The sequence below is a fragment of the Streptomyces sp. NPDC090798 genome, assembly GCF_044768965.1.
Taxonomy (GTDB): Bacteria; Actinomycetota; Actinomycetes; order Streptomycetales; family Streptomycetaceae; genus Streptomyces.
In genome coordinates, this window is the sequence record NZ_JBIVXA010000001.1 from 390,452 (window position 1) to 446,337 (window position 55,886).

General features: G+C 71.1%; 50 protein-coding genes, 1 tRNA gene and 4 pseudogenes (1 of these 55 cut by a window edge). 22 read left to right on the forward strand and 33 right to left on the reverse strand.

Annotated elements, in window-relative coordinates:
• Window positions 1-136: 136 nt before the first annotated feature.
• The 9 genes and pseudogenes from ACIQTP_RS01630 to ACIQTP_RS01670 all read right to left on the reverse strand — a co-directional run.
• Window positions 137-1,279, reverse strand: a pseudogene (locus ACIQTP_RS01630) (GNAT family N-acetyltransferase); the annotation flags it as partial.
• 8 nt (window positions 1,280-1,287) lie between these two features.
• Window positions 1,288-1,980: a lipopolysaccharide biosynthesis protein gene (locus ACIQTP_RS01635; RefSeq protein WP_402041567.1), complete on the reverse strand. Its 693-nt coding sequence runs from the start codon at window positions 1,978-1,980 to the stop codon at window positions 1,288-1,290.
• Complete coding sequence (locus ACIQTP_RS01640) at window positions 1,977-3,110, reverse strand: glycosyltransferase (RefSeq protein ID WP_403395226.1); 1,134 nt, start codon at window positions 3,108-3,110, stop codon at window positions 1,977-1,979. The genes ACIQTP_RS01635 and ACIQTP_RS01640 overlap by 4 nt, the downstream gene beginning before the upstream one ends.
• Entirely contained in the window at window positions 3,110-3,802 is a 693-nt protein-coding gene (locus tag ACIQTP_RS01645) for a polysaccharide deacetylase family protein (protein WP_403396065.1), read from the reverse strand. Before ACIQTP_RS01645 ends, ACIQTP_RS01640 begins: the two co-directional genes overlap by 1 nt.
• Before the next feature lie 94 nt (window positions 3,803-3,896).
• A complete protein-coding gene (gene murJ, locus ACIQTP_RS01650; RefSeq protein ID WP_403395228.1) occupies window positions 3,897-5,780 on the reverse strand; it encodes a murein biosynthesis integral membrane protein MurJ in 1,884 nt (627 codons plus the stop codon).
• Window positions 5,777-7,183, reverse strand: coding sequence for an O-antigen ligase family protein (locus tag ACIQTP_RS01655; protein WP_403395229.1), 1,407 nt, complete (start codon window positions 7,181-7,183; stop codon window positions 5,777-5,779). The genes murJ and ACIQTP_RS01655 overlap by 4 nt, the downstream gene beginning before the upstream one ends.
• Before the next feature lie 4 nt (window positions 7,184-7,187).
• Complete coding sequence (locus tag ACIQTP_RS01660; protein ID WP_403395231.1) at window positions 7,188-8,681, reverse strand: exopolysaccharide biosynthesis polyprenyl glycosylphosphotransferase; 1,494 nt, start codon at window positions 8,679-8,681, stop codon at window positions 7,188-7,190.
• A complete protein-coding gene (locus tag ACIQTP_RS01665; protein ID WP_403395233.1) occupies window positions 8,678-9,874 on the reverse strand; it encodes a glycosyltransferase family 4 protein in 1,197 nt (398 codons plus the stop codon). The genes ACIQTP_RS01660 and ACIQTP_RS01665 overlap by 4 nt, the downstream gene beginning before the upstream one ends.
• A gap of 41 nt (window positions 9,875-9,915) precedes the next feature.
• Window positions 9,916-10,167, reverse strand: a complete 252-nt coding sequence (locus ACIQTP_RS01670; RefSeq protein ID WP_403395235.1) for a hypothetical protein — start codon at window positions 10,165-10,167, stop codon at window positions 9,916-9,918.
• A gap of 280 nt (window positions 10,168-10,447) precedes the next feature.
• Here ACIQTP_RS01670 and ACIQTP_RS01675 point away from each other — a divergent pair, with 280 nt between their 5' ends.
• From ACIQTP_RS01675 to ACIQTP_RS01715, 9 genes are all read left to right on the forward strand, one after another.
• Window positions 10,448-10,687 carry a chaplin gene (locus ACIQTP_RS01675; RefSeq protein WP_402041588.1) on the forward strand — a complete coding sequence of 80 codons (240 nt, stop codon included), beginning with the start codon at window positions 10,448-10,450 and terminating at the stop codon, window positions 10,685-10,687.
• 250 nt (window positions 10,688-10,937) lie between these two features.
• On the forward strand, window positions 10,938-11,705 hold the full coding sequence (locus ACIQTP_RS01680; protein ID WP_403395236.1) for a hypothetical protein: 768 nt from the start codon (window positions 10,938-10,940) through the stop codon (window positions 11,703-11,705).
• Window positions 11,706-11,908: 203 nt separating this feature from the next.
• The gene (locus ACIQTP_RS01685; protein ID WP_402041594.1) at window positions 11,909-12,211 is read left to right on the forward strand and encodes a hypothetical protein; all 303 of its coding nucleotides are present in this window, start codon (window positions 11,909-11,911) and stop codon (window positions 12,209-12,211) included.
• Between the two features lie 108 nt (window positions 12,212-12,319).
• Window positions 12,320-12,559, forward strand: a complete 240-nt coding sequence (locus ACIQTP_RS01690; RefSeq protein ID WP_403395238.1) for a chaplin — start codon at window positions 12,320-12,322, stop codon at window positions 12,557-12,559.
• 186 nt (window positions 12,560-12,745) lie between these two features.
• The gene (locus ACIQTP_RS01695; protein ID WP_403395240.1) at window positions 12,746-13,243 is read left to right on the forward strand and encodes a DUF5949 family protein; all 498 of its coding nucleotides are present in this window, start codon (window positions 12,746-12,748) and stop codon (window positions 13,241-13,243) included.
• Window positions 13,243-13,827: a vitamin K epoxide reductase family protein gene (locus ACIQTP_RS01700; RefSeq protein ID WP_403395242.1), complete on the forward strand. Its 585-nt coding sequence runs from the start codon at window positions 13,243-13,245 to the stop codon at window positions 13,825-13,827. The genes ACIQTP_RS01695 and ACIQTP_RS01700 overlap by 1 nt, the downstream gene beginning before the upstream one ends.
• Before the next feature lie 133 nt (window positions 13,828-13,960).
• On the forward strand, window positions 13,961-14,479 hold the full coding sequence (locus ACIQTP_RS01705; protein ID WP_403395243.1) for a hypothetical protein: 519 nt from the start codon (window positions 13,961-13,963) through the stop codon (window positions 14,477-14,479).
• A 98-nt stretch (window positions 14,480-14,577) separates the two neighbouring features.
• On the forward strand, window positions 14,578-15,003 hold the full coding sequence (locus ACIQTP_RS01710; RefSeq protein ID WP_403395245.1) for a tyrosinase family oxidase copper chaperone: 426 nt from the start codon (window positions 14,578-14,580) through the stop codon (window positions 15,001-15,003).
• The gene (locus ACIQTP_RS01715) at window positions 14,987-15,853 is read left to right on the forward strand and encodes a tyrosinase family protein (RefSeq protein WP_403395247.1); all 867 of its coding nucleotides are present in this window, start codon (window positions 14,987-14,989) and stop codon (window positions 15,851-15,853) included. The genes ACIQTP_RS01710 and ACIQTP_RS01715 overlap by 17 nt, the downstream gene beginning before the upstream one ends.
• Window positions 15,854-15,942: 89 nt before the next feature.
• Here the strand turns inward: ACIQTP_RS01715 and ACIQTP_RS01720 are convergent, their stop codons facing one another.
• Both ACIQTP_RS01720 and ACIQTP_RS01725 read right to left on the reverse strand, forming a co-directional pair.
• Window positions 15,943-16,233 (reverse strand): chaplin, encoded by a 291-nt coding sequence (locus tag ACIQTP_RS01720; protein WP_403395249.1) that lies wholly within the window; start codon window positions 16,231-16,233, stop codon window positions 15,943-15,945.
• Window positions 16,234-16,407: 174 nt separating this feature from the next.
• Window positions 16,408-17,367, reverse strand: coding sequence for a D-2-hydroxyacid dehydrogenase family protein (locus ACIQTP_RS01725; protein WP_403395251.1), 960 nt, complete (start codon window positions 17,365-17,367; stop codon window positions 16,408-16,410).
• A 139-nt stretch (window positions 17,368-17,506) separates the two neighbouring features.
• On the opposite strand from ACIQTP_RS01725, the gene ACIQTP_RS01730 reads away from it, so the two are divergent.
• The 4 genes from ACIQTP_RS01730 (at window position 17,507) to ACIQTP_RS01745 (ending at window position 20,593) form a co-directional block, all read left to right on the forward strand.
• Window positions 17,507-18,094 carry a hypothetical protein gene (locus tag ACIQTP_RS01730; RefSeq protein WP_403395253.1) on the forward strand — a complete coding sequence of 196 codons (588 nt, stop codon included), beginning with the start codon at window positions 17,507-17,509 and terminating at the stop codon, window positions 18,092-18,094.
• A 30-nt stretch (window positions 18,095-18,124) separates the two neighbouring features.
• Window positions 18,125-18,877 carry a YcnI family protein gene (locus ACIQTP_RS01735; protein ID WP_403395255.1) on the forward strand — a complete coding sequence of 251 codons (753 nt, stop codon included), beginning with the start codon at window positions 18,125-18,127 and terminating at the stop codon, window positions 18,875-18,877.
• 257 nt (window positions 18,878-19,134) lie between these two features.
• Window positions 19,135-19,845, forward strand: coding sequence for a hypothetical protein (locus ACIQTP_RS01740; RefSeq protein ID WP_403395257.1), 711 nt, complete (start codon window positions 19,135-19,137; stop codon window positions 19,843-19,845).
• 115 nt (window positions 19,846-19,960) lie between these two features.
• The gene (locus ACIQTP_RS01745) at window positions 19,961-20,593 is read left to right on the forward strand and encodes a sigma-70 family RNA polymerase sigma factor (protein ID WP_403395259.1); all 633 of its coding nucleotides are present in this window, start codon (window positions 19,961-19,963) and stop codon (window positions 20,591-20,593) included.
• A gap of 121 nt (window positions 20,594-20,714) precedes the next feature.
• On the opposite strand, the gene ACIQTP_RS01750 is transcribed toward ACIQTP_RS01745, so the two are convergent.
• The 4 genes from ACIQTP_RS01750 to ACIQTP_RS01765 all read right to left on the reverse strand — a co-directional run bounded on the left by ACIQTP_RS01750 (window position 20,715) and on the right by ACIQTP_RS01765 (window position 26,882).
• Window positions 20,715-22,124 carry a Cys-Gln thioester bond-forming surface protein gene (locus tag ACIQTP_RS01750; RefSeq protein ID WP_403395260.1) on the reverse strand — a complete coding sequence of 470 codons (1,410 nt, stop codon included), beginning with the start codon at window positions 22,122-22,124 and terminating at the stop codon, window positions 20,715-20,717.
• A 274-nt stretch (window positions 22,125-22,398) separates the two neighbouring features.
• Window positions 22,399-22,866, reverse strand: coding sequence for a single-stranded DNA-binding protein (locus ACIQTP_RS01755; protein WP_403395262.1), 468 nt, complete (start codon window positions 22,864-22,866; stop codon window positions 22,399-22,401).
• A 255-nt stretch (window positions 22,867-23,121) separates the two neighbouring features.
• Window positions 23,122-25,269: a GTPase gene (locus tag ACIQTP_RS01760; RefSeq protein ID WP_403395264.1), complete on the reverse strand. Its 2,148-nt coding sequence runs from the start codon at window positions 25,267-25,269 to the stop codon at window positions 23,122-23,124.
• A gap of 5 nt (window positions 25,270-25,274) precedes the next feature.
• Entirely contained in the window at window positions 25,275-26,882 is a 1,608-nt protein-coding gene (locus tag ACIQTP_RS01765) for a dynamin family protein (RefSeq protein ID WP_403395266.1), read from the reverse strand.
• Between the two features lie 310 nt (window positions 26,883-27,192).
• Here ACIQTP_RS01765 and ACIQTP_RS01770 point away from each other — a divergent pair.
• Together ACIQTP_RS01770 and ACIQTP_RS01775 are read left to right on the forward strand one after the other, a co-directional pair.
• Window positions 27,193-27,268, forward strand: a tRNA-Arg gene (locus ACIQTP_RS01770).
• A gap of 186 nt (window positions 27,269-27,454) precedes the next feature.
• Window positions 27,455-27,538: pseudogene (locus ACIQTP_RS01775) on the forward strand (NUDIX hydrolase); the annotation flags it as partial.
• Window positions 27,539-27,681: 143 nt separating this feature from the next.
• On the opposite strand, the gene ACIQTP_RS01780 reads toward ACIQTP_RS01775, so the two are convergent.
• The gene (locus tag ACIQTP_RS01780; protein ID WP_403395267.1) at window positions 27,682-28,470 is read right to left on the reverse strand and encodes a hypothetical protein; all 789 of its coding nucleotides are present in this window, start codon (window positions 28,468-28,470) and stop codon (window positions 27,682-27,684) included.
• A 916-nt stretch (window positions 28,471-29,386) separates the two neighbouring features.
• On the opposite strand from ACIQTP_RS01780, the gene ACIQTP_RS01785 reads away from it, so the two are divergent.
• A complete protein-coding gene (locus ACIQTP_RS01785; protein ID WP_403395269.1) occupies window positions 29,387-30,598 on the forward strand; it encodes an acyltransferase family protein in 1,212 nt (403 codons plus the stop codon).
• A 171-nt stretch (window positions 30,599-30,769) separates the two neighbouring features.
• On the opposite strand, the gene ACIQTP_RS01790 is transcribed toward ACIQTP_RS01785, so the two are convergent.
• The gene (locus ACIQTP_RS01790; RefSeq protein WP_010988952.1) at window positions 30,770-31,015 is read right to left on the reverse strand and encodes a DUF2283 domain-containing protein; all 246 of its coding nucleotides are present in this window, start codon (window positions 31,013-31,015) and stop codon (window positions 30,770-30,772) included.
• 69 nt (window positions 31,016-31,084) lie between these two features.
• A pseudogene (locus tag ACIQTP_RS01795) lies at window positions 31,085-31,659 on the reverse strand (transposase family protein).
• A gap of 355 nt (window positions 31,660-32,014) precedes the next feature.
• Between ACIQTP_RS01795 and ACIQTP_RS01800 the strand changes: the two are divergent.
• The gene (locus ACIQTP_RS01800; protein WP_403395271.1) at window positions 32,015-32,491 is read left to right on the forward strand and encodes a hypothetical protein; all 477 of its coding nucleotides are present in this window, start codon (window positions 32,015-32,017) and stop codon (window positions 32,489-32,491) included.
• A 4-nt stretch (window positions 32,492-32,495) separates the two neighbouring features.
• On the opposite strand, the gene ACIQTP_RS01805 is transcribed toward ACIQTP_RS01800, so the two are convergent.
• Window positions 32,496-34,175, reverse strand: a complete 1,680-nt coding sequence (locus ACIQTP_RS01805) for an amidohydrolase (RefSeq protein ID WP_403395273.1) — start codon at window positions 34,173-34,175, stop codon at window positions 32,496-32,498.
• A gap of 281 nt (window positions 34,176-34,456) precedes the next feature.
• Window positions 34,457-35,046: pseudogene (locus ACIQTP_RS01810) on the reverse strand (LuxR C-terminal-related transcriptional regulator).
• A gap of 53 nt (window positions 35,047-35,099) precedes the next feature.
• On the opposite strand from ACIQTP_RS01810, the gene ACIQTP_RS01815 reads away from it, so the two are divergent.
• Window positions 35,100-35,777: an FtsX-like permease family protein gene (locus tag ACIQTP_RS01815; RefSeq protein ID WP_403395274.1), complete on the forward strand. Its 678-nt coding sequence runs from the start codon at window positions 35,100-35,102 to the stop codon at window positions 35,775-35,777.
• A 21-nt stretch (window positions 35,778-35,798) separates the two neighbouring features.
• On the opposite strand, the gene ACIQTP_RS01820 is transcribed toward ACIQTP_RS01815, so the two are convergent.
• Window positions 35,799-36,749, reverse strand: coding sequence for a nucleoside hydrolase (locus tag ACIQTP_RS01820; protein WP_403395276.1), 951 nt, complete (start codon window positions 36,747-36,749; stop codon window positions 35,799-35,801).
• Between the two features lie 142 nt (window positions 36,750-36,891).
• Window positions 36,892-37,200 (reverse strand): DUF1876 domain-containing protein, encoded by a 309-nt coding sequence (locus tag ACIQTP_RS01825; protein ID WP_402041657.1) that lies wholly within the window; start codon window positions 37,198-37,200, stop codon window positions 36,892-36,894.
• Between the two features lie 299 nt (window positions 37,201-37,499).
• Between ACIQTP_RS01825 and ettA the strand changes: the two genes are divergently transcribed.
• The 3 genes from ettA to ACIQTP_RS01840 are packed head-to-tail and all read left to right on the forward strand — an operon-like array spanning window position 37,500 to window position 40,273.
• Complete coding sequence (gene ettA, locus ACIQTP_RS01830; protein ID WP_075031883.1) at window positions 37,500-39,164, forward strand: energy-dependent translational throttle protein EttA; 1,665 nt, start codon at window positions 37,500-37,502, stop codon at window positions 39,162-39,164.
• 6 nt (window positions 39,165-39,170) lie between these two features.
• The gene (locus ACIQTP_RS01835) at window positions 39,171-39,581 is read left to right on the forward strand and encodes a thioesterase family protein (protein WP_329534131.1); all 411 of its coding nucleotides are present in this window, start codon (window positions 39,171-39,173) and stop codon (window positions 39,579-39,581) included.
• A gap of 2 nt (window positions 39,582-39,583) precedes the next feature.
• On the forward strand, window positions 39,584-40,273 hold the full coding sequence (locus tag ACIQTP_RS01840; protein WP_403396067.1) for a hypothetical protein: 690 nt from the start codon (window positions 39,584-39,586) through the stop codon (window positions 40,271-40,273).
• 16 nt (window positions 40,274-40,289) lie between these two features.
• Here ACIQTP_RS01840 and ACIQTP_RS01845 read toward each other — a convergent pair whose 3' ends face one another.
• Entirely contained in the window at window positions 40,290-40,694 is a 405-nt protein-coding gene (locus ACIQTP_RS01845) for a globin (RefSeq protein ID WP_054231791.1), read from the reverse strand.
• A 130-nt stretch (window positions 40,695-40,824) separates the two neighbouring features.
• Here ACIQTP_RS01845 and ACIQTP_RS01850 point away from each other — a divergent pair, with 130 nt between their 5' ends.
• Window positions 40,825-41,826 (forward strand): methyltransferase domain-containing protein, encoded by a 1,002-nt coding sequence (locus ACIQTP_RS01850; protein ID WP_403395279.1) that lies wholly within the window; start codon window positions 40,825-40,827, stop codon window positions 41,824-41,826.
• A gap of 33 nt (window positions 41,827-41,859) precedes the next feature.
• On the opposite strand, the gene ACIQTP_RS01855 is transcribed toward ACIQTP_RS01850, so the two are convergent.
• The 10 genes from ACIQTP_RS01855 to ACIQTP_RS01900 all read right to left on the reverse strand — a co-directional run.
• A complete protein-coding gene (locus tag ACIQTP_RS01855; RefSeq protein ID WP_403395280.1) occupies window positions 41,860-43,272 on the reverse strand; it encodes an FHA domain-containing protein in 1,413 nt (470 codons plus the stop codon).
• Window positions 43,273-43,345: 73 nt separating this feature from the next.
• Entirely contained in the window at window positions 43,346-44,692 is a 1,347-nt protein-coding gene (locus tag ACIQTP_RS01860; protein ID WP_403395282.1) for a VWA domain-containing protein, read from the reverse strand.
• Between the two features lie 117 nt (window positions 44,693-44,809).
• Window positions 44,810-46,228, reverse strand: a complete 1,419-nt coding sequence (locus ACIQTP_RS01865; protein ID WP_403395284.1) for a protein phosphatase 2C domain-containing protein — start codon at window positions 46,226-46,228, stop codon at window positions 44,810-44,812.
• A complete protein-coding gene (locus ACIQTP_RS01870; protein WP_403395286.1) occupies window positions 46,229-48,787 on the reverse strand; it encodes a tetratricopeptide repeat protein in 2,559 nt (852 codons plus the stop codon). It abuts the gene before it with no gap.
• A 19-nt stretch (window positions 48,788-48,806) separates the two neighbouring features.
• A complete protein-coding gene (locus ACIQTP_RS01875; RefSeq protein ID WP_403395288.1) occupies window positions 48,807-50,132 on the reverse strand; it encodes a hypothetical protein in 1,326 nt (441 codons plus the stop codon).
• Between the two features lie 82 nt (window positions 50,133-50,214).
• Window positions 50,215-51,234 (reverse strand): glutamate ABC transporter substrate-binding protein, encoded by a 1,020-nt coding sequence (locus ACIQTP_RS01880; protein WP_403395289.1) that lies wholly within the window; start codon window positions 51,232-51,234, stop codon window positions 50,215-50,217.
• A 29-nt stretch (window positions 51,235-51,263) separates the two neighbouring features.
• Window positions 51,264-52,715: a hypothetical protein gene (locus ACIQTP_RS01885; RefSeq protein WP_403396069.1), complete on the reverse strand. Its 1,452-nt coding sequence runs from the start codon at window positions 52,713-52,715 to the stop codon at window positions 51,264-51,266.
• A 424-nt stretch (window positions 52,716-53,139) separates the two neighbouring features.
• The gene (locus ACIQTP_RS01890) at window positions 53,140-54,153 is read right to left on the reverse strand and encodes an N-acetylglucosamine kinase (protein ID WP_403395291.1); all 1,014 of its coding nucleotides are present in this window, start codon (window positions 54,151-54,153) and stop codon (window positions 53,140-53,142) included.
• Window positions 54,150-55,415, reverse strand: coding sequence for a 6-phospho-beta-glucosidase (locus tag ACIQTP_RS01895; RefSeq protein ID WP_403395293.1), 1,266 nt, complete (start codon window positions 55,413-55,415; stop codon window positions 54,150-54,152). Before ACIQTP_RS01895 ends, ACIQTP_RS01890 begins: the two co-directional genes overlap by 4 nt.
• Before the next feature lie 5 nt (window positions 55,416-55,420).
• Window positions 55,421-55,886, reverse strand: the 3' portion of a protein-coding gene (locus tag ACIQTP_RS01900) for a carbohydrate ABC transporter permease (protein WP_403395294.1). It continues 428 nt past the right edge of the window; 466 of the gene's 894 nt are visible here — the last part of the coding sequence; the start codon falls outside the window, past its right edge; its stop codon occupies window positions 55,421-55,423.

The window sequence follows — 55,886 nt, forward strand, 5'->3', positions numbered from 1 at the left end:
CGGTGCCCGGGGGGCGTGGGGTGGTTTTGGGGGCGGGGGGGGCCCCCGGGCCCCCGCGGGGGGGGGGGGCCCCCCCGCGGGGCCCCGGGGCGGGGGGCCCCCCCCCCCCCCCCCCCCCCCCACCGCCACCGTCCGTCCCACCTCCACCCCGCTCCTTCCACCGAGCCACCAGCTCCTTGCCCCGGCCGCGCGCGGCGACGTCGCAGACGACCGCCGACATCAGCGGCGCCGTGCGCCGCCGGGCGAGCAGCAGCCGATGGTTGACCACGGGTTCCGGGCGCCAGTGGTGCTTGTATGGCTCGTCGCCGCGCAGCAGGCTCAGCGTTCCGCGTCCGCCGCCCTCGGTATGCCGGGCGCAGGCGTTGAGCAGCATCACCGCCACGTCCGCCTTGCGCTCCCGCAGCCCCGGGTGGGCCCCGTACAGATAGCCGCCCGCCAGGCGCCGTGACAGCAGCGTGAGGTCCACGGCCATCACGGTGTCGTCGAGCCTGAACTCGGTGACCACGGCGTCACCGGAGCGCACCATCGGGCCCACCGACCGGACCAGATGTTCCGAGAACCGCTTCTGGAGGTGTTCGGTCGTCACCTTCCGGCCCTGCCACTGGAGTCGGTGCAGTTCCAGCAGCCGGCGCAGTGCCGCGTCCACCTCGCCGTGCGGGACGTCGCGCTGCTCGATGCCGAGCGAGGCGAGCTTGCGCAGCTTGGCCCGGACGCGCTGGGCCTTGGACGAGGGCAGCCGCCCGACGAGGTCGTCCATGGAGGCGGCGGGCAGTTCCAGGCAGAGCGAGTCCGGTACCCGGCGGCGTGGTCCGCGCCAGCGCTCGTAGACCCGTTCCACCGCGCTGCCGGGCGATACCTCACGGAAGTCGATCAGCGCGGTGCGGGCGACCGCGGACAGGCCCTCGGTGAGTGCCGCGGCGGCGCGGTCGGTGTGCTCGTTGTCGGTCCCGTCGTCGGTTCCGTCGTCGATGAGGACGTCGGCGTAGTCGGAGATCGCCCCGCCGAGCGGGACGAGCACGGGCAGCGGACGGTGTGCGCGCATCAGGGGCGCGACCGCGCGGAGCTCGCCGTCCTCGCGGACCAGGACCAGCCGCAGGCCGCCTGGGGAGCCGTACGACAGCCACCACGAGTGCAGCCAGGCGTGGCTCTGGAAAGGGGTGGCGGCGGCGCACCGGTCGTACAGACGTCCCCAGGCCGGGGCGAGTGCGGCGAACTCCCTTTCGTCAGTGATGACTTCGGCTCGTAATGATCCCCGGGTCGGGCGTACCCCGGTCCGCAGCGCCCCGCTCACCGTTGGCCGTGTACGTCGGCGGCGGTGGCCGGGCTCGGCACGGAGGCCTGGAGTGCGGGGTCCGCGGTGCGCCGGGGACGGACCAGCAGGACCAGGGCGCCCAGCAGCCCGCCGGCGCTCGCGCCGACCAGACCGGTCACCTTCGGGGAGGCCGAGGAGGCGGTGGTCGGCTTCGGCGCGCGGGAGAACTGCTGGAGTTCCACGTGGGTGCTGCTCTTGGTGTCGTTGGCGTGCCGGGTCAGAGCGCGCGTGACGGCGTTGGCCATGTCGGCCGCGAGGTCCGGGCGGGAGGAGGTGGCGGAGACGGCGACCATCGGCGCGTCGGGCGAGGTCGCCGTCTGCACGCTCTGCTCCAGCGTCTTCACCGGCACTCCGGCCCACACCTGCGCGTCCCCGAGCACCGCGAGCTGCGTGGCGACGCGGCCGTACGCCTGTGCGAAGCCGAGCGCCGACGCCGGGTCCGACTGGTCGGTCGGGACGGCGATGACGTAACTCGTCGCCGTGTACGTCGGGGGCTTGAGGACGCCGTACGCGCCCCCGAGCGCGCCCCCGAGAAGGACACCGGCGGCGAGCAGTGACCACGGTGGCACGATCCGCCCGCGGGCGAAGGCCGCGCGCGTCGGACCGGAGGGCAGGGACGGGCCGGAGGGTCCGGACGGGCGGTGCTGCCGGGTGGGGTTTTCGGTCATGAGGAACTCACTCCCAGAGAGGTGCAGGAGACGGCGGCCGCGTACACGTCCATGAGCTGCGCGGCGCTGCGGGTGATGCTGTAGTGGTGGGCGGCGGCCGGTACCGAACGCGGCCCGGGGCCCTCCGCACGGACCCGCGGGAGGGCGCGTACGAAGGAGTCGGCGCCACCCTGGACCCGGCGGGGCCCCCGGGCGACGCTCGGCGGCAGGTCCTCGACGGCCGGGCAGGAGACGTAGAGCACGGGCAGCCCGGCCGCCATCGCCTCCACCACCGCGAGTCCGAACGCCTCCTCGGCGCAGGGCGAGCAGAGGACGTCCATGGCCGCTGTCAGCGAGGGCAGATCGGCGCCCGGGAGGCCGCCGTCGGGGCGCTCGCCGGTGAACAGCACCCGGTCCATGACCCCGGCGTCGTGCGCCGCCCGCCGCAGCACGCTCTCCTCGGCGCCGCCGCCGACCAGCAGCAGCCAGTAGTCGCGGGGCAGTTCGGCCAGCGCGCGGATGAGGACGTCGAACCGCTTGCCCGCGGTGAGTCTTCCGACGCCGCCGACGACGTACGCGCCCTCCGGCAGTCCGAGGCGGCGGCGGGTGCGTTCGCGCAGCACCGGGTCGAAGCGGAAGCGGGTCACGTCGATGCCGTTCGGCACGATCTCGATGCGGGGTCCGGGCACGCCCCAGCGCCGGAGCCGGTCGGCGACGGTCGGGGAGACGGCGACGGTGGCGCGGCCGAGGCGCTCGCTGGCCAGGTACAGGGCGCGGACGCCCGCGCTCAGCCTGCGGCCCTCCATCTGCGAGTCGCCGAGGGAGTGTTCGGTGGCCACGACGGCCTTCACCCCGGCCAGGCGCGCGGCGATCCGGCCGTAGACGCAGGCCCGGTAGAGGTGGGTGTGGACGAGGTCGTAGCCGCCCGCGCGGATCAGCTTCACCAGCCGGGGCAGGGCGGCCAGGTCGCGGTTGCCGGTCATGCCGAGGTGGACGACACGGACGCCGTCGTCGATGAGGCCGTCGGCGACCGCGCCCGGGTTGGTGAGGGTGACGACGTCGCAGTCGACGGGCAGATGGCGCAGGAGCAGGCGCAGTTGCTGCTCGGCGCCGCCGATGCCCAGACCGGTGATGATGTGCAGGGCCTTCATCAGGCCCCCTCGACCGGTCGGCGCCGCAGCCGGTGCAGCTTGAGCTTCAGCAGCAGGCGTACGGAGCTGTCGTTCTCGCCGATGTGGACGCGGGGGAGGGCGTACGGGCCGGTCAGCGGGCCGGGGTCGATCGCGCAGGCGTAGGTGTAGCCGGCGGCGCGTACGGCGTCGACGACCCGCTGGTCGACCGTCCCGTACGGGTAGCAGAAGCCCTGGATGGGAGCACCGATCAACTCCGAGAGCAGTGCTCTGCTTTCGGAGACCTCGGCGTGCAGCAGTGCGTCGTCCGCCCGCGTCAGATCGACGTGGGTGAGCCCGTGCGAGCCGATCTCGATGCCCTCGGAGGCAGCGGCCAGCCGGATGCCCCGCTTGTCGAGCAGGCGCTTGCGGGGGCCGAGCGGGTCCCAGGCGTTCTCACCGGCCAGCCGGCCGGGCAGGACGAAGAGGGTCGCGCCGCAGTCGTGCCGGCGCAGGGCGGGCAGGGCGGCCTCGACGAAGTCGGCGTACCCGTCGTCGAAGGTGAGACCGACCAGGTCCCGGCCCGCACCGCGCGCGCGGGCGGCGAGCAGCTCGGACACGCCCACCCCGCGCAGGCCGCGGCGCCGCAGCCAGCCGAGCTGGTGGTCGAGGCGGTCCGGGGAGACCGTCACGCGGTACGGGTCGTCGAAGCAGTCGCCCACGGAGTGGTACATCGCCACCCAGGGGGCCACGTCGACGGAGCCCGAACCGATACGTCTGACGCCGGCGGTACGTCTGGTGCCGGTACGTCTGATGCCGTGGGTGCTGTCAGCGGAAACGGACATGCGGGAGCCTTCGTGTGACGGAACGGAGGGCGGGTGCGAGGGCCTGGACCCGCAGGGCCCAGGCCAGCAGGGCGAACACGACGGTCACGACCGTGCCGCCGGTGAGGAGACCGAGCAGGGGGGAGCGCACATGGCTCGCGCAGAACGTCCCCACGGCGGCGGCGACGAGTGCCGCGCGCACCGGTTTGCCGAGTTCGGCGACCACGATCCGGGTCCGGATCGGCACACTGCGCGGGCCCATGCCGTACAGCAGGAGCAGGGCGCTGAGGGTGACGCCGCCCGCGTTGGCCGCCGCGATCCCGCACACGCCCCAGGAACCGACGGTCAGCGCGCCGATCCAGGAGGTCGCGATGATCCCCGCGGTCATCGCGAACAGCGGGTACCAGGTGGGCCGCCCCGAGGAGAAGTACGAGCGGACCAGAGCGCCCACCAGGGTGTGGCCGAGCAGCCCGAGGGCGTACACGCGCATGACGGCGGCGGTGGCCGCGGTGTCCTGGGCGGTGAACGCGCCCCGCTGGAACAGCAGCTGGATGATCTGCGGCGCACACGCGACGACCGCCGCCGTGCCGAGCAGCACCGTGCAGGAGACGACGGCCAGATCGTGCTCCACCCGGCTGCGGGCGCGCTCGGTGTCGCCCTCGGCCATCGCCTGCGCCACCACCGGGAAGGTGACGGTGCACAGCATCAGCGAGAGCACCATCGGCATCTGCGCGACCTTCTGCGCGTAGTTCAGGTGCGAGATGGCGCCTGCGGGCAGCGAGGAGGCCAGGAAGCGTTCGATCAGGACCTGCGACTGACGGACCAGGGCGAAGAGCAGGACGGTGGTGACGAGGGTGAGGTCCATCGGGCGGGCGGCCTCGATCCTCTCGAGGGCCGCCTCCTTCCCGGCCGCGCTCCGCCGGCCGAGCTGCCGCCACAGGGACGGAGCCTGCGCGACCACCATCAGCGCGCCGCCCACCGCGACCCCGAGGGCCGCCGAGCGCACCCCCCAGTGCCCGCCGAGTACGAGCATCGCCGTGATGATGCCGGTGTTGTACGCGACGTAGATCGCCGCGGGCGCGACGAACCTGCGGTGTGCCCGCAGCGCGGCGCTGCAGTAGCCGGCCAGCCCGAAGCTCAGGACGCAGGTGGCCGTCAACCGGGTGCAGTCGACGGCGAGTTCGGGGTGGGGCAGGCCGGGCGCGAGGGCTTCGACCAGGTAGGGGGCTCCGGCGATGAGGAGGGCGGCGGTGGCCATGAAGGCGAGCGTCAGACGGGGCAGGGTGGCGGCGACCAGGGCACGGACCGGGTCGCCGACGGATCCCCGGGCGCGCCGGGCCACCGCCATGCTGAACGCCGGTACGAGCACGAAGGCGAGGCCGTCCTCGATCAGCAGCGTCGCCGCGAACTCCGGCACGGTCCAGGCGACCAGGAAGGCGTCCGTGTCGGAGTCCGCCCCGAACAGGTGCGCGAGGGCCTGGTCGCGGCCCAGGCCCAGCAGGGCCCCGGCGATGGACAGGGCGATCGTGACGAGGGCGGCCTTGGCGAGGAAGCGGTTGGAGGAGGGTTCTGGTGAGTTCGGTGAGTTCGGTGAGTTCGGTGAGTTCGGTGAGTCCGAGGCGTCTGGGGCGTCCGGGGCGTCCGGGGAGCCTGGCTGGCTGGGGGAGGCCGGGGGGTCTGGGGGTGGGGTGGGTGCGGCGGGCGGGTCGGGCGTGGCGCGCGGGTCGGAAGTGAGGTGTGTGTCGGATGCGGGGGGAGCGCTGCGGGCGGAGGGCAGCATGAGTGCGCCGCCGGGCTCGAAGCCGGGCTCGAAACCGCCCTCGGCCCTGGTGTCGACCCGGGGATCGGCGTCGCGGCCGGCCGTCGTCCGGGGAGGCTTCACCGTCATCGCGCCGCGGCCTCCTCCGGCGAGCCGGAGACCGACGAGCCGGAGACCGACGAGCCGGAGACCGACGAGCCGGACACCGACGAGGAGGACACCGGTGAGGCCGGATCCATCAGCGCCCACCACGCCACCAGCCCGAAGACCACGGCCGTCAGCACGGTGGAAGGCCCGCCGATGTCCGCGTACACGAAGTCGAACAGCTGCCAGACGAGCAGCCCGCACCCGACGAGCGCGCAGTCGAGACCCGACGGGGTCCGCCGTACCCTGGCCAGTCCGCTCAGCGCGCACACCAGGAGGGCCCCCCAGCCGCCCACGAGGGCGAGCAGCCCGATCAGGCCCTGTTCACTGAGGACCAGCAGGTACATGTTGTGCGGCGAGAGCAGCGGCTGTTTGCGGTAGGCGGAGCCCGCGCCCCCGATGTCGCTGCCCGAGGAGAGCGCGAGCGAGGCGTGCCCGTCGCGCTGGTCGGGGAAGGCCTTCAGCCCGACGCCGGTCAGCGGGTGGTCGCGCCACATGTCGACGGCCGCCGCCCACATCGTGTACCGGTCGACGACGGACTGGTCCGGGGCGTCGGTGACCTGCGTGATGCTGTCGATGCGCTCCTGGAGCATCACCGTGCCGATACCGAACCCGCCCACCAGGATGACGCCCGCGGCGGCCACCGCGGCGCCCACCTTGACCGCGCGCCGCAGTCCCGCCAGCACCAACTGGGCGCCGCACGCCACCACCGTGGCGATCCACGCGCCTCGGCTGAACGACAGCGCGAGCGGCAGCAGCAGCGCCGGCACGCACACCAGGGCGGCCGTCCGCTGCCGCGGGGTGAGCGACCCGAGCGCCAGCGCCACCGCGCACACCAGCCCGAACGCGACCACGGTCGCCATGCCCATCACGTCCGTCGGCCCGAAGGTGCCCACGGCCCGGATGTCCTCGCCCATGTAGGTGGCGCCGGTCCCGGTGACGTACTGGCGCACTCCGACGGCGCCCTGCCACAGCGCGAGCCCGACGAACGACCAGGCGAGCAGCCGGAAGTCGTGGCGGTCGCGCACCGACAGCAGGACGGCCGCCGGGACCAGCACGAAGATCTGCAGATAGCGGGCGAGCCCGGTGATCCCGGCCCCGGGGCTCGCCGCCCCGGCCGCCGCGATCGCGATGCCGACCACGGGGAGTCCGAGGACCACCGCGGCGGTACGGGACAGGGGGCGCCGACGGGCTCGTACGAGACGCACCGCGCAGCACACCACGGCCAGGCCGGACATGGCGTCCGCGAGGTTAGCGCCGCCCTCGGTGTCCGGCGCGACCGGCAGTCCGAGCAGGGCGATCACCGCGACGACGGGCAGGACGGGCAGTGCGCGCCGGAGCGCGGCGGTCAGCGGGGCGAGCGGCGAAACCGGCAGTGCCTGGCTCATCGGCTCAGCTCCCCGTCGGACGGACGAGCGCGGCGGCCGTGCGCAGCAGGATGCAGATGTCCTGCCACAGCGACCAGTTGTCGATGTACGCGTTGTCGAACCGGCAGCGGTCCTCGATGGAGGTGTCGCCGCGCAGCCCGTGGATCTGGGCGAGGCCCGTGATGCCGGTCCGCATCCGGTGGCGGGCCGCGTAGCCGGGGTAGGTCTGGCTGAACTTGCCGACGAAGTAGGGACGTTCGGGGCGGGGGCCGACCAGGCTCATGTCGCCCCTCAGGACGTTCCAGAGCTGGAGCAGTTCGTCGAGCGAGAAGCGGCGCAGGAAGTGGCAGAAGCGGCCCATCTCCCGTTCGTCCGCGACGCTCCAGCGGGTCGCGGCCTCGTGTGCGTCGACCGGGCGGTGGGTGCGGAACTTCAGCAGGGTGAAGGGCCGCCCGTCCTTGCCGATGCGCTCCTGCCGGAAGACCACACCGGGCCCGTCGCTCAGCCGCAGCACCGCCGCGCACATCAGCAGCAGCGGGCTGACCAGCAGGAGCAGCGTCCCGGAGACGGCGATGTCGAGGAGCCGTTTGGCGAGGTTCCCGTGGCGCCGGGAGACGTCGATCCGTTCGCAGGAGAACCCGGCGAGCCGGCTGCTCCCGGTCTTGTGCGTGGGGGAGTCGGCCGTGTGCGACGGGGAGTCCGCGTCGAGCTGCCACAGCGTGCAGCCCGCCTCGGCCAACGCCCGCAGCAGGGGACCGTGTTCGCGGCGGGGTTCCACGACGAGCACGGCGCGCACGCTGTTCTGGATGAGGGCCCGCTGCACTTCCTCGCCGGTGGTCAGGACCGGCAGGCCGTCGGTCCCGGCCGCCTGGTCGGCGACGACGCCCACCGGCCGCAGTCCGTAGCGAGGATGGCGCAGTAACGCCGCGGCCACCCGTCGGCCGGTCGCCGCGGGGCCGATCACCAGCGCGGCGCTCGGGCGCAGGAGCAGAGCCCTGCGCAGCCGCCAGTACACGGCGGCGCGGCCCGCGCAGCTCACCGCCGACTGGAGCACACAGCCCGCCGCCAGCGTGCGCGCGGACAGCGCGGTGGCCGGGACGAGCGCCGCCACCAGGGCCGCGATCGCGCACCATGTCACCGCGATCCGCGCGCAGACGACCGGCAGTTCGTCCAGTACCGCGGGTACCGGCGCGGGGCGGTACAGCCTCGCGTGCGCGCTCAGCGCGAGGACGCCGAGCACCAGTGCGGCGACCAGCGGCGTGTGCGGCCGGACCTCGGCGAGCACCAGACCGGCGAGCAGCGCGGCGCCGCCGTCCGCGACGAGTAACGGCAGCGGTGCGCCGCGCGAGACGGAGCGTCGCGCGAGGTGCCGTACGAAGTGGCGCGCGGAGGGCGGCCGTTGTCCGGCCGGGAATCTGAAGCCCTCGTCGGCCCCGCGCGGAGGAATGACCGAGACGGGCGAGAATCCGTACTCCCGGGGCTGTCCGCCGGGGGAGGGGACGGTGCTTTCCGCAGTCACGTGTGGCTGGACTCCCTGTACTCGGTGTGTTCCCCGCACGCGGCGCGCGCGCCGGACTCCGGGGCGAGCAGCTCGCGGTACACGTCCGCGACCGCGGCGGTGGCGCGCCGTACGTCGTGCGCGGCCAGTACGTGGCGGCGCCCCTGGTGCCCGAGCGACGCGCGCAGTGGCGGATCGGCGAGCAGGGCGCAGATCGCCCGGGCCAGCGGGCCCGGTGCCCGCGCGGGGACCAGACAGCGGGTGCCGAGGCCCGGCGGCAGACTTTCCCGGGCGCCGTCCACGTCCGTCAGCACGACCGGACGCCCGCAGGCCATGGCCTCCAGCGGGGCCAGCGCCATGCCCTCCCAGCGGGACGGCAGCACCACGAGATCAGCGGCCTGGTACCAGGACAGGGCGTCGGGGGACGCCCCGGCGAACAGGACTCCCGCGGGCGCCGCGGCCCGTAGGCGCCCGGCGTCCGGCCCGTCGCCGACCAGCACGAGCCGGGCCCCCGGCACCTGCCGGACCACCGCCCGCCAGGCCTCCAGCAGGACGTCCTGGCCCTTCTGCGGGCACAGCCGCCCGACGCAGACGACCAGCGGAGCCGCCGGATCGCCCCCGGCTTGGCTGAGCAGGGGGATTCCGGCCCGTACGGTCCCCTCGGCCGCCGGGTGGAAGTGCTCCGTGTCGATGCCGTTGGGGATCACGGTCCAGTGGGCCCTGATACCGGCGCGCACGCCGGTCGTGCGCTCCGCTTCACTCACACACACCACCCGGGACGCCCAACGCGCCCCCCAGCGCTCCCACTTCAGCGCGAGGGCCGCCGTGACCCCGTCGACCGCCTCGAAGGACCAGGCGTGCGGCTGGAACACGGTCGGCACCCGGCCGCGCACGGCGAGCCGCCCGGCGAGCCCCGCCTTGGCGCTGTGCGCGTGCACCACATCGGGCCGTGCCTGCGCGACGACCAGGGCGAACCGCCGCACCTCCTGTGCCAGTCGCGGACCCGGCGCACGCGTCGCCGGCCAGTGCCGTACGTCGCTGCCGAGGGCCCGCAGCGTGTGCGCGAGGTCGCTGTCCCGCGGGCAGGCCACCGTGACGTGTGCTCCATCGGTGAGCTGCGTCTTCACCAGGTCGGTGAGCACGCGGGCGACTCCGCCGTCGACCGGCTGGGTGAGGTGCAGGACCCGTGGGGGGTCGGTCGATGGCAGGTGCATGCGCGGGTTCCTCGCTAACGGGCTGCGCTCACGGGCGCGCGTCACTGCTGCGCGTCGACGGCGGCGAGCAGCGCTCTGACCCAGGCCGCGTCCCGCTGCGAAACGAGCCGGACGCCCAACTGGTCACCCCTGCGCCGGATTTCGCTGCCGAGGTCGAGGACGCCGGCGTCGCGGCCGGGAGTGTTCGAGTAGGCGGGCGCGTGTTCGATCAACAGGGTCAGGTGCCGCGGCGGCTCCGTCCGCTTCTCGTACGCCCTCGCACGGCGCGGCAGCGGGCCCGGGGAATGACGCATGACCGGCGTTGCCCTTTCGGGAGAAAAGGTTCGGGACCAGCGGACGGACGGAAATCTGCGGATCTGTTTCCGGCGTCTGATGCCAAGCAGCCTCAGGAGGTGGCCGACTCTAGTCGCTATCCGTATTAATTCGGAGAAACCTCACAAGTGTGTCGGAATAGTGAAGTGTGGCGGTCGCGGGATCACTCCTTTGGAGGCACAACCCGCGCGTGTGCCGCGCGTTGATTCCAGCGCCGGGCATCCCGCCCGGATGTTGGACAACTCCAAGGAGCACTTCTCCATGTCGCGTATCGCGAAGGGCCTGGCCCTGACCTCCGTTGCCGCCGCCGCCATGGCGGGCACCGCCGGCATCGCCGCCGCCGACAGCGACGCACACGGCGCGGCCGCCCACTCCCCGGGCGTCCTGTCGGGCAACGTCGTGCAGGCTCCGATCCACATCCCCGTCAACGCCTGCGGGCTCACCGTCGACGTGGTCGGCCTGCTGAACCCCGGGTTCGGCAACCAGTGCGCCACCGACTGACGTCAGACCGGACCCTTCCGCCGGCCGTCCTCCCCAGCGGGAGGGCGGCCGGTCCGCGTCGGCCCGAACGGAGGGCGGGCGCCCCGAATGGAGGGAAGGGGCGCCAAGGGCTCGGCATGGCTTCTCACCAGCGAAGACGGCGGCGGCAGGGGGCTCAGGTCGCTCCATGGAGTGTTCGATCGGTTGCAGGTGGCGACTGGTACTTCCACGGTGGGCATCGAGATCCGACGCACCATCGAAGGGAACATCCATGCGTGCTCTGCCCGCGCGGCGCCTCGCGTCCTCCGTACTCTGTGCCTCGCTCCTGCTCGGGATATCCGGGCCGGTCGCGCTGGCGGCCGACAGCGACTCGGCGCGTGGTCACACCCATGCGGCGGCACCCGTCCCCGGCGCGGACGCGTTGCTGGCGCAGGTGAAGTCGCTGGCCGACATCGCCGGCGTCCTCGCCCCCGTCACCGATCTGCTCGACGCCGCGCTCAAGGCGGACAACGGCCAGCTCTCCGCCGACCAGGCGGCGAAGCTCGCCCAGGCCGTGAAGGACGCGATCGCCAAGGCCGGCGCGGCCCTTCCGGTCACCCCGCCGGCCACGACGACGCCCTCCCTGCCCACCCTGCCCGCCGTACCCACGCTGCCCTCGGTGAAGAAGACCGCCGAGCCGCAGGGCGACAGCGCGGGCGCCGAGGAGCGGGACAACAAGGCGCCGCGCGACAAGGGTTCGCGCGCCCCGGCCGCGCGGGACCTCGCGGGCGACGCGCTCACCGCCCTCCAGAAGGCGGTCGACGCGCTCGTCGCGGCGGTCACCTCGGGCGACGCCACCAAGGTGGTGCCCGCGGCCACGGCCGTGGTGACGGGCCTCGTCAACTTCGTCGTCTCCGTGGTCCTCGGCGGCGCCCTGCCCGCGGCGAACCTGCCCGGTCTGCCACCGCTTCCCGCCCTGCCGACGCCCGCGCTGCCGACACCTGCCTTGCCGACGCCCGCGCTGCCGACCCCCGCCCTGCCGAGCCTGCCCGCGGTCTGACCCCGAGTCACCACACCGCCGTCGTGCCGACCCCATCGGTCGGTACGGCGGCTGTTCTGTACGTGTGCACGACGGCTGTTTTGTATGTGTGTATGTGCGCAGGAAATTTCTGCACACAGGGTTTCCGCCGCGTCCGGAGCTCGTTAGCCAGGACAAAGCGAAATTTCTCTCTGGTGACATGAGTTGCCGAAGAAAGGAACACGATGAAGTCCCTGAAGGCTGCCGCTGTCGTTGCGGGGTCCATGGTCATCGCCGGTGCCGCCGCGCCCGCCTTCGCCGCCCAGGCCTCCGACCTCACGCCCACCAGCCTCAACGGCGCCCTGGAGACCCTCACCAGCCAGCGCTCGCTCAGCCTGGAGGACGTGCAGCCCCTGCGGCACCAGTCGGACGCGCTCGACACCGAGAACAAGAACTCGGTACTCAACACCGTGAATGGCGCGACGAAGGCGCTCAACTCGGCCGGTGGCCCCGCAAAGCTTCTCGGCGGACTTCCCCTTCAGAACTGAACGGTTCGCTGCGGAGCCCCGTTCCCGTTCCCTTTCATCGCGTGTCTTTCCGGAAGACGGTCGGACGCATCCCTAGGCTGAAGCGCACCGCCAAGGAAAGGACGGACGATGAACACTGCCAAGAAGGTCGCACTGCTTTTCGCCACCGCCGGAATGGCCGCGGGTGCCGCGGCGGGCAGCGCCGTCGCCGACGCCGGTGCCCAGGGCGGAGCGGCCAACTCCCCGGGTGTCGCCTCCGGCAACGTCATTCAGGTACCCGTGGACGTTCCGGTGAACGCCTGCGGCCTCAGCGTCAACGTCATCGGCGCGCTGAACCCGGCGCTCGGGAGCAAGTGCGCCAACCAGTGACGCCGTACGCGGGCTGAGCTGAAAGTGATGCCGTACGCCGGCTGAAAGGGCCGATTCCGCGCCGCGCGGAGTCGGCCCTTCGCATTGTTCGAGAGCGTCCCTCGTTCGTGTGGTCGCCCGCCTGGTTGTCGCCCGTCCGGGTGATAAAGGAGCCGGGCCTTTCGAGTGCGTCGATAGGGTTCCGCGGTGACCTCAACCTCAAGCCAAATGCGCCCTTTCCGGGCCGCCGATCTCGGCACGCTCGCCGTCATGGCGTTCAGCGGTGAAGCCCCCGACGGAGACATGCCCTACCTCCTCGCCTACTCCCTGGGTGACGGCGAAGGCGGCCCGGAGGGCTCCAAGGTCGCTATCGAGCAACTGCTGCGCGACAACGGTCTGCCCGTCGGTGACACGCTCCTCGACGGGGCCAGGCAGCCCAGCCTGCCGCTCACCCTCCTCGTCGAGGCGGGCCAGGCCGTCGTCACCATGCCGTACCTCAACGCCCAGTGCCTCGTGCCGCCCGAATGGCTCGTGGCGGTCGGCGAACGCGGCTACGCCTACTTCCTGTTCGCCACCCGCGCCTGGCCCGACGCCGTGCCCGGCAAGCCCGTCGCGCCGGAGAACCTGGCTGCCTTCGCGGGCGACGAGGGGACCCTGCTCAGCGCGGCGCACGTGCTCCTGCCCGCGCGCAGTCTGCGCGGCTGATGACACGGACCGCGGGTGGCAGCCGTGCGCTCGCCGTGCTGCTGGTGATCACCGGTGCGGCCGGTCTGCTCGCCGCGTGGGTCATCACGATCGACAAGTTCAAACTGCTGGAGAACCCGAACTTCGTGCCGGGATGCAGCCTGAACCCGGTCGTCTCCTGCGGCAACATCATGAAGAGCGACCAGGCCTCGGCCTTCGGGTTCCCCAACCCGATGCTCGGTCTCGTCGCGTACGGCATCGTGATCTGCGTCGGCATGAGCCTGCTGGCGGGCGCCGGATTTCCGGGCTGGTACTGGCTGACCCTCAACGCCGGCACTCTCTTCGGCGTCGGATTCTGTACGTGGCTCCAGTTCCAGTCGCTGTACCGGATCAACTCGCTGTGCCTGTGGTGCTGCCTTGCCTGGGTCGCCACGATCATCATGTTCTGGTATGTGACGTCATTCAACGTACGAAATGAATTCCTGCCCGCGCCCGGCTGGCTGAAGAGATTCCTCGGCGAATTCACCTGGGTTCTGCCGCTCCTGCACATCGGAATCATCGGGATGCTGATCCTGACACGCTGGTGGGATTTCTGGACGAGCTGACTAATTGTATGAACTTAATATCCTGACGAGCTGACTATTGGGCCCGTCGGGGGAATCTTGAACTGAAGGCGTTCTCAGGATCGTTACCCGGTACGGACGCAGACCCCGAATCCTGAAAGGGACCGTACCTGAGATGAAGCCGACCACTCGAGGAACTCTTGCCGCCGTCGTCACGGGCGTCGCGGCAGTGATGGGTGCCGCCGCCGCGACCCCGGCCGTCGCGGCCGCAACGGTCCCCGTCCCCGTACCTCTGGACGGTGTGGAGCGTGCCCTCAACCTGCAGACGCCCAAGATCGCCGGGGAGCTGCCCGTGCCCATGCCGGGCGGACCCGACGGTCCCCGGTACGTCCAGGGACGGATGCTTCCGGAGCGGGCCGTACCGCAGCTGCCGGTCGGCGCCGGACTGCCCGGGGCGGACGTCCGGGCGCCCCTTCCGCACCTCCTCGGGCACGGCTTCGACCACCTCGGGGTCGACGCGCCCGCGGCCGCTGTGTCCACGCTGACGCCCGGGCTGTCCCTGGACGCCCCGCTCACCGCGCCGAACCCCGACCACGCCGGGCTGCCGGGCCTGAAGCTCCCTCAGGCCGCCGTCCTCGGACCGCTCCTGAAGACGGTGCCGGGGGCGAACGTGGGCATGGGGGCGGGGGCGTGACCCACGGCGGGGGCGCCACCGCCGCTGTCGTCCCCGCCACCGCCGTCGTCTCCGCCCCCGCGCCAGTCACTGTCACCGCATCCGTTTGAGGAGAGAGCATGTTCGTCAGCAGAGTGTCGAGCGGAGTTCCGGTGACCCGGCGGGGCGTGCTGCACGGCCTGCTGGTGTCGGCCGCCGCCGTGGCGCTGGCCCCGGTCGTCGCGGCCTCGCTGCCCGCGCGGCCACCCCGCCCCGAGGACCCCACGTTCGACGAGATGTACCACGGCCGCCACCTTCTCGGCGCGCGGACCGGCGTCGGCGGCCGGGTCGGAGTCGTCGGCAGTCAGTGGCAGGTCACCGTGGACGGCCGGCCGCTGCACCTGATGCGCCGCGCGGACGGCTCCTACCTGAGCATGATGGACCACTACCAGTCGTACCCGACCGCGCTCGACGCCGCGCGCGCGGCCGTCGACGAACTGGGCCCCTCGGAGCAGCTGCGCGACACGGAAGCGGAGGGGAGCCCCCACCATGGCGTACACGCGTAAGGACGTCAGCACACTGACGGCCGCCGAGCGGCGCCGCTTCGTCGCCGCGATGCTGGAGGTCAAACGCCGGGGCGAGTACGACGAATTCGTGCGGATGCACATCCAGTACTACGTCGCGGACGGCGACAGCGGACTGCGCGCGGCCCACATGGCGCCCTCCTTCCTGCCCTGGCACCGGCAGTTCCTGCTCGAACTGGAACGGGCGCTGCGCCGCGTGGACTCCGGGGTGAGCGTGCCGTACTGGGACTGGACGCGGGACCGGACGCCGACCTCCGCGCCCTGGACCGAGGACCTGCTGGGGGGCAACGGGCGGCGCTCCGACCGACAGGTCACGACCGGGCCGTTCGCCTACGCGCACGGGAAGTGGACCATCACGGAGGGGGTGACCAATGGTGACTACCTCACCCGCGACTTCGGCCGCCCCGGCAACCCGATCGAACTGCCCACCCGCCGCGAGCTGGACTCGGCGCTCGCGGAACCCGAGTACGACACGGCCCCCTGGAACTCCACCTCCTCCAAGGGATTCCGCAACAGGCTCGAAGGCTGGGGGAGCGGTTCCGGTGTCGCGTCCTGGCACAACCACAACCGCGTGCACCGCTGGGTGGGCGGGGCCATGCTCGGCGGTGCCTCCGTCAACGACCCCGTGTTCTGGCTGCACCACGCCTTCGTGGACCTCCAGTGGTCCCGCTGGCAGCAGCGGCATCGCGGCGCCCGCTATCTGCCCGCCCGGCCACCGGGTCCCGGTGACTCGCAGCGCGGACGGATCGTCGCGCGGCACGAGAAGATGCCGCCGTGGGGCGTGACACCGGACAAGCTGGAGGACCACAGCGGGATCTACCGGTACGCGTAGAGGTGGTGGCGAGGCCCCCGGCAGTGACCACTGCCGGGGGCCTTTCGCCTGCCTGTGCCCGCTGTCGGCCTACGACCGCTGAGGGCGTGTCACTGGCCGTAACCGGAGCCGTAGCCGCCGGGGTTGCCGCTGTCGTGGTTGCTGACGTTGGCGCAGGGGTTGCCGAAGGCCGGGTTCAGCAGTCCGACGACGTCGACGGTGTTCCCGCACACGTTGACCGGCACGTTGACCGGGACCTGGACGAGGTTGCCCGACAGGACTCCGGGCGAGCCGGCGGTGGCGCCCTGAGCGCCGGCGTCCGCCATGGCCAGACCGGCCCCGCTGAACACCACGGCCCCCGTGCCGAGAGCGACACCGGCTGCCTTCGCGATGCGCGACATCACGTTCTCCTTTGACTCGGTGAGTGCGGCTGCTCGGACGCGACCGCACTCCCCTTCAACGCGCCCACCCACGGCTGGTCACGGCGTTCATCCGGGGATCACCCATGGCGAACAGGGCTTTCGCCACGGCCCGCGGTGCGCCCTCGCCCGGCCTCGCTCCGCCCGGCAGGAGGCTCAGCCGAGGCGGCGTACGGGGGCGCCCGCGAGGAAGGCCTGGATGTCCTCGACCGCCCCGCCGTAGTACGCCTCGTAGTTGGCCCGCGACACATAGCCGAGGTGCGGGGTGGCGAGGAGACGCGGGGCCGAGCGCATCGGATGGTCGGCCGGGAGCGGCTCGATGTCGAACACGTCCACGCCCGCTCCGGCGATCCGGCCCTCGTGCAGCGCGGCGAGCAGCGCGTCCTGGTCGACGATCGCCGCGCGGGAGGTGTTGACGAGGTAGGCGGTCGGCTTGAGCAGGGCCAGCTCGGCGGCGCCGATCACTCCACGGGTGCGCTCGCCCAGCGCGAGGTGCACGGAGACGAAGTCGCTGCCCGCGAGCAACTCCTCCTTGGAGGCGGCCAGTTCCACCCCGACCTCTTCGGCGCGCTCCTTGGTGAGGTGCCGGCTCCACGCGCCGACCCGCATCCCGAACGCGAGACCCACCCGCGCCACCCGGCCGCCGATCTTCCCCAGCCCCAGCAGGCCGAGCCGGCGACCGTGCAGATCGGCGCCCACCGTGCTCTGCCAGGGGCCGCCCGTCCGCAACGCGTCGTTCTCCGCGACGAGCCCCCGCGCAAGCCCCAGCAGCAGCGCCCACGTCAGCTCCACCGGCGGCGTCGAGGAACTCGGGGTGCCGCACACGGTCACGCCCCGCGCCTCGGCGGCCGCGTAGTCGATCACCGTGTTGCGCATTCCGGAGGCGATCAGCAGCCTCAGCCGGGGCAACCGGGCCAGCAGCGACGCGGGGAAGGGCACCCGCTCCCGCAGCGTGACGACGATGTCGAAGTCCGCGAGTACGGCGGCCAGCGCGTCCTCGTCGCCGAAGTGCTCCCGGAAACCGACGACCTCCACGTCGTCCGCCACGCGCGACCAGTCGGCGACTTCGGTCGCCACGCCCTGATAGTCGTCGAGCACGGCACAGCGAAGCGGCATGTCAGGTTCCTCCCGTCCCTCCCCGGTTCGACCGGACCCTACCCGAGCGGCGTTTCGAGGCCCCCGGGCGGCCTCGGAGGAAGCAGCTGCTCCGGAAGTCGCGACGGTCGCTCGGCCGCCATGGCAGTATCTGGGCTCCATGAGTGCGTCCCCAGAGGTACGGAGCCTGCGCGCGGCGGTGTTCGCCGTGCTGTGCGTGCTGCTGGCCGCCGGGGGGCACGGGCTCGCCACCGGTCAGGCGCCGCCGCTGTGGGCGGACGGCGCGGGGCTCCTCGCCGTCTTCTCGGCCGGCTGGCTGCTGGGCGGACGCGAACGCTCACTCGTCGGGATCGGCGGCGGGATGCTGGCCGCCCAGGCCGGACTGCACCTCGGCTTCGAGGCGGCCGGCCCGCGGATGGCGATGGACATGCACGGCGTGCACATGGCGAACCCGCCCGGGCACGCCCTGACACCGCACGCCACCGCCGCCCACGTGGTGGCCGCCCTCCTCGCGACCTGGTGGCTGCGGCGCGGTGAAGCCGCGTTCTGGTCCCTGCTGCGGCGCGCCGCGGCGCTCGTACCAGGGCTCGCCGCCTGGTGGCGGGTGCGCGCGGGGTGGTCCGCCGTACCGACCAGGCCGGCCGTCGTACGCCGGACCGCGCGGGAACCCCGGCCGCTTCGGCAACTGCTGCTGCGCCACGCGGTCTCCCGTCGGGGACCGCCGGCAGGGCTTGCGTACACGCCCTGACCGCATCCCCACCAGTACGGAGTTCCCCTGATGTCCCCGATTCGCACCACCCTGCGCCGCGCCGGCCTTGTCGCCGCCCTCACCACGGCCGGTGTCCTGACCGCCGCGGGCGCCGCCTTCGCGCATGTGACGGTCCACCCCGAGACCTACGCCAAGGGAGCCACGGACGGTGTCCTCACCTTCCGCGTCCCCAACGAGGAGGACACCGCAAGCACCACGAAGGTGCAGGTCTTCCTCCCGACGGACCACCCGGTCCTCGGTGTGCTCGTCACCCCTCAGGAGGGCTGGACGGCGCAGGTGACGACCACGAAGCTCAAGACCCCCGTCAAGACCGACGACGGCACCATCACCGAGGCCGTCTCGGAGATCACCTGGACCGGCGGCCGGATCCGGCACGGCCAGTACCAGGACTTCAACGTCGCCTTCGGCCAGCTGCCCGACGACACCGACCAGTTGAGCTTCAAGACCCTGCAGACCTACTCGGACGGCAATGTCGCCCGCTGGATCGAGGAGGCGCAGAAGGGTGCGGAGGAGCCGGAGAACCCGGCGCCGGTGCTCACCCTGACCGCCAAGGACGCGAAGACGGGTACCGACGGGACCTCGGCGTCGGGCTCCGCCTCGTCCTCGTCGTCGAGCTCGGCGCCGGCCGTCGCGGCCGACTCGACTTCGAGCAGTGACTCCACGGCCCGTGGCCTGGGCATCGCCGGACTGGTCGTGGGCGTCCTCGGCCTGGCCGCGGCCGGCTACGCCCTCGCGCGCGGCCGGAGCGCCCGCTCCGAGTAGGCGAGCAGCCTCTCACCGGTTCTCACCTGCTCTCACCGGCTCTCACCGGATTCCATCGGCTCTCACCGGCCGATGACCGTCCGCTGAGCGGTTGCCGTCCCGCCGACCTCGTCCTCCGTCGGCGGGACGGACCGCCCACCAGCTCGATCGTGAACATCGCGCGTCCGAAGCGAGTTGAGCCCGCGCATGAGTGGGGCGTGAGAAATTTCCGTACCCTCCCATGACGCCTGTTGCCCGGATGCGAGGATGAGCCCGCCATGACTGCTGGGTGGTGTTCTCGCACGGTACGGGCCGCGGTGTTCGCGGTCGTCTGTGTGCTGCTCGCCGCCCTGGGGCACGTGATGATGTCCGGCGGCACCGTGCCCTGGTGGGCTTTGGGCGTCTCGGGCGCGGCGATCGGCGGCGCGGGCTGGTGTCTGGCCGGCCGGGAACGCGGACTGCCCCTGATCGTGTCCGCCGTCGTCGGGGCGCAGGCGGTACTCCACTCGGTGTTCTCGCTCGCGCAGTCGTCGGGATCCCTGGGAGTGTGGGGCGCGGCGGCCTCGGTCTTCACCGGCCACGACATGAACTCCATGCCCACGGGCCCCATGTCCATGAGCTCCGTGCCCCCGAACTCCGTGTCCATGGACTCGACACGCATGGACGCCATGGACATGGGCGCCATGGATCACATGGGGCACGCGGCGGACGGCACGTCGTCCTCGCTCGGCATGCTCGCCGCCCACCTGCTGGCCGCCCTGCTCTGCGGCCTCTGGCTCGCACACGGAGAACGCGCCGTCTTCCGTGTCCTGCGGGCCCTCGCCGGCCTGCTGGCAGCCCCGCTGCGGCTGCCGCTCGCGCTGCCCGCGCCGGTGAGCCGCCCACGTCCGCGCGTCCGCCGCGACCGCTCCGCCCGCGCGCCGCGCAGGCTCCTTCTCGTCCACGCGATCACTTCTCGGGGTCCGCCCGCCGGGACCGCTGTCGTCTGAAAGACAGCCGGTTCCCCGAGGCCGCCCCTGTGCGCCCCGGGCCTCGGCCGTACGTCCTCGTGCGGTCGGTTTCGCTCACCGGACCCTCGGGCCGCCCTCGCGCGCCGGGTCCCGGATGACCCGAGAAGGACACCAGGTGACCACTCCTGCCCTGCCCACCTCACGTGACGCGTCGCTGACCGCCTGGGCGCTGGCCGCCCGCGCCGGTGACCCCGACGCCGTCGACCAGTTCGTCCGCGCCCTGCACCGTGACGTACGCCGTTACGTCACCTATCTCGGCGCGGACCCGCAGAGCGCCGACGACCTGGCCCAGGACACCTTCCTGCGCGCCCTCGGCAGCCTGCACCGCTTCGAGGGCCGCTCCTCGGCCCGTACCTGGCTGCTGGCCATCGCGCGCCGGGCCGTGATCGACAGTTTCCGCACCGCGGCGGCCCGGCCCCGGCTGGCCGACTCCGACGACTGGCAGCTCGCCGCCGAACGCGCCCAGCCACGCGGCCTGCCCGGCTTCGACGACGGGATCGCGCTCGACGAACTGCTGTCCGAACTGCCCGAGGAGCGTCGCGAGGCCTTCGTGCTGACCCAGCTCCTCGGACTGCCGTACGCGGAGGCGGCCCTGGTGAGCGACTGCCCCGTAGGTACGGTCCGCTCACGCGTGGCCCGTGCCCGCAGCGCCCTGATCGCCTCGCTGTCCGACGCCGAACGCTGTGGACTGGCCGAGCGGCGCGAGCTGGTCGGCGCGATGGCCTGACGGGCGCGGCCGGAAAGGGGCGCGGCCCCGGTCGCCTGGAGGCGGGCCGGGGCCGCGGTTCACGGAGTCGCCGTGCTGCGGTCACTCACTGTTGAGTTGCCAAGGTGCGGTGCCACTGTGCTCAGTTCTGCGCCGGTGCCTTCTTCTTACGGAGGAGGACCATCGCCGCTCCGCCGATCACGACCAGGGCGACGGCGATACCCGCCATGATCGGGGTCGCGCCGGAGCCACCGGTCTCGGCGAGGTTGGTGTCCCCGGTGGAGGCGGCGCTCGCCAGGGCCGGGCTGGGCTCACCGACCGTCTGGGTCGTGATGTCGCTCGCGCTGCCCTGTGTCTTGCAGTCGAGCATGCCGGTGAAGTGCTTCTCGAAACCGTTCGGACCCGTCAGCGTGAAGTCGTACGCCTGGTCCTCCTGCAGCGGGACCGTCACCGTCAGGGACTTGCCCGCCGCGACGGTGTGCTCGGCGCCCATCAGCTCGAAGGTGAACGGCGCGTCGACCGCGACGGTCGCCGTGACGTCCACGCCGCCCTTGGCGCAGTTCGTCGTGGCGGACAGCGCCGGTATCGCGCCCGCCTTGTCCCAGTTCGCTGTCGCCGTCGCCGAGACCGTGGACTCGCTGGAGCCCGCGAGGATCTGCGTCTGGCTGCGGGTCCCCGAGGCGAAGGCCCGGCCGACCGGCACGGTCGTCGACGCCTGCACGGTCAGCGCCGCCGAACCGTCCGTGGCGTCCTTCGGCACGTCGAAGTAGAGCCGGCTGCCGTTCGTCGCCGAGGTGATCGCCTTGCCGTCCTTGCCGACGACCTTCACCCCGCTGGCGGCGGCGTCCGCGGGCGGCGTCACCGTCACGCTGTCCGCGTCGCTGTGCACCGTGATCGGACCGAGTCTCTCGCCGGCGTGACCGGAGACCGCGGGCGGGTCGAGGGTCAGCGAGGCCTGGGGCTCCGCCACGTTCCGCGCGTTCTTCTGCAGGTAGTCGGCGAGCTTCTCCGCCTGCGGGTTCACCGCGTCCACGTCGGCGCCGTCCGAGTACCGCCAGATGGCCACCTGGGTGCCGGCCGCCGCGTCCTGCTCGGTGAGGCCCTGCGCACCGGCCATGTCGGCCAGCGCCGCGAGGTCGTTCACCTGCGGGTAGGAGTGCTGCAGGATCCAGCGGATCTTGCCGGCGTCCTTGTTGCCGTTCAGCGAGGTGCCGCTCCAGGAGGTCTCCTGGTACTGGGCGTCCCGCTGGGTCGGGTTGTGGAGGTCGATGCAGTACGTCTGCAGCATGCCGCCGCCGTCGACGGACATCTCGAACAGACCGGCGGACACCTGCTGGTCCACGCCGTTGTCATGGACCACCGCGGCCCCGTACGTCTTCAGACCGCCGATGGTCGCGGTCGCGCCGGCCTGACTCTGCGGGGCATCGTCGGCGACGGCCGCACCGGCGGTGGCCAGCGCCCCCGCGGCGACGAGCCCCGACACCAACGTCGCGGCGGCGAGGCGAGCGGCCCCTCGCCTGCGCGCGGACCACGCAGAGAACGAAGAAAACACAGAATTCCCCTTCGAGCAGGACCCGTTGACATGGGGGGACGGTCCCGCCAGCAGAATCAGAAGCCCCGTGAGCTATGCCCGGCATCCTAAGGACGTGGGCGCACCGCGTTTCCCGGTCCTGCCGTCGGATAGCCGATCCGAATCGGAATCGTTATCGGTCGGCGAGCCTGTGAGCTGCGCTTATCGACAAATCAATGGGTACTGTCCGGAACGCATTTGTCGATAAGCCGCAGTTCGGTCAGGTCGCCCGGTCAGGGCGGTTCCGCACCTGACGTCAGGTCACTCCGGCGGGTTCCGGCCGCTGTTGGGAGGCGTCCAGGGACCGACTCTCCGGTTCCGTCTCCCAGTTGGGCTCGGGCCGGTGGGACACGGTCGTGTCCCCTTCCTTGTTCGGGCGCCGGAAGGCCGAGGTGCCGCGCGAGAGGTCGTGGCCGATGGCCACCGCGTCGATGTCCGCCGACGTCCAGCTCTGTCCTTCGCGTACCTCGGTACGCACCTTCAACCTGCCCTGCACGATGACGGGATCGCCCACCGACAGCGATGCCCCCACGTTGGTGGCGAGCGCGCGGTTCGCCCACACGGTGAAGAAATTGGTGTGCCCGTCCGTCCAGGTGCTCTTCTCGCGGTCCCAGTACCGCGCCGTCACCGCCAGGCGGAACCTCGCCGACGCGCCGTTCGCCAACTCTCGGTACACCGGCTGCGTCGCCACGTTCCCCACCGCGCACACCATCGTCTCGTTCATGTCCGACCCCTCTCCCGTACGAATGCGTCTGTCGCGGCGAGCGCATGCGCTGTGTTCGCATGTGCTGTGTTCGCGTGCTCTGCGTTCACACGCTCTGCGTTCACACGCTCTGCGTTCGCATGCGCTGCGATCGCCGCGAGTTCAGACTGCCTTCGTCGGGCCGGGCTCGCTGAGCCCTGTGTGCTACCGGCCGGTTGTGGACAACCGCGTCACCCGATGGGGTGGAGGCGCTTGTGCCCGTGGAGTGTTTCCTCGTCATCCGACCGGCGCCGACGCCCCCGTGACCCGCCCGTACTGCTCCCGTACCTCCCGATACCGCAGCAGCTCCGCCGCCACCGGATCGAGTACCCGCGCCCTCCCGCACCCGGCGGCGGCCTCGCGCAGCCGCCGTTCCGCTTCGAGCCCGTACCGCCTGGCCGGTCCGCGCGCCGCCATCCTGCTGCCCCACTCGACGGCGGGGCCGCCGATGATGCCCGCCAGCATCAGCAGCACCGGCACCCCGAGGTTCGGCGCCATGAACCCGATGATCTGCCCCAGCAGCCACAGCCCGCCGATGATCTGAAGAATCGTCATCGAGGCCTGCGCGAGCACGGCGGCAGGCCACCAGCCGGGCCGCGGCGGCCGCCCCACCGGAGTCGTGGCGCGCGTCGCCATCTCGTCCAGTGCCTCCGGCAGCCCCTGCGCACCGCGCACGGCCGCCTCGCGCACCGCCTGGGCCCAGGGCGCGGGCAGCCCACGGGCCGCCCGGTCCGACACCGTACGCACCGCCTGTTCGACGCGCTGCCGGGCCGTGGCCTCCTCGTCCGCGGGTGCCCGTACCGACAGTCGGCCCGTCATCGGGTCCCCCCGGTCCTGGACCCAGCGCCACAGCCGCAGCCAGGGGGTGCCGCACGCGCGGTTGGCGTTGCGGCGCCACGCGCGCTCGGCCGCCTGGCCGGCCGCCGTGGCGCCCACGGCGTCCGCGAGCCGGTCCGCGAACTCGTCGCGCGCCTCCTCGCTGAGCCCGGTGCGCCGCCCGGTCGAGTAGACGGGACGCAGTCGCGTGGCGGCCGCGTCGAGATCGGCCGAAATTCGACGGGCGGCGGCGCCCCGCTCGGCCAGGAACTGGCCGAGCGACTCGCGCAGTTCGCCGATGCCGTCCCCGGTGAGCGCGGACAGCGCCATCACGGTCGCGCCCGGTTCGCCGTACTCGCCCAGTGCGATCCCGTCCTCGTCGAGCAGCCGTCGCAGATCGTCAAGGACCTGGTCGGCGGCCTCGCCGGGCAGCCGGTCCACCTGGTTGAGGACCACGAAGGTGACCTCCGCGTGGCCCGCCATGGGCCGCAGATACCGCTCGTGGAGCATGGCGTCCGCGTACTTCTCGGGGTCGACGACCCAGATGACCGCGTCGACCAGCGCCAGGATGCGGTCCACCTGTTCGCGGTGCTGGACGGCCGCGGAGTCGTGGTCGGGCAGGTCCACCAGGACGAGGCCGCGCAGTTGCGCCTCCGCCTCCGGGCTCTGCAGCGGACGTCTGCGCAGTCGTCCAGGGATGCCGAGCCGGTCGATGAGGGTCGCCGCGCCGTCGCTCCAGCTGCACGCGATGGGCGCCGCGGTGGTGGGCCTGCGCACGCCCGTCTCCGAAATGGCCACCCCGGCGAGCGCGTTGAAGAGCTGCGACTTGCCGCTGCCGGTGGCTCCGGCGATGGCGACGACGGTGTGCTCACCGGACAGCTTGCGGCGTGCCGCCGCCTCGTCGAGGACCCGGCTCGCCTCGGCGAGCGTCCCGCTGTCCAGCCGGGTGCGCGACAGCCCCACCAGCTCGCGGAGCGCGTCCAGCCGCGACCTCAGGGGTCCGTCGTACGCGAGCGGGGGCGGCGGGGCCTGTACGGCGGTCTTGGTCTCCAGGACCAGGGACGGGGCCGGTGCCTCCTGGCCGGTGGTCGTCTCGGACACGCGGCGGGCGATCAGCCCGTCGTCCCAGGCGGTCTCCGACTCGGCACGGGCGCAGGCGTCGTCGGTCTTCACACGTGTGTGCCCGGCGTCGTCCTTCACGCGTGTGTGCGCGCCGCCACGCGGGGCATCGGAGGTGACCTCCTGAGCCCTCTCGGCATCCTCCGTCTCCGCCTCCGCCCCCGCTTTTGCCTCGGCTTCTGTCTCCGCGTCCGCCTCGGCTTCGACCTCCGGCTTCGCCTTCGTCACGGACTCCATGACGGACTCCATGGAGGCTTCCCCGGCGGCCGGCTCGCCGTCCGCGGGCTCGCCGTCCGCGGCCTCCGTGGCGAAGGCCTCCGGGGAGTCGGCCTCGGAACGCGAGCCTTCAGGGCGGCCGTTTTCGGAACTTCCCTGGTCGGACGTGCCGTCTTCGGGGCAATCGTCTCCGGTGTGGTCGGCGTGATCCGTGTGGTCTGTGACGGCAGTCACCGCGGTCACCTCTCCTTCTGCAGTACGGACAGCGCGGCGATGAGTTCGGCCTGGGGCTCTGGATGTACGTCGAGGGCGTCGAGCGGGGCGAGACGGCGCTCGCGCTCGGTGTGCAGGGCCCTGTCGAGGTACTCGGCAAGGAGGCGCCCGCCTTTCTCTCGCAGCCGCAGGGCGCCGTGCGCGCCGAGCCGCTCGGCGAGCCCCTCGCCCGCGTTCCGTGCCCTGTGGCCGCCCAGGAGCGCGGTGGCCACCAGCGCGGCGACGACTTCGGCGTCCGGTGCCACGCTCTTGTCGAGGCGGCCGACCTCGTCCTCGGCGTACTCCTCCAGGACCCGCCGCCAACGCCGTACGGTCATCCCGATCCGGTGCTCGGCGCTCTCCAGCGTCGGATCACGGTCCGTCAGCCCCGGGGCACCCGAGGCTGGTTCGCGCCGCCAGGCGTCGTCCACGCGCTCGTCGGCGGCCGTGACAGCGCACAGCAGGAGTGCGGCCAGGCTCTCGACGAGCGAGTCGAGCAGTTCACCCGCGGTGCAGTCGAGTGGGTAGGCGCGCCATCGCTTGAGCGCGTCCCCGGAGAGCACGGCACCGGTTTGCAGACGCCCCTTCACGCGCGCGTGCTCGCTGTCGTACGCCCCGTCGACGGCGGCGGTGAGCCGCAGTGCCGCCGCGTACTGCGCGGCGGCCGCACTGGCGAGCTCGGGCATTCGGGCCTTGAGCGAGTCGAGGACTCCTTGGGCCGTACGGGCCATCGCCGCGTGCCGGGCTCCGGGGTCCTGGGTCTGGTGGACGAGCCATGTGCGCAGCGGCGCGACGGCCGTGGCCGGCAGCAGGCCGCCGCCCCACGCGGACTCGGGCAGTTCCGGCACGGTGAAGCGGGGCACCTCGCCGAGCCCCGCCTTGGTGAGCAGGGCGCCGTACTGCCGCGAGACCTCGGACACCACCTGGTGGGGCACCCGGTCGAGAACGGTGACCAGGGTCGCCCTGTGCTCCTTGGCGGTACGCAGCAGGTGCCACGGCACGGCGTCGGCGTACCGCGCGGCCGTGGTCACCATGACCCAGATGTCGGCGGCGCAGATCAGTTCGGCGGCGAGTACGCGGTTGTCGGCCACCAGGGAGTCGATGTCGGGCGCGTCGAGGAGGGCGAGGCCCCGGGGGAGGGTGTCGGCGGTTTCGATGCGCAGTACCCGTTCCCCGCGCTCCATGAGGGACTGGAGGTCGTCGCCGGGTTCCTGGTGGGGCACCCATGCGCGCGTGAGGTCGGGCAACACCCGCATTCCACTGAACCAGTGATGGTCCTCCGGGTGGCACACCAGTACCGGCGTCCGGGTCGTCGGCCGCAGTACGCCGGCCTCGCTGACCCGGCGTCCGACGAGGGAGTTGACGAGAGTGGACTTCCCCGCCCCCGTCGACCCGCCGATCACGGCGAGGAGTGGTGCTTCGGTTTCCCTCAACCGGGGCACCAAGTAGTCGTCTAGTTGTGCGAGCAGTTCGTCGCGATTGGCACGCGCGCGTGGAGCCCCCGCCAGGGGCAGCGGGAAGCGTGCGGCGGCGACACGGTCGCGCAGGGCGGAGAGTGCGTCGAGCAGCTGAGGCCGTACGTCCAAGGTCACCACATGTGAAGAATGCCCAATTTTGGAGGCTTTCTGAAGCATATGACTATGTCTGCGCGCCGACAGGACACAGGGGGCGGAAGGGACGACTGGGGCGCAGGCATAACGAGTGCACAACACCCGATGCGCGAGACGCCAAAAGCGGTGCACGATTCGTACCTGCCTGCGATTATCAGGACCGCTTCACTGAACCTCCACATTGAGCCACGGAGGCGAAGCACCAGGGACAAGGACCCGGGAGCCCTATCCTTGTCCCCGGCAAGGTCACGGATCAGCCCACACCCGGGCACCACGAAACCGGCCACCACACCTGGCCCCCGTAGCTCAGTGGATAGAGCAGGCGCCTTCTAAGCGCTTGGCCGCAGGTTCGAGTCCTGCCGGGGGCGCCACTGAGAGCCCTCCCATCGGGAGGGCTTTTTTGCCGGTCAGGGCGGGTGCCGCTCGACACGGCGAAGCCCCGGACACTCCCCCCGACGATCAAGATGAGGTTCCGGGGCTGTCCGGCTTTCACCGGGTTTTCGCGCGTGGCCGTGTCGAATACGTGTCGAAGTTCTCGGCGAGAAGCCTCAGTGTGCGAACGTACCTCCAGCGAGTCCACGGCGGTCTCGTGGCTCACACCCGACGAGGTCAGTGAGTGCATGTCCGAGGCTTGCGCCATCAGCGCCCCCCGGGCCGTTCTGGGTCCGTGAGAGGGCGCTCAATGGCGACCACCGTCGACAGCAGGGCGGGGCGTTGACCGACTGGGCGGCCGCAGGACACGGCCGCCGGTGATCAGTTGTCGGCTACTGGTCGCGCCCGCCGCCTACGGCCCGCCGTCGAAGAAGCCGGACTTCAGGTCCGCGACGACGGCGTCGAGTGGATGCCCACTGACGATGAACGGTCCGCTCCAGGGCGCGCTGAGTGCGAAGAGCAACGCCAGGCTCAGCCCGACCACACTCGCAACACCTACGATCAGCAGCGATGTTCGCAGGCTGCTGCGGAAGACCAGTGCGCCGGAGTTCACGATCAAGGCCAGTCCGCTGACCACAAGCGTGACGACGTAGAGCGCGGGAACGTCGCGCGAGGCGGCCGCAACGCGGGCGCGACGACTACTGGTGACACCGTCCATGGAAACCACCAACTCCGTGCCTGTCGGGGTTCCCACCTCGGGCCGGGCCGCCTCGGCGCGCACACTCCGCTCCAGCCGTGCGATCGCGTGAGCGGTGGCGGGGTCGTCACCGGACGCCGCTGCTGTGGCCTCCCACTCCCTGGCACGCGTGGTCTGCAAGTAGTCCAGCAGTGCCGCATGGATCGGCTCCGACTGGACTCGCGGACTTGTCGCCGCCCATGCCAGGCGGGAGGCCGCTGCCGCCTCGTCGCTCACCAACCCCTCGGCTGCGCGCAGGTAGCCGGCCTCGCTGGCCAGTGTGAGTGCCGCAAAGATCGCGAAGGCGGCGCCGAGTGTCGGCATCAGGGGCGTGGCGATCTGCGGCACCCGATCCCGTTCCTCGACCGGTACGAGCGCCCGGACTCCGATCCGCGCCACGGCCGCGACCAGCAAGGCCAGTAAGAGCCCGCCCACAACCAGCACCACCGCCGGCAGCGAGGTCAACCAGTTCACCACATCACCTACAGCGTGTTACCGCGAGCGCCCCGCGACGGCGGCACATCGGCCCCCGCGACCTGGAGTTCCCCGTCGATCACTTTTAATGAACGCTCCATGATCACAGGTCGAAGATCTTTGACGCTCGCGACGCCCGGCACGGCATCTCTTTTCGTTGGCCTAACAGCCGAATACGCCAAGTACGAGGCTGTACTGACAACGACCGCCGCGCCCGTCTAGCTTTCTGCCCCGGCACCCGCCTTACCAGGAGGTGATCGCGGCTGGTGGCTACGCGGAGCACGTCTCGCGGGGCTCCGGTCAGGTCCTTCGTCAGAAGCCGCATGTCCTCCGGGCACGCGTGCTCGTCACCGAGGGTTTCCGTGGCCTGCGTCAGCAGTTCGGCCGCTGTCCAGAGTCGCCCGATTCGCTAGTTCGGCCGCCGTCCCGAGTTGCACCGATTCGATGTTGTCGGCCAGGCGGGACATGTAGCCGCTCAACCACCGGCCCGGAAACGGCCATCAGGGCTGATCCGCCTCATTGTGTTAGGCGCCATAACCGCGTGACCACGTCGACGCACAGCGGCGGACGAGCGTGGACGACTGCGGACCATCGCAGCAGGGGAGACGAACATCGGCCGGAGGTCGGGCGCCCGCCCAAGCTGCTTCGGGACGAAGAGGTCGTGGGTTCGAATCCCGCCGTCCTGACTCGGAAAGCGGCAGGTCAGGGCCGGTTTCTCGCCAAGGGAGACCGGCCCTGACCGCGTTCCTGGGGTGCTCGGGGGTGTCAGCTGGGCTCCACCCGGTCAGGGAAAGGCACGACACCCCCATCGCTGTCTGCCGAAGCCTGTTCCTTACTTTGTCTTACGTCAGTAGTCATATAATGCGCCGGTTACTGGCGGACCCCCGAAGGGCTACGGCGAAACCCCATGTCTTTGCCAGGCATACGGGCGGTGGTGACACCCCTCCCCAAACGCCTCGACTCCCTCACGAGCCTGCGCTTCTTCGCGGCCTTCGCGGTCTTCACCACCCACTTCACCGGGAGCGGCGGCAAGACCGGACTGGGACGGGCGCCGTTGATCTTCCCCTACGCGCAGTTCGGCGGAAACGGCGTCACCCTCTTCTTCGTTCTGTCCGGTTTCCTGATGATCTGGGTCTTCAAGCCGAACGAGCACCCAGGCGCCTTCTACTGGCGCCGCGTGGGCCGGATATGGCCCGCCCACCTGGTCGCCCTGCTGCTGGGCACCTACGCCTACTACACGGCGGCGCACCTCGCGATCAGCTGGCCCAGCCTGATCTCCTCCGCCTTCCTGGTGCAGACCTGGTCCCCGAACGTCACCCCGGCCCTCCCCGGGAACGAGGTCACCTGGACGCTCAGCGTCGAACTGCTCTTCTACGCCCTCTTCCCGCTGCTGGGCCGGATCGCGGTCAGGCTGCGTACCCGCTGGCTCGGGTTGGTCACGGCAGGCGGACTGGTGGGAATGTGGGCCGTGGACTGGTACGCCACCACCCACTACTCGCCCGCCCACGCGGCCTGGGTGATGCGCCACCCCGTGGTCTACCTGCCGGAGTTCCTGCTCGGCATGACGCTCGCGCTCGCGGTCAAACGCGGCTGGCGGCTGCCGCTGCACCCCTCGCTGCCGGTGGTGCTGCTGGCGGCCTACGTCTACTGCTACTACCTGGGCCAGGCCCGGTTGCCGGCGGGGGCCGCCGCGCAGCTCGACTATCTGGTGCGGCCGGTGGTCGCGGTCCTGGCCGCACTGATCATCCTCGCCTTCGTCCAGCGCGAGGTCCGCGGACTGCGCGGCGTACTCAACGCCAAGCTGATGGTCCAGCTCGGCCTGTGGTCGTACTGCTTCTACCTCCTGCACCACTCGATCAGCCGGCTGGCCATCTACCAGTGGGGCCGCATGCCCGACAACAACGGCACGCTGTTCGCGCTGGTCGGTATGTGCATGGTCGTCATCGTGCTGGCCTGGGCGTTGTACTCCGTGGTGGAGGAGCCCGCGGAGAAGTGGTGGCGGCGGCACACTCCGCAGCGGTGGCTGCGGCAGGGCCCGCCCGACGGGCGAACAGTGGCGGTTTCGCCGTCTCGTCGGCCAGAGACCGAACCGCGCGAGCCGGTCGCCAACACGTCGTGAAGCCCCCTCATGATCGACCTTTGGCTCTTGACGTGTCAGTGTCGTGAGCTGCGCGGCGGATGATGCCGAAGGCCGACGCGGCGGTGGGCACGTGCCATAGCCGTGCCGCATCGTGCGGTCAATCACGGAGCCTTTTCCCACCTGTTCGCCGCGAGCGTGGTGCTCGGCTGGTCATGCACCTTCGGTGTCAAGTCGCTCCGCGGACTGGAGCAGGTACTCGGGCAGTTTTGAACTGGCCGCCAACACCTCGATGCCGATGAGGCGGCCCTGCTCGTCGAAGTCGAGGTTGATCATGCCGTCGACGTCCACCGGATCGCAGGGATACATGCGCGCGGACTTCACGCGGGCCTGCGGTTCGGTGAGGTATACGTACGCTGCGTTGACGGTCTTGTCGTAGGTGACTCTGACGTCTGTCACGGTGAGCGGTCTCCCTTGCTGTCATGGACGGTGGCGCTGTCCTTGTCCATGCCTCCGGCCGCAGCGATCTCAGGCTGCCGTGGCGAGGTGCAAGGCCAGGACGGCCTTGACGATGTCGGTGATGCGGGTGGTGCTGCAACGGAGTTTGCGCAGGAGCCGCCAACTCTTCAGGGTGGCGTGCTCCAGCGGCCCCGGTAAGGCACCCGGATCGTCTCCTGAGCTCCCTGATATCCCTTGTCGGCCCACGTCGGGATGCCGGCTTGGGTGAGAGCTTCGATGATGCCGTGGGTGCGTGCGGCCTTGATGTCGTGGACGGCACCTGGCAGGGCAGGTGAGGCCCAGAGCAGGCGCCCCAACGCGTCGGCGATGACCTGGACGTTCATGCCGTGGCGCTTGTGCCTTCCAGAGTAGTAGGGGCGGTCGGCGGCAATGCGGTCGATGCGCAGCAGGGCGATCCGGAAGCCGGCCGCGAGCTGGGCGTACGTGTGCCCGCAACGCAGATGGGCCAGCGCGAGCAGAGCCTGTCGGTCCGCGGTCAGGCGGCGCCGGCGCGTGCCGCGCTCACGCCGCCGGGCTCTCAGCACGTCGGACAGGTAGCGCAGGGTCGAGTTGGACAGATCGATCCCCGATGGGTAGACAAGCACGTGAAGCTCCGGGCGGACAGGTTGACCTTGGTCGACAACCCATCTGCCAGGAGCTTCACCTTTTCCTCAACACGGCCTTCAGCCAACCGACGTACTACGCAACCAGGTTGGAAAAGCCTCACGGTCAACGACGGTTCGCCGCAGTCGAGATCCACCGCTGAGCCGGGCCTTCACCGAACGCGGGGGTGACCTGCGCGACGGGGCCGTGTCGAAGGCGCCCCACCGTCAGCCGAACGCGGCCCCGCGCTGGGCGAAGCCGGGCCGTCCGAGACATCCGTGCCCATGGTGCAGACGAGGATTCAACTCCGCAGACCGGGGAAAATCCTACAGGGGTTTCGTGTCGCGAGGGGGGATCTTGAGCGCTCTGATCTTCGGCGTCATAGCTTCTGCAGCAGCCGTATTCTCGATCCTGTTTTCTGCCCGGCAAATTCGCCAACTGACGCAGCAAACAGCTGTCACCAACGGAATCGCAGCCGCATCAGCCATTTATAACAGCGTCGAAAGACTCCACAATGTCGGTACGCTCATCTTTCAGAATCCACGGCTGAATCGGTACTTCTTTCACGGTGCCGCGGTGCCGGAGCCCGGCGACGAGAGGGAGCAGGTCCTGACTCTGGCTCACATGTTCGCCGATGCTCTCGACTACGGCCTCATGATCAAATCGCTGGCCCCGGGGACGGGTGCGTACGATTGCTGGGATCATTACGTGACCGGAATGTTCGCATCGTCTCCTGCCATCCAACAAATTGTGCTCGATCACCCGTCCTGGTGGCCGACGTTGGCGCCGCACCTTCCGGCGCCGTCGCCGCCGGCCACTGTGCCGCCGGTTTGATTCGCTAGCTTTCGGCGTCGTAGACCACGGAGCCGCCGGCCACCGTGAGATGTACGCGTGCATCTGCGATGGGTGCCGCGTGTTCCGTGACGAATCCTGGGGCGAAAATATCGGTGTCCAGCAGTACAAGGTCGGCGCGGGCGCCCACCGCAATGTGGCCACCCTGGTCGTCGTGATTAACGTACGTGGAACCGGCGGTGAATGCGTCCAGGGCATCGTCCAGGCTGATGCGTTGTTCGGGGAGAAATGAGGGGTGGCCACGGTCCTGGGGTGAGGTTCTGGTGACAGCCACCTCGAGTTGCTCGAGAGGGTCCGCCGTGGTCACTGCCCAGTCGCTCCCCATGGCGAGTCGGGCTCCTGAGGCGAGTAACGCGGCAAACGGAAACTGCAGCTTGGCCCGCTCCGCTCCAAGGAAAGGGATTGTTAGACCATCTCTTTCGCTTGCGCTCTGCGCCCAGAATGTTTGGCAATTGGCGACAACGTCCAGTTCACCGAAGCGTGCTACGTCGTCCGGTTGGACCACCTGTACGTGGGCTACATGGTGGCGTCGATCGTTCTTTCCATTCGAGGAGCGGGCGCCGTAAATTGCATCGAGACTTTCTCGTACGGCGCGGTCTCCAATCGCATGAAAGTGGACCTGAAATCCTTGAGCATCGAGCTCGGTGACGGCGGCAGTCAATAGATCGCGATCCAGATACGTGACGCCCCGTTGGTCGTTATGGCCGCCACAGCCGTCACAGTACGGCTCCAACAGGGCTCCTGAAAAGTTTTCCAGTACACCGTCCGTCATAATCTTTACCGACGTGGGGAAAAATCCCGATCCCAAATGTGCCATGGGTGAGGAAATATCGAGTCCATGTTCTCGGCGCTCCAATAGATCAGGGAGCTGTTCCATTTCTCGTTTCCTGTCCCACCACAGAGCGCCGACGACTCGGGCTGTCAATCGCCCTTGAATGGCTAGTGACTCGTAGGCGGCTTGGGTGGCGGGGGTGACCCAGGCGTCCTGCCAGCCAGTGACGCCAAGAGAGTGCAGATGGCGCTGAGCATTCAGAATGGCTGCTTCCCATTCCTCATGTCCCGGCTGCGGAACAAAGTGGTCGTTGACCCAGTACGCCGCGCCTTCCTGCAAGGTCCCCGATGGGTCTCCGGTAATGGGGTCGCGCTCGATGCGACCGTCGACAGGGTCCGGGGTCTCCTTCGTGATGCCAGACACCTCAAGTGCCCGAGAGTTGAGCCATGCTCCGTGCAAATCTCCATTGAGTAGAAATACTGGCCGGTCAGGCACGACAGCGTCCAAGTCCTCCTTCCGTGGACATCCATGGGGGAAGTGTTCTGCCGCCCAACCACCACCAACGATCCATGAATCCGAACGATGCTGCTGGGCGTAGGCGGCGATCGCCTCGAGGTATGCGGATCGCCCCTTCACGTCATGAAGAGCGAGGCGTCGTCTGTCGAGGCCCGCGAAGGGCGCGTGCACGTGGCTGTCTTGGAATCCTGGAACAACCAGCCCGCCAGGTGACGTAATTACCCGAGTGCGAGGTCCGATCAGATCGCGAACGCTGGAAAAATCGTGCCCGATTGCGACGATTCTACCCCCGCTTACAGCTACCGACCCGGCCCAGTTCCCTCGACTGAGACGGACCCGAGCTCCAGTCAGAACAAGATCTGCGGTCGACCCGTGCATGCGTCCTCCAAGAGCGTTGGCCCTCGTATCGTGGCGTGCATCAGACCATTTGACACTCACAGTGAAGGCTTGGCTCTCCCTCTTGGTCGGGCGCAAGAAGCCTCCCACTCGGAGCAGATGTACGTCGATCGGCCGACAAGGTCAAGTCAATTGAAGGTGATGCAGGAAATGGCATGGAAGATAACCGCCGACAGCCGCTGAACGCAGCCGTGCAGGACGGGAAGACCGACCTCGGCGCGCTGCTCTTCCGCTGAGCATCCAGGTCCTCGCCGCCTGGGCCGTCACGCGCGCAGATGGGCCAGGACCGCGAGCACCCTGCGATGGGTCGCCTCGGCCGGAGGCAGGTCCAACTTGGTGAGGATGCTGCCGATGTGCTTGCCCACGGCCGCCTCGGACACCACCAGTTCGCGGGCGATCGCGCCGTTCGACCTGCCCTCCGCGACCAGTGCCAGGACCTCACGCTCACGCGGGGTGAGCCGCTCCAGTGGATCGCGACGCCGGCGCAGCAGTTGGCGTACGACTTCGGGGTCGACGACCGTGTCGCCGTCCGCGACCTCGCACAGGGCGTCCACGAACTCCTCGACCTGCCCCACCCGGTCCTTCAGCGGATAGCCGATCCCCGATCCGTCGCCGGTGTCCAGCAGTTCCGAGGCGTACGTCCGCTGCACGTACTGGCTGAGCACCAGGACCGGCAGCGTGGGCCGCTTCTCGCGCAGCCGCACCGCCGCGTGCAGCCCCTCGTCCTCGAACGCGGGGGGGCATGCGTACGTCCGTCACGACGATGTCGGGCACGGTGCTCCTCGACCGCGGCGACCAGAGCCGTGGCGTCCCCGACGGCCGCCACCACCTCGTGGCCGCAGCGGGGGAGCAGGCGACCTCGACGACGACTCCCTCATCGTCAACCGGGAGTGGCAGCGTCATACCGTGGGGGAGCGGGTGCGGGTGTGGCTCGCGGACGGCACGCGGAAGTCGCTGCGGATCGCCGCGGTGATGACCACCGGTACCGGCGACAACGGCGTGTACGTCACCGCGCGCAACGCCCCTGGCGCGACCGTCGACCGGGTCGACGTCGCCCTCGCCGCCGGTGCGGACGCGCACGCCGTGGCCGCCGCACCGCGTGCGGCGGTGCACAGCTCGGGCGGACAGGTCCTCACCAAGGACCAGTGGGTACGCGCGCGTCACCCCGAGACGAACCGGACGACCCGGCTCGGCCTCCTGCTGGTCCTGGGCATCGCCCTCCTCTACACCGGCATCTCCCTGGCCAACACCATGGTCATGGCGACCTCCGACCGGGTGCGCGCCCTGGCCGTGCTGCGCCTGGCCGGAGCCACCCGGTGGCAGGTCCTCCGGCTGGTGGGCGCCGAGGCGCTGACGGTCCTCACGGTCGGGGGAGTACTGGGACTCCTCGTCGCGGGGCTCAACCTGCTGGGCATGTGGGGCGCCCTGGGTCTGTTGTCGGCCCCGACCACGATCGAGATCCCCTGGACGGCCGTCGGCGCGGTCCTCGGCGCCTGCGCGGTGACGGCCGTCGTCTGGTCCGTCATCCCCGCCGCACTCGCCCTGCGGCGCCGGGCGGTGGAGTCGGCGGCCGTCCGGGAGTGACGCCAGTGCCCTCCCGCACCGCTACGCGGAGGTCCGCGCGGTGGTCGCGGCGATGGTTTCCAGCGAGCTGATGAGCAGGTCCCACAGGCGCTCGGTGTGCAGCTTCGTCGCCACGGAGGTGTTCGCCGGGCCGGAGCGGCCGCGGAAGTCGGTGACCGTCATGCCGTAGGTCGCCGTACCCCGCAGCTCGACCTCGACATGGGCCGGCGTGACCTCCATCAGGCTCGGGTCGATGGCCCGGCCGACCGCGCACGCGTCGTGGATCGTGGCCATCGCGCCGTGCACCTTGCCGACGTTGGCGTTGTAGTGGTCGAGGAGGTCGACCACGAACCGGGACACCGGCGTGCCCAACGCCCCGATACGGGACAGCAGTTCAGGCGTGGCGGCGGCCTGCGCGGTCAGATCGAGGCCGACCATGGTCAGGGGCCAGCCCGCCGAGAAGACGACCGCGGCCGCCTCGGGGTCGGCGTGGATGTTGAACTCGGCCGCCGGTGTGATGTTGCCGCGGGTGTACGACCCGCCCATCAGGACGACCTCCTTGACCAGTTCGGCGATACGCGGCTCCCGCCGCAGCGCCAGCGCGATGTTGGTCAGGGGCGCGGTGGGGACGAGGGTGATCTCCCCGGGGTGGGCGAGGACCGTCTCGATGATCAGATCGACGGCGTGCCGGGGGTCGGCCTCCATGGCCGGAGGGATGAAGGCGGGGCCGTCCATCCCGGTCTCCCCGTGGATCTCGGCGGCGAGGGTCTGGTCGCGGACGAGGGGACCGCCGGCACCGGCCGCAACCGGTACCCCGCGCAGGCCGGCCAGGGTGCAGACCTGCCGGGCGTTCAGGGTGACCTTCTCGATGGTCTGGTTGCCCGCGACGGTCGTGAGGGCGACGATCTCGACGTCGGGGTTCCCGGCGGCGAGCAGGATGGCGATGGCGTCGTCGAGCCCGGGGTCGCAGTCGATGATGATCTTCTTGGGCATGGGCGTCCTTCGGGGTGGGACGGGGATGCGGGGATGCGGGGATGCGGACCGGATCACTGAAAACAGCATGCGCCAGTCCCACCCTGCCCCTGTCGGCCACACGCCACCCCTGCCGGCCCCACCCCGCCCCTGCCGCGAAGGCTCACCTCAGCGGATGCGAGGTCCTCCCCGACGCCTCGTCGATCTCGTCGTGCGCCTTGGTCAACAGCTTCATCGCCAGTTCGTTGAGCGCCCGCGCGCCCGCGACCTCCTCGCCGACTCTCGGCTGGTTGGAGTCGGAGGGGTGGCGGCTGGCGTACCCGTGAGCGCGTACCTCGTTCCCGTCGGGGAGCCGGAGGAGAGCGGCGGCACGGGTGCGATGGTCGTCCTCCTCGAACTCGATCTCGACGTGCCAGCCGGCGGCGGTCCGTGCCTGCGTCGCGGCCGGTTGCGACTGTGTCGTCTGTGTCATTGCGATCACCTCCGGGGCGGGCCCCAGCCCCTGGTTACGGGCCTCGGCCCCTCCTACCAGAGTGTGCTTCTTCCGCCGACTCCGCACGGGATGACGACCGACTTCGACAAGGAGTGACCGAACGACTACGAACCGCCCGCGCCGGGGCCGTTGGACCAGTGACGGGCCGGCTACCAGCGCCGTCGGTGAACGGCCAGGTCACGGCCCCCTGACCGAACGGGTTTCCTTCGAGGGGTAGCCGTCAGGCAAGATGGGGTGTATCTGCCCACTGCCGATTTCAAGCGTCCGGACGGTTTCTCTTGGCTGAGTTCATTTACACCATGCGCAAGACGCGCAAGGCGCACGGCGACAAGGTGATTCTCGACGACGTCACCTTGAGCTTCCTGCCGGGTGCGAAGATCGGTGTGGTCGGTCCGAACGGTGCTGGTAAGTCCACCGTTCTCAAGATCATGGCGGGGCTCGAGCAGCCCTCCAACGGTGACGCGTTCCTGTCGCCCGGCTACAGCGTCGGGATGCTGCTCCAGGAGCCCCCGCTCGACGAGTCCAAGACGGTTCTGGAGAACGTCCAGGACGGCGCCGCCGAGATCATGGGCAAGCTCAAGCGCTTCAACGAGGTCGCCGAGCTGATGGCGACCGACTACTCGGACGCGCTGCTGGACGAGATGGGCAAGCTCCAGGAGGACCTGGACCACGCCAACGCGTGGGACCTGGACGCCCAGCTGGAGCAGGCCATGGACGCCCTGGGCTGCCCGCCCGGCGACTGGCCCGTCACCAACCTCTCCGGTGGTGAGAAGCGCCGCGTCGCGCTGTGCAAGCTGCTGATCGAGGCACCCGACCTGCTGCTCCTCGACGAGCCCACCAACCACTTGGACGCCGAGTCCGTGCAGTGGCTGGAGCAGCACCTCGCGAAGTACCCCGGCACCGTCGTCGCCGTCACCCACGACCGGTACTTCCTCGACAACGTCGCCGGCTGGATCCTCGAGCTCGACCGCGGCCGCGCCATCGGCTACGAGGGCAACTACTCGACGTACCTGGAGAGCAAGGCCTCCCGCCTCAAGGTCGAGGGCCAGAAGGACGCCAAGCGCGCCAAGCGGCTCAAGGAAGAGCTCGAGTGGGTGCGGTCCAACGCCAAGGGGCGTCAGGCCAAGTCCAAGGCTCGTCTCGCTCGCTACGAGGAGATGGCAGCCGAGGCCGACAAGATGCGGAAGCTGGACTTCGAGGAGATCCAGATCCCGCCGGGGCCGCGCCTGGGCTCCATCGTCGTCGAGGTCAACAACCTCTCCAAGGCCTTCGGCGAGAAGGTCCTCATCGACGACCTCTCCTTCACGCTGCCGCGTAACGGGATCGTGGGTGTCATCGGCCCGAACGGCGCCGGCAAGACCACGCTCTTCAAGATGATCCAGGGACTCGAGACGCCGGACTCCGGCACGATCAAGGTCGGCGAGACCGTCAAGATCAGTTACGTCGACCAGAGCCGCGAGAACATCGACCCGAAGAAGTCGCTGTGGGCCGTCGTCTCGGACGAGCTGGACTACATCAACGTGGGCCAGGTCGAGATGCCGTCGCGCGCGTACGTCTCCGCCTTCGGCTTCAAGGGTCCCGACCAGCAGAAGCCGGCCGGCGTCCTCTCCGGCGGTGAGCGCAACCGGCTCAACCTCGCCCTCACCCTCAAGCAGGGCGGCAACCTGCTGCTCCTCGACGAGCCGACCAACGACCTCGACGTCGAGACGCTGTCCTCGCTCGAGAACGCGCTGCTGGAGTTCCCGGGTGCGGCCGTGGTCGTCTCCCACGACCGCTGGTTCCTGGACCGGGTCGCGACGCACATCCTCGCCTACGAGGGTGACTCGAAGTGGTTCTGGTTCGAGGGCAACTTCGAGTCGTACGAGAAGAACAAGATCGAGCGCCTCGGTGCGGACGCCGCGCGCCCGCACCGTGCCACCTACAAGAAGCTGACCCGGGGCTGATCGATCTTGCGGCACATCTACCGCTGCCCGCTGCGCTGGGCGGACATGGACGCGTACGGCCACGTCAACAACGTGGTTTTCCTCCGCTACCTGGAGGAAGCCCGTATCGACTTCCTGTTCCGCCCGGAGAAGGACTTCAAGCAGGGGTCCGTGGTAGCGCGCCACGAGATCGACTACAAGCGACAGCTGGTCCACCGGCACACGCCGGTGGACATCGAGCTGTGGGTGACGCAGATACGAGCCGCGTCGTTCACGATCGCCTACGAGGTCAAGGATCCGGACCAGGTCTATGTCACGGCCTCGACGGTGATCGTGCCGTTCGACTTCGAGACGCAGCGCCCGCGCCGGATCACGGCCGAGGAACGCGAGTTCCTGGAGTCGTACCGGGACGACGTGGACGAGGCCGTCGCGGCATGACCGTGAGCGCGCTGCACCTCACTGACGAAGGGGAGGCGGCGGACCTCGCCGCCTTCCTCGCCCGGCTGATCCACTACGACCGCGCCGCCGCCGTACGCCTCCAGGCGTCCGGCACCGCACTCGCGGTCTTCGGCCGGCCGCCGTCGTTCGAGGTCCTCGCGATCCGTACGGCGCGGCTCGCCAAGCCGTACGAGAACGGTCTCGACGTCACACTCGACGTGACCGTCTCCGCCGGTGAACTCCTGGAGTCCATCGACGAGTCGGCGGCCACCGTCGGCGTTCCCGGGGCCGTCACCGGGCCGCCGTGGGCCGGGGTCCTTCCGCCCCGCGGAGGCTGGCAGCCGGAGCCGGGACTGCCCGGGCCCGATGCCGTGCGCGCGATGGTCGCCACCGCGGTCGCCGAATTCCGGTCCCGTACGGGGGAGTTGGCGCCCGAGGCCCGTACCCGCGCCGAACTCGACCGCATCGGACGGGAGATCTGGTCCCGGCCGATCGGTGACACCGGCCTTCCGGTACGAGCCGCGCACGCGGCGCAGTCGCTCGGGTTCCTGCTGCCGGTGCGTCAGGCCGACCCGGGCGGGAGCCCGTTGGGGCTGTACTCGTCCGGAGCGTGGCTGCGACTGCGTACGCCCTACGGATCGATCGCCGTCCGCAGGGCGGGACTCGGGGCACTGGACGTCAGCGTCCGCTGATCCCCCGGGGGCGCTCTCAGCCGGCCGTGTTGATCATCGACGCCGCCGCGTACGTCAGGTAGTTCCACAGCGTGTGCTCGTGCTCCTCGGAGAGGCCGAGCTCGTCGACGGCCACCCGCATGTGCGCCAGCCAGGCGTCGTGCGCCGCCTGGTCGACGGCGAACGGGGCGTGCCGCATCCGCAGTCGGGGGTGACCGCGGTTGTCACTATACGTCGTCGGGCCGCCCCAGTACTGGATCAGGAACAGCGTGAAGCGCTCCTCGGCGGGGCCCAGGTCCTCCTCGGGGTACATGGCCCGCAGCAGCGGGTCCTCGGCCACTCCCTCGTAGAAACGGTGCACGAGGCGCCGGAAGGTCTCCTCGCCGCCGACCTGCTCGTAGAAGGTCTGCTCCTGAAGCGTGCCGCGCCGAATCTCTTTCACCTCACCATCGTCTCAGACCGGGTGACCGAGGACGCAAGGCTTAGGACCAGCGGTCCAGCGCCCCCAGCGACCTGGCGGCTCAGCGGGTGCGGCACTCGCCTCGCGGCCCGTCCCGCCGCACAGTGGAGGTATGAGCGCGCACGCTCTCGACCACGACCACGACCACGACCACGACCTCGACAACCTCGCCACCCTGGCGCGGGCTGCCCTGGTGCGTGAGATCGACCGGAGTGGGGCCTGGGCCGCCGACCCGGTGTGGCGGGCGGCGTTCGAGGAGGTCCCGCGCCACCTCTTCGTGCCGTACTACTACGTCGGTGCCGTGGGCGGCTTCGAGCGGGTGTGGGGCGAGGACCCCGACCCGGCCGGCCGTGAGCACTGGGTGCGCGGCGCCTACGCGGACGCCCCGCTGGCCACCCGGGTGCGCGACGGCGAGCTGGTCTCCTCCAGCAGCCAGCCGTCGCTGATGGCGATGATGCTGACCGCGCTGGAGGTACGGGAGGGGGACGCCGTCCTGGAGATCGGTGCCGGCACCGGCTACAACGCGGCGCTGCTCGCCCACCGTCTCGGCGACCGCCTGGTGACCACGGTCGACCTCGACCCGGAGATCACCGAGACCGCGCGCCGGCACCTGGCCACCGTCGGATACCACCCGACCGTCGTGACGGGGGACGGCGCCCGCGGGGTTCCCCAGCGCGCCCCGTTCGACCGGATCATCGCCACCTGCACGCTGACCTCGATCCCGCGGCCGTGGCTCGCGCAGTGCCGTCCCGGCGCCCGCATCCTGGCGCCGCTGGCCACCGGCCTGATCGCGCTGCGCGTCCGGGACGCCGGGCATGCCGAGGGGCGCTTCCTGCACACGCCGGCCTACTTCGTGCCCCTGCGCGGCGAGAGCCGGCCCGAGGAGTCGGAGCCGCAGGACCTTCGCGAGCTGCCGCGCCGGACCCGCGGCGACGAGCTGTTCCGGTTCCTGCTGACCCTGGCAGGGCCCGGCCTCGACCCGTACGAGGCGTACGGGCTGTGGGAGCGCGAGAACCGGCCCGTGCGCGAGCGGTACGGGGTCACGGTCGACGGCGCGGACGCCTGGGCGTGGCTGGACGACCCCGGGGGGCCGTACGCCTGGCCGCTGCCGTGACTCGTGCCGTGACCCCTGCCGCGACCTCCGCTGTCAGCCTCGCCTGATGGTGATCGTCGTCCAGGCGCCGACGTGCACCTGGTCCCCGTCCTGGAGCGGGACCGGCACGAAGGGCTGGATCGGCTCCTCGCCGCCGTTGACCGTGGTGCCGTTGGTCGAGTTCTGGTCGACGACCGCCCAGCTGCCGTCCGGCTGCTGGACCAGGACCGCGTGCTGGTGCGAGACGCCCGGGTCCTCCGGGGGCACCGACAGGTCGATGTCGGGGGTGTCGCCGGTGGAGTGCCGGCGGCGGCCGATCGTCATCTGGTTGCCGGTGAGCGGGCGCTGCTGCTCCGGCGAGTACGCGGGCAGGTTCAGGCCCGCGGCCTCGGGGCCGGAGCGCTGCATCATCGCCATGAAGTACTCGCGGTCGGGACCGATCGTCGCGCTCCAGGACAGCGGCTGCCGCTGCTGCTGGTAGTCGGGACCGGGGCCGGGCGGGGCCTGGGTCGCGCCGGGCTGCGGATAGCCGTAGCCGCCGCCCTGACCCATACCGGGACCGCCGGGACCACCGGGGCGGCCGCCGGGACCACCCGGCCCGCCTGGCGAGTTGCCCGACGGCGGGGAGATCACCCAGTCGTCGTCACCGCCGCCGAAGGACGGGCCCCCGGACTGCGGACCGCCGGGCCCGGGCGGGCCCGGCTGCGGGAACGAGGGCGCGGACGGCTGCTGGGTGAAGGCCTGCGGGGCGCCGGGTCCACCGGGACCGCGGGGCGTGGGCCCGGGCGGCGGCGGAACCTGACGGGACGGGTCCGCACCGAAGCCACCGGGACCGGGACCAGGACCAGGACCCCCGAAGCCACCGGGACCAGCGCCAGGACCGCCGGGACCGCCCGGACCGGAAGGACCGCCCTGACGGGACGGGTCGCCGCGGAAGCCCGACGGATCCTGCCCGTAGGGCGGAATCGGTTCCGCGGGGCGGTTCATCTGCGAGGGCCGGGAGCTCTGGTAGTCGAACGGGTCGTGACCGGGACCGGTCGCGGGGCCGGGACCGCCCGGCTGCCCCTGCGGCGGCTGCTGGAAACGCAGCGCCGGATTGGGCATTCCGGGCGCGGGCGACTGCGGACGCGGCGCCGCCGGGGTGTACGAGGTCGCCGTGTTCGTCAGGAAGTTCCACCGGCACTCCTCGCAGAACGGCGCACCGCCCTCACGGGGCGTACGGCACTGCGGGCAGAGCTCCGGCTCGGGACTGGGCACCGCGGACAGGTGCGGGCGCCCACCGGGGGCGCCAGGGCCGCCGGGGCCCCCGGGACCGGAGGGCGGGGGCGAGCCGGGCGGCGGATAGCCGTAACCGGCGCCGGGCGGCGGCGGTGGAGGGGGCGGAGGCACGGCACCGGCCATGCGGTGACCGCAGACCTCGCACCAGTCGTCGGAACCCGACTGGTGTCCGTTCGGGCAGGTCGGCATGTCGGCGCTTCCCCCTCTCCTTTTCCGGCCGTTGTGACCGGATTTCTCCAGTTCCCCGCGGGAACCGGGCTCGCTACTTCTTTACACGAACAGTCTTTGTGGACCGTGTCTCAAGGGTCATTTCGTCAGCCTCTTCGACCCTTGCCTTCAATCGCACAGTACCTGCCGCGGCGTCGACCACGTCCACCACCTTCGCAAGCAGTTTCGCAGTATCGGCGTTGCCCGACACACTCGCGAGCTGAACGGCCCGGCCCAGCTTGGCCGTTGCCCCGTCGACATCTCCCGATTTGCGCAGATCCAGACCTTGTTGGATGACTTGCGCCAGTTCCGCCTGACCTGTGTAGTGTGCGACCTGGGCGTTGATCCTCGTCGAGGCCACCATGTCGTCGGTCCACACCGCCTTGACGAGCCCCTGGGCGCCGAGGTTGTGCACGCTTCCGTCGCCCTGCGGCACGACGAGCGAGACCCGGGCGGCCAGCATCTCCTGGCCCACTCCGGCCGAGGGGACCTCGACGCACACGTGGTAGTCGCGGGACTCGTCGCCCCAGGACCCGGTGGGGTAGTCGCCGGCGCGCGGGCCCGCCCCGGTGCGACGGCCGGTCAGCTCCTCGACCGTGGGGGCCACTTGCTTGACGAACTTGATCTCGGTGCCGACGGGCGTCCACAGGCGCAGCGCGACGTCCGCGACCTCCTTGCCCATGGCCGTCTCCATCATCTGTGTGAAGTCGGCGGACAGGGCGGCCGGGTCCGCGACGATGTCGGCGGTGCCGAGCAGCGCCGAGGCGATCCCGGTGACCTCCTTGACCTCCCAGTCCGTGCCCACTCCACGCGCGTCACAGGTGAAACGCCCGGCACAGGAGTCGAGGGCGGCCTTGAGGTCCTGCGGCGACTCGTGTTCGTTGCGGCCGTCGGTGAGCAGGATGCCGTGCCGGATCGACACCTCGGCCGAGGACAGCAGCCGGTCGGCGAGGCGCAGCCAGGTGCCGATCGCCGTACCGCCGCCCGCGCTCAGCCTGCGCAGTGCCTCCTTGGCCTGGCCGCGGGTCGCCGCGTCGGCCACCGCGAGGCGTCCGTTGCCGGGATAGACCTCCTTGGCGACGTGTGTGCCGCCGATCACCGCGAAGTGCACGCCGTCGTGCAGGGTGTCGATCGCGGCGGCCGTGGCCTCGCGGGCGCCCCGCATCTTGGTCGGCGGGTAGTCCATCGAGCCGGAACAGTCGACCATGATCGCCACGGCGGCGTCCGGGCCCCGGCCCGCCGCGTACAGGTGGGGCGCGCCGACCGCGCCTCCGACGGTGCCGCCGCCGGTGGCGCTCACCGTGACGATCGCGTTGACCTCGCGGCCGCCCTCGGGCAGGTACTCGTTCTGGTACACGTCGACCGAGAACTGTGGCACGTTCGACTTCGAGAAATTGGCCATGCCTTCTTCGTCCCCCTCAAGACCTCCGGCGGTTGACGGAGGCGATGACTGTATGCGGACCGGTCCCCTCCGGTCCGAGGCCGTCCCCGTGGGCACGGATTGCGCCTTTTCGCGGCCTCAGGCCGATCCTGCCCCCTGCGGCGGGGCCGGGAACGGCACGACGGCCACTGTTACGTTGTCGTGGCCCCCGCCGTCCAGGGCGTGACCCACCAGGACCTGGGCGCTGTGCAGGGGCCTTTCGGCGGCGTCCAGTGGCACGACCTCGGCCATCTCCTCGGCCGCCTCCGCGTAGTTCCACAGTCCGTCGGTGCACACCACCACCACACCCGGCCGGTCCGGCTTGAAAGAAGCGGTGTGCGGCTCCAGTTCGTACGCGTCCGCGCCGAGCCAGCCCGTGATGGCGTGGGCGCGCTCGTCGGCGTACGCCTGCGCCTCGCTCATCAGGCCCGCGGCGACCATCTGCGCGGCCCACGAGTCGTCCTCGGTGAGCCGGGCGGGGGGTGAACTCCGGTCGACGGGGACCCAGTAGGCACGGCTGTCGCCGACCCAGCCGACGATGAGCAGGGCGGGGGTGACGACGGCGCCGACGAGGGTGCAGGCGGGCGCGTTCTGGTGCGGGGCGTGCTCCTCGTGCGCGGGGGGCGCCTCGGCCAGCGAGTTGACGGCCTCGGAGGCCGCGAGGATCGCCTCGTGCATGGCCTGCTGCGGGTGGGTGCCGAGCGGCAGCGCCGTCAGCAGCGCCTCGGCCGCCGCCCGCGACGCGGCGAGCGAGGCCTCGTCGGGACGGGTCGCCGAGGAGACCCCGTCGCAGACGATCGCGACGACCGCGGGGGAGCCGTCCGGCAGCGCGGTCGAGGAGATCGCGAACGCGTCCTCGTTGCGATGGTGGCGCAGACCCCGGTCACTGACCGCGGCCACCGCACCCAACTCCTGCTCCATGTGGTCCCGTTCGCGCGGCTGGGCGTGTCCGCAGTTCTCGCAGTAGCCGTCGCTGTCCACCTGGCCGGAGCGGCAGGCGACGCACAGTTTGGTGCCCGCGGGGGGCGTCACGGGTGCGCCGAGGTCGGCGGTCCGCGGATCGACGACGGGCCCGGCGGGGGCCTCGCCCGGCGGGGCGAGCGGGTACTCGTCGGGCTCCGGGGGCCGGTCGAACCGTACGCCCGAAGGCTGCCCGCCCGCAGGCTGTGCGCCCGAGGGGTGGCCGCCCGGCCGCTGGGCCCCCGGGGACTCCGTGTCCGGGTGGGGGAGTTCGGAGCCGCCCGAGTCCGTGCCCCGGATGTCGGTCGCCCGGTGCACCGGCGCGGGCGTGTCGGAGCTCGCCGGCTCCGGCGCGAGGGGCCAGTCCAGGGACGCGGCGGCCTCGGAGGTGCGTGTCGACGAGCCGTTCATGGCGATCGTGGGGTGGTCCTGGGGCGGTTCGGGCACCGCCGACAGGTCGTACCCGCACGCACCGCAGAAACGGTCACCCGCCTCCAGGGGCTCCTCGCAACTGGGGCACCGCGAAAGGGCCGTCGGCTGGGGCATCTGGGACATCAATCACACCCACGTCCGGGGGCGGTAACGGTTGGCACGTTCCACCAGGTCGATCCTCTCCTCGCCGCCCTGCGCGAGGCGGGCCAGCGTGCGGTACGAACGCTCCAGTGCGAAACGCAGACCGCGCTCGTCCACCTCACTGCCGAGCAGCACCCGTCCGCCGCCGGAGTGCGGGGCGGAACTCTGGCTACCGGAGAGTACCCAGTCCAGGGCGCAGCCAAGGACTTCCGTCGACAACTGCTCGCGTCGCACCGCGTCCAGACCGTATCCGTCCAGAGCCTCGACCTGGCCCGCGGCGGCGGTCAGATCGTCCAGGAACGCCGCTGCCGCCGCCTCCTCGGCCAGCCGCTGCCGCAGCCGCGCCCGCACGGCCGCGACCCGCGCCGCCGTGTAGTGGATCGACGACTCCGGTACGGACTCCAGTGTGCGTACGGAGCCGCGGCGGTCGCCCGCCGCGAGCTGCACGCGGGCCAGGCCGAACGCCGAGCTGACATAGCTGGGGTCGGTCGTCCACACCAGGCGGTAGTACTCGGCCGCGTTGTCCAGCTGCCCGAGCACCTCCGCGCACAGGCCGAGGGCCAGCTTCGGCGCGGGCTCGCCCGGGAAGGCGTCGTAGATCGCGTCGAAGGACAGCGCCGCGGTCTCGTGCTCCCCGTTCGCCAGGGCCGCGACGCCCCGGTACCAGACCACCCGCCAGTCGTCGGGGTGGTCCGCCTCCAGCGCCTCCAGTGCCCTGCTCGCACTGGCCAGTTCGCCCATCTCCAGCCGGGCCCGCAGCTCGCGCAGGCGCAGCTCCAGAGAGCCGGTGGGCGCCGCGTGCAGCGCGGTGATCAGCTCCGCGGGCGCCGAGGCCATCAGGCCCGCGAGGAAACCGGCGTTGGGGTCACCCGGGTCGACCCGGGGGACCGGCAGCGCGAGCGCGGTCGCCGCGGCGTTCAGCGGCTTGACCAGAGCGGCCGGGACCGGAGCGGGGGCCAGGGGGAGCGGCGGGGTGCCGTTCACCCCTGCTCCGTTGGCGCCGGGGGGTGGCGCGGGCGCGCGCTTTCTCCCCCGCAGCGGCACCGCGCGTGCCCCCAGCCGTGACACGTCTCCGTCCAGCTTCCCGAACAACTCCGTGTCCGTGACCTTCAACTCCGGCCCGAACAGGGTGGACAGGGCCGGGCGCGCCCGCCCCGTCTGGAGGGACACGACCTCCCTGAGCACACCCGTCAGCTGCTCCGCCATCTCCTGCGCGGACGCGAACCGGCGTGCCGGATCGGGGTCGGTGGCGCGCACCAGGAGCCGGTAGAAGGACTCGTACGTCCGGAAGACCTCGATGTTGTCCGGGTCCGGCAGGGAGTCCACGAAGACGTTCGTGTACCCCTGGAAGTCGAAGGTCAGCACGGCCAGCGTGCGGGCGACCGTGTAGAGGTCACTCGCCACCGAGGGACCGACCTCGGCCACCTCCGGCGCCTGGTAGCCCACCGTGCCGTAGATGGCCGACTCGTCGTCGTCCATCCTGCGCACCGCGCCCATGTCGATCAGCTTGAGCTGGTCCTCGGTCTGGATCGCGTTGTCGACCTTGAAGTCGCAGTAGAGCAGATTGCGGCTGTGCAGATGGCCGAGCGCCTCCAGGGCCTCGATCCCGTACGCGCAGGCCTGCTCCACCGGCAGCGGATCGCGCTTCCCGTCCGCCGTCCGGCGCCCGTTGGCGATCTCCTTCAGCGACTTGCCGCCGACGTACTCCATGACGATGTACCCGTCCAGCGAACCCGTCCGCTGGTCCAGGTGCTCCACGAAGTTGTAGATCCGCACGATGTTGGCGTGCTCGATCTCCGCGAGGAAGCGCCGCTCGGAGATCGCCGCCGCCATCGCGTCCTGGTCGCCGGTGTCGAGCAGGCCCTTGAGGACCACCCAGCGGTCGGAGACCGCGCGGTCGACCGCGAGGTAGACCCAGCCGAGCCCGCCGTGCGCGAGACAGCCCACCACCTCGTACTGGCCGTGCACGATGTCGCCCGTGTGCAGCTTCGGCACGAACGAGTACGGGTGACCGCACTTGGTGCAGAACCCCTCGGTGCGCCCCACCCGCTCACCGCGCGAACGGCCCACCGGCGCCCCGCAGTCGGAGCGCGAGCAGAACCGCTTCCGCTCGGGCACCTCCGGGTTCTCCAGCACCATCGCGCGCGGGTCGGGCCGCGGCACGTCCGGCACCTGCACAAGCCCGACGCCGAGCCGGCCGCGGCCACTTGAGGCGGCGGTCGAGCCCGAGCTGCGCACCGACACCGAGCGGCCGGTCGCGTTGCCGGACAGCGAGCGCGACAGGCGTCCGGAGACCGAGCGCCGCGACTGGGAGGAGCGCGAGGACGTACGGGAACTGGAGCTGCGGGAACTCGCCCGCGAGCTGCTGCCGGAGCCGCGCGAGCTCTTGCCGCCCGCGGTGAGTCCGGTCGGGGGCGAGCCCACCATGCCGTTCCCCGCGACGACGGGTGCCAGACCGCACGTGTCGCAGTACAGCTCGCCGCCGCCCACGTCCTCGTACGACCCCGAGCACCCGGGCCGTTGGCACTTCTGCTGCTCACTCACACTGCATCACCTTCAACGCTCACGCGTGGGGCCCCCTACGGTCGGTGGGCCCGCCCTGTTCGGGCACCCGCGGGCTGAGCAGATCGACGGCGGCCCGCTGGTAGCGCAGCACCGCCTCCTCCGCCACCCGCAGATCGCAGGGCGCGCTCCACAGCATGCGCCGGGCCGCGTCGTAGCGCTCGACGAGGAACGGGTCCTCCGCGAGGCCGTGCCGGGCCACTTTCGCCTTGTACGCGTCGAGGCGGCCGCGCAGCTCCGCGCGGACCGCCAGCGGCGCGGTGACCGCGGTCAACGACTCGCGGGCGCGCAGCAGCTCGTCCTCGGCCTTCTCCTCCAGCGCTTCCAGGAGGGGCGAGAGACGGTGCCACTGGGCGTGTCTGCGGTACTCCGCGGCCGTCGCCAACTGCTCCTGCAGCACCGTCGGCGGCCCACTGACGGCCGGCACCTCGGACGCGGCGATCTTCGCCAGCACCTCACCGCGGGCGCTCCTCGCCTCCGCGAGCGTGCGGTCGGCGCGGCTGAGCACGTCCCGCAGCCGCACGAGACGGGCCTCCGCGTCCTGGCGGACGGTGAGCACCGCGTCGATCTCCCGGCGCACGTCCTCCAGGGCGCGCGCCTCGCGGTCGTACGTCGTCGTGTCGGGACGCCCGCCGCCGGGCGCCGAACTGCCCTTCGCGGGCACCCAGAAGGCCAGCGGGTCGGAGACGACCTGCTGACGCAGGGTGGTCAGCGTCCGGGTGATCCGCTCCAGGTCGTCGCCCGCCGGGTGCTCACCGGGGCGTACGCCCACGGAGTGCGCGAGCTGGCGGGTGCGCTGGAGCTCCGCGGCCAGTAAATCGATCCGGGCGGGCAGCGCGGACCAGACGGCGTCCGCTGCGACGACCATGTCGAGCGAGGACGCGTACAGCTCGTTCATCCGCTCCACCAGCGCGACCAGCGAGAACCGCTCGCTGAGCTTGCCGGTGCCGGCGAGTGTCGGCGCGTTCGCCGCGGCGGTGGTGGAGCCGGCGACCGTGATGCTCGCGCCGCGCAGCAGCTCGGTCAGCTCGACCAGGTCCTCACGGCTCGACCAGCGCCGCCGGGAACGGATGTCGCGGGCGGAGCGCAGCGCGTCCGTGTACGCGTCGAAGTACGCCCACAGCAGCGTGATCGACGCGTCCGCGGTCGACCAGCGCTCGTTGGTCGTGCCCGTGAGCTCGGCGCCTTCGAGGAGTCTGCGGCCCGCGTGGTCCTGCAGGGCGAGGAGCGAGGTCTCGATGGCCTCGTGCTCCGCGCCGAGCCGCGCCAGCGCACGGTCCACCTCGTCCCGGTCCATAACCGGCCCGGTGGGTCCCGTGACGCCCATCGATCACCTCTCGCTCTCGGTCGTGCCCGTCGCTTGCGTTCCCGCCGGCCGCGTCGTCCGCGCTGCCGTTACCCGGTGTCCGTTACTTGTAGTGCGCCGTCGGCGGAGTCGCCGACGGGGAGTCCGCCTTCAGGGTCGCGGACAGCCACTTGGTGTACGAGGCCTGCCAGCCGCCGCTCTTGCGGTAGTCCACGAGCACCTGGTTGACCCGGCGTACCAGATCGTCGGCGCCCAACTTCATCGCCACGCCGTAGTAGTCGTCGGTGAAGGTCTTGCCCTTCAGCTCGACCGTCGGGTCCTGCGCCGCCTGGCTGGCGGCGAGCGCGCCGTCGGTCACCACGGCGTCGACCTGACCGAGCTGCAGCCGTACCAGGCAGTCGAGTTGGTTGGGCACCGTGGTGGTGATGTCCGCGGAGGAGGCGAGCGTGCCCGCCTTCTTGTCGGCCGACAGTCTGTCGTACGCCGTCGAGCCCGCCGCCGAGCAGATACGCCGGCCCGCCAGCGTCTTGTCGTACCCCGTGATGCCCGAGGTCTTGGGGGCCAGTACCTGCTGTCCGGTCAGGAAGTAGGGGGCGGAGAAGGCCACGTCCTTGAGGCGGGAGCAGGTGATCGTCATGGTGCGCACCACCATGTCGACCTGACCGGACTTGATCGCGGGGATGCGCTGGTTGGTGGGGATGGCGTGGAAGCGGACGGCGTTCGGGTCGCCGAGGATGTCCTTCGCGATCTCGTGCGCGAGATCGATGTCGAAGCCCTCCAGGTCGCTGCTCTTCGCCGTGTTGTTCGGATCGCGGTAGCCCCAGCGGTAGCTGTTCTGGTCGACGCCGACCGACAGATAGCCGCGCTGCTTGATGGCCGTGATCGTCTTGCCGCTGTCGTCGGAGGACGGGGCGGGGCTCTGGTCCTGTGGGTCGGTGCACGTGTCGGCCCTCGCCTGGATGCCCTGGCCCACGCCCTGGCCGCCGGTGCCCGTGCTGCCGTCCCCGTGGGCGCTGCTCAGCGGCAGCAGCAGGGCGAAGACCGCGGTGACGACCAGGGCGAGGGCCATCGCTCCCACGCCGCCCCAGCCCTTCAGGCTCGCCCTCAGACGTCGTGCAGTCATCGCCATGCCCCCTTTCACCGCTTCCCCTCTCACCGGTACTCCGAAAGCCTGCGCCCGATGCCGAGCAGCGCGCCCGCCGCGGCCAGCACCGCGAGGACGGCCGCGCCCGCGGGGAGCCCGCTCATCGCGTCCCGGCCGTTGCCGGCCGCCTGCTTGAACTCACTCTCCTCGTGCGTCAGCGCCGCCGCGAGGTTGGTGTCCACGCCGTCGAAGCACTCACCGGTCGGCTTGTCGGCCGCCGAGCCGATCACCTTGTTCAAAGCGCCCTGGTAGTCGCCCGCGTCGTCGGCCGTGCGGGCCTCCTGGTGGCGGGACTTCCAGACCTTCATGTTGGCCGTCGCGGCTTCGACGGGCTTCTTGCCCGCCGTGTCGTCGGCGAGGCCCTCGGCCAGCGTCAGGCCCTTGGTGAGGGTCTTCATGTCCTGCTGGAAGTCGTAGTCGTAGAGGTCCATGACCTCCGTCGCGGACACCTGCTTGGTCTCCGCGCCCCGGCTGACCAGCGTCAGGTTCTCGTTGCCCCGCGCCTTCAGGGAGGCGATCCGGGCGTCGTGCAGCACGTTCAGCGAGCGGACCCCGTGGTCGTAGGAGGAGTTCAGTCCGGCCCGGGCCACGCTGTGCCCGACCACCAGCCAGAGCAGCACCACCGCGGAGGCGGCCGTGGCGGCGACCAGTCCCTGGTTCAACACCCGGTTCGTACGGTGGTAATGGCGTCGCTGGGCCCAGAAGAGCCCGCCGAGCGCGAGGACGCCGAGACCGATCGCGGCCCACGGGTAGGGCTTCGCGTCGGAGTAGTCGGCGCTCAGCCGGGCGTTCTCCCGCTTGTAGAGCTCCTCGGCCGCGGGGAGCATCTGCTGCTGCATCTTCTCGTTCGCGTACCGCAGATACGCGCCGCCGAGCGGATAGCCCTGCCGGTTGTTGGCGCGGGCCCGCTCGATCAGGCCCTTGTACTCCGGCAGCAGCTTGTTGAGCTTGGCGATCGTGTCCGTGGACGGCGATCCCGGGTCGGAGTTGGCGGCGGCGGTGATCAGCCCCTGCGCGGCCGTCCGGATGTCCTTCTCGTACCGGTCGCGGGTGTCCGCGCTCTCCTGGCCGCCCGCGAGGAAGCCGCTGGAGGCCGCGGTGTTGGCGTCCGCGAGCGAACGGTAGATGTCCGCGGCGCCGGCGCTCAGCGGCTGGCTGCTGTGCAGCACGTCGTCCGCCGCGCTGGAACGCTCCGTCATCTGCCAGGCGGTGACCGTGCCGAACGCGACGACCAGGAGGGCGAGGACGGCGCCGATGAGGCGCAGCCGGCCCGGTTCCGTCGTCGCCGCGGCGCGCAGGCGGTCCACGCCCTCCGCCCAGGCGGTGCGGCGTGCGGGGGCGGTGTCGGGCGTGGCGGGTCTGCCCGGTGGCGAGGGGGGCCCGGACCGCGGCGCCGTCGCTGTCGCCGTCACGCCGTACTGGCCCGCTGTCGCGCCGGACTGCGGCGGGACGGCCGGCATCGTGGGCGTGGCCGGCTGCCCCGGTGGCGCCGTGCCCTTCGGCGGCTGTGTCACTTGACCTCCCCCATGGTCATCCGTCGGTCACCTCCCCGCGTGCGCGGGAGCACGAAGAGAGGTGCACGGCCGCAAGTATCGCCGTCGGGACTGACATCCGCACAGGCCTTGACTCGATCTTGTTCGGATTGCAGCCCACCCTTCGTACAGCGGTGGCCCGTTCGGACGGCAGCGCGACCGCGGCGCTCCGCGCTGCCCCCCTGACCATGAATACGCGGCCGGTGTGTGTTCGGTTCCCTTTCGAATGCGCCGGTACGCGGGGTGTGTGCGAGGGGTGGCCTTTTCGGGTGCGGGTGCGTGGGGGCTGGTCGCGCAGTTCCCCGCGCCCCTAAAGGTCTGGGGCTGTCCGGCGTTTGATGGGGGCTGACGCTCAACCCCCCTCGTAGAAGGCCCGTACGCGGGTGTGGACCTCGGTGGGGGCGTGGACGTGGTCCAGGCCCAGGAGGGCGGCGCCCAGCACGGGGCGGGACGAGATCACGTGGGGAACCGCCTTCGGGGCCCGGGCCGACAGGAGTTCGCGGATCCGGTCGTCGAGTTGGGGATGGCGGGCGGCAAGGACACCGCCCCCCAGGAGGACGGGGGTCTCCTCGGCGAGGAGGTCGAGCCGGGTCAGAGCGACCGTGGCCATCGCGACGACCTCGTCGGCGAGCCGGTCCACGAGAGCGCGAGCGCATTCGTCGCCCTCCGCCGCCGTCGCGAACAGCACCGGTGTCAGTTCATGCCGGCGGTCGTGCTCGATGTGCTCCAGGTGCAGCGCCTCGATCAGGGCGTACATGGAGGACAGACCGAAGTGGGCCGGGAGGGTGTGGGACAGGGCCGTGGGGCCGCCCCGGCAGTCCTCCGCGCGGGCCGCGTGCCACAGGGCCTCCTCCGCCAGGCCCCAACCCCCGCCCCAGTCCCCGGAGATCCGGCCGAGCGCCGGGAAACGGGCGGTGCGGCCGTCGGGGCGCATGCCGACGCAGTTGATACCCGCGCCGCACACGACGGCGACCCCGCGCGGCTCCGCTATCCCGGCGCGCAGGATCGCGAACGTGTCGTTGCGCACCTCCACGCTCGTGCCCCACGCGCGCGCGTGCAGCGCGGCCGCCAACTGTTCCTCCTCCACGGGAAGATCGGCGTTGGCGAGGCAGGCCGAGACATGGGCCACGGAGTCGACGCCCGCCTCGGCGAAGGCGCGGGCGACGGCCTCGCCCACGGCATCCACGGCCGTGGCGACCCCGACCGTCGGCGGCCGGAATCCCCCGCCGCGCGCGGCCCCGATCACCCGCCCGTCCGAGGACACGACCGCGACGTCGGTCTTGCTGTTCCCCGCGTCGATGGCCAGGACCATGCCCGCGGGGTCGGATCCGGCGGCCGTCCCGGCGCCGGGTCCGGATGACGTCATGCCCACGCGAGGTGCTCCCGGTTGTGCGCGATCAGTTGGTCGGTGAGGGCGTCGGCGTACTCGTACTGGCCGATGAGGGGGTGGGCGAGGAGGGTCCGGAAGACCCGGTCGCGGCCGCCGCGCAGGGCGGCTTCCAGGGCCAGGTCCTCATAGGACGTCACGGCCGCCATCAGCCCCGCGTACAGGGGGTCGACCGGCAGGACCGGCAGTGGGGTCGGGCCGTGCGGACCGACGGCCGCCTGCACCTCGATCACGGCATCGTCCGGGAGGAAGGGCAAGGTGCCCTTGTTGTAGGTGTTGACCACCTGGTAGGGGCTGCCGCCCCCGCCGAGCAGCGCGGCGGCGAGGTCGACGGCCGCCTCGGAGTAGTACGCGCCGCCCCGCTTGGCGAGCAGCTCCGGCTTCTCGTCGAGCGCCGGATCGCCGTACATCTTCAGCAACTCCCGCTCCATCGCGGCGACCTCCGCCGCCCGTGACGGTTTCGTCCGCAGCTCTCGTACGACCTCGTCGTGCGCGTAGAAGTAGCGCAGGTAGTAGGAGGGGACCACGCCCAGACGGTCGACGAGGGTGCGCGGCAGGCGCAGGTCGTCGGCGATCGTGTCGCCGTGTTCGGCCAGCAGCTTCGGCAGGACGTTCTCGCCCTCGGGGCCGCCGAGGCGCACCCCGGTCTCCCAGCTGAGGTGGTTGAGGCCCACGTGGTCCAGATGGAGGTCCATGGGGGCGACCCCGAGCATTCCGGCGAACTTCCGCTGGAAGCCGATCGCCACGTTGCACAGCCCGACCGTCCTGTGGCCCGCCTGGAGCAGCGCGCGCGTCACGATCCCGACCGGGTTGGTGAAGTCGATGATCCAGGCGTCGGGGTTGGTACGGCGGACGCGCTCCGCGATGTCCAGCACCACCGGCACCGTGCGCAGCGCCTTCGCAAGACCGCCCGCGCCCGTCGTCTCCTGGCCGATGCACCCGCACTCCAGGGGCCAGGTCTCGTCCTGCTCGCGGGCCGCCTGGCCGCCGACGCGCAACTGGAGCAGGACCGCGTCGGCGCCCTCGACGCCCGCGTCCAGGTCGGAGGTCGTGACGATCCGGCCGGGGTGCTCCTGCTTGGCGAAGATGCGTCGCGCCAGGCCGCCCACCAGCTCGAGGCGGTCGGCGGCCGGGTCGACGAGGACCAGTTCCTCGACGGGCAGGGTGTCCCGCAACCGGGCGAAGCCGTCGATGAGTTCGGGTGTGTAGGTCGACCCTCCGCCGACCACGGTGAGTTTCATGTGTGTCAACCCTTCACTCCGGTGAGCGTGACGCCCTCGACGAATGCCTTCTGTGCGAAGAAGAACACGAGGATCACGGGGGCCATGACCAGCACGGTCGCGGCCATGGTGAGGTTCCAGTCGGTGTGGTGCGCGCCCTTGAACGACTCCAGTCCGTAGGAGAGGGTCCAGGCGCCGGGGTTCTCGGAGGCGTAGATCTGCGGGCCGAAGTAGTCGTTCCAGGCGTAGAAGAACTGGAAGAGGGCCACGGCGGCGATCCCCGGCTTCGCCATCGGCAGGACGACCTTGAGCAGGGTCCTCAGGTCCCCGCAGCCGTCGACCTTCGCCGCGTCGAGGTACTCGTTCGGGATGGTCATCAGGAACTGGCGGAGCAGGAAGATGGAGAACGCGTCGCCGAAGGCCATCGGGATGATCAGCGGCCACAGCGTGCCGGACAGGTCCAGTTGTTTCGCCCAAAAGAGGTACATCGGG

Excerpts from the sequence above, each read along its gene's own strand:
- ACIQTP_RS01635 (WP_402041567.1), bottom strand. The coding sequence starts at position 1,980 with ATGACCGAAAACCCCACCCGGCAGCACCGCCCGTCCGGACCCTCCGGC.
- ACIQTP_RS01640 (WP_403395226.1), bottom strand. The coding sequence starts at position 3,110 with ATGAAGGCCCTGCACATCATCACCGGTCTGGGCATCGGCGGCGCCGAG.
- ACIQTP_RS01645 (WP_403396065.1), bottom strand. The coding sequence starts at position 3,802 with ATGTACCACTCCGTGGGCGACTGCTTCGACGACCCGTACCGCGTGACG.
- murJ (WP_403395228.1), bottom strand. The coding sequence starts at position 5,780 with ATGACGGTGAAGCCTCCCCGGACGACGGCCGGCCGCGACGCCGATCCC.
- ACIQTP_RS01655 (WP_403395229.1), bottom strand. The coding sequence starts at position 7,183 with ATGAGCCAGGCACTGCCGGTTTCGCCGCTCGCCCCGCTGACCGCCGCG.
- ACIQTP_RS01665 (WP_403395233.1), bottom strand. The coding sequence starts at position 9,874 with ATGCACCTGCCATCGACCGACCCCCCACGGGTCCTGCACCTCACCCAG.
- ACIQTP_RS01670 (WP_403395235.1), bottom strand. The coding sequence starts at position 10,167 with ATGCGTCATTCCCCGGGCCCGCTGCCGCGCCGTGCGAGGGCGTACGAG.
- ACIQTP_RS01675 (WP_402041588.1), top strand. The coding sequence starts at position 10,448 with ATGTCGCGTATCGCGAAGGGCCTGGCCCTGACCTCCGTTGCCGCCGCC.
- ACIQTP_RS01680 (WP_403395236.1), top strand. The coding sequence starts at position 10,938 with ATGCGTGCTCTGCCCGCGCGGCGCCTCGCGTCCTCCGTACTCTGTGCC.
- ACIQTP_RS01685 (WP_402041594.1), top strand. The coding sequence starts at position 11,909 with ATGAAGTCCCTGAAGGCTGCCGCTGTCGTTGCGGGGTCCATGGTCATC.
- ACIQTP_RS01690 (WP_403395238.1), top strand. The coding sequence starts at position 12,320 with ATGAACACTGCCAAGAAGGTCGCACTGCTTTTCGCCACCGCCGGAATG.
- ACIQTP_RS01700 (WP_403395242.1), top strand. The coding sequence starts at position 13,243 with ATGACACGGACCGCGGGTGGCAGCCGTGCGCTCGCCGTGCTGCTGGTG.
- ACIQTP_RS01705 (WP_403395243.1), top strand. The coding sequence starts at position 13,961 with ATGAAGCCGACCACTCGAGGAACTCTTGCCGCCGTCGTCACGGGCGTC.
- ACIQTP_RS01710 (WP_403395245.1), top strand. The coding sequence starts at position 14,578 with ATGTTCGTCAGCAGAGTGTCGAGCGGAGTTCCGGTGACCCGGCGGGGC.
- ACIQTP_RS01715 (WP_403395247.1), top strand. The coding sequence starts at position 14,987 with ATGGCGTACACGCGTAAGGACGTCAGCACACTGACGGCCGCCGAGCGG.
- ACIQTP_RS01720 (WP_403395249.1), bottom strand. The coding sequence starts at position 16,233 with ATGTCGCGCATCGCGAAGGCAGCCGGTGTCGCTCTCGGCACGGGGGCC.
- ACIQTP_RS01725 (WP_403395251.1), bottom strand. The coding sequence starts at position 17,367 with ATGCCGCTTCGCTGTGCCGTGCTCGACGACTATCAGGGCGTGGCGACC.
- ACIQTP_RS01730 (WP_403395253.1), top strand. The coding sequence starts at position 17,507 with ATGAGTGCGTCCCCAGAGGTACGGAGCCTGCGCGCGGCGGTGTTCGCC.
- ACIQTP_RS01735 (WP_403395255.1), top strand. The coding sequence starts at position 18,125 with ATGTCCCCGATTCGCACCACCCTGCGCCGCGCCGGCCTTGTCGCCGCC.
- ACIQTP_RS01740 (WP_403395257.1), top strand. The coding sequence starts at position 19,135 with ATGACTGCTGGGTGGTGTTCTCGCACGGTACGGGCCGCGGTGTTCGCG.
- ACIQTP_RS01745 (WP_403395259.1), top strand. The coding sequence starts at position 19,961 with ATGACCCGAGAAGGACACCAGGTGACCACTCCTGCCCTGCCCACCTCA.
- ACIQTP_RS01755 (WP_403395262.1), bottom strand. The coding sequence starts at position 22,866 with ATGAACGAGACGATGGTGTGCGCGGTGGGGAACGTGGCGACGCAGCCG.
- ACIQTP_RS01785 (WP_403395269.1), top strand. The coding sequence starts at position 29,387 with ATGTCTTTGCCAGGCATACGGGCGGTGGTGACACCCCTCCCCAAACGC.
- ACIQTP_RS01805 (WP_403395273.1), bottom strand. The coding sequence starts at position 34,175 with ATGCACGGGTCGACCGCAGATCTTGTTCTGACTGGAGCTCGGGTCCGT.
- ACIQTP_RS01820 (WP_403395276.1), bottom strand. The coding sequence starts at position 36,749 with ATGCCCAAGAAGATCATCATCGACTGCGACCCCGGGCTCGACGACGCC.
- ACIQTP_RS01825 (WP_402041657.1), bottom strand. The coding sequence starts at position 37,200 with ATGACACAGACGACACAGTCGCAACCGGCCGCGACGCAGGCACGGACC.
- ACIQTP_RS01850 (WP_403395279.1), top strand. The coding sequence starts at position 40,825 with ATGAGCGCGCACGCTCTCGACCACGACCACGACCACGACCACGACCTC.
- ACIQTP_RS01855 (WP_403395280.1), bottom strand. The coding sequence starts at position 43,272 with ATGCCGACCTGCCCGAACGGACACCAGTCGGGTTCCGACGACTGGTGC.
- ACIQTP_RS01860 (WP_403395282.1), bottom strand. The coding sequence starts at position 44,692 with ATGGCCAATTTCTCGAAGTCGAACGTGCCACAGTTCTCGGTCGACGTG.
- ACIQTP_RS01875 (WP_403395288.1), bottom strand. The coding sequence starts at position 50,132 with ATGGGCGTCACGGGACCCACCGGGCCGGTTATGGACCGGGACGAGGTG.
- ACIQTP_RS01880 (WP_403395289.1), bottom strand. The coding sequence starts at position 51,234 with ATGACTGCACGACGTCTGAGGGCGAGCCTGAAGGGCTGGGGCGGCGTG.
- ACIQTP_RS01885 (WP_403396069.1), bottom strand. The coding sequence starts at position 52,715 with ATGCCGGCCGTCCCGCCGCAGTCCGGCGCGACAGCGGGCCAGTACGGC.
- ACIQTP_RS01890 (WP_403395291.1), bottom strand. The coding sequence starts at position 54,153 with ATGACGTCATCCGGACCCGGCGCCGGGACGGCCGCCGGATCCGACCCC.
- ACIQTP_RS01895 (WP_403395293.1), bottom strand. The coding sequence starts at position 55,415 with ATGAAACTCACCGTGGTCGGCGGAGGGTCGACCTACACACCCGAACTC.